The organism is Bacillus sp. ISL-51 (assembly GCF_018613535.1).
In the GTDB taxonomy this organism is placed as follows: domain Bacteria; phylum Bacillota; class Bacilli; order Bacillales; family Bacillaceae; genus Bacillus.
Map to the genome: position 1 here is coordinate 346,030 of NZ_JAGGQB010000003.1, position 57,671 is coordinate 403,700.

Annotated in this window: 60 protein-coding genes and 1 pseudogene (2 of these 61 only partly in view); 9 read left to right on the plus strand and 52 right to left on the minus strand. The window is 46.7% G+C overall.

What is annotated here, in order from left to right; genetic code table 11:
* The 3 genes from murA to J7E26_RS03365 all read right to left on the minus strand — a co-directional run.
* Nucleotides 1-796 carry the 5' portion of a UDP-N-acetylglucosamine 1-carboxyvinyltransferase gene (gene murA, locus J7E26_RS03355; RefSeq protein WP_214802184.1) on the minus strand. 512 nt of this gene lie to the left of the window's left edge, so the window shows 796 of its 1,308 coding nt (coding positions 1-796); its start codon is at nt 794-796; its stop codon lies off the left edge, out of view.
* Between the two features lie 33 nt (nt 797-829).
* Nucleotides 830-1,570 carry a YwmB family TATA-box binding protein gene (locus J7E26_RS03360; RefSeq protein ID WP_214802182.1) on the minus strand — a complete coding sequence of 247 codons (741 nt, stop codon included), beginning with the start codon at nt 1,568-1,570 and terminating at the stop codon, nt 830-832.
* A gap of 142 nt (nt 1,571-1,712) precedes the next feature.
* Entirely contained in the window at nt 1,713-1,943 is a 231-nt protein-coding gene (locus J7E26_RS03365) for a DUF1146 family protein (RefSeq protein WP_082791751.1), read from the minus strand.
* A 177-nt stretch (nt 1,944-2,120) separates the two neighbouring features.
* On the opposite strand from J7E26_RS03365, the gene J7E26_RS03370 reads away from it, so the two are divergent.
* The gene (locus tag J7E26_RS03370; RefSeq protein ID WP_214802179.1) at nt 2,121-2,591 is read left to right on the plus strand and encodes a hypothetical protein; all 471 of its coding nucleotides are present in this window, start codon (nt 2,121-2,123) and stop codon (nt 2,589-2,591) included.
* 44 nt (nt 2,592-2,635) lie between these two features.
* Here J7E26_RS03370 and J7E26_RS03375 read toward each other — a convergent pair whose 3' ends face one another.
* From J7E26_RS03375 to spoIIR, 18 genes are all read right to left on the minus strand, one after another.
* Complete coding sequence (locus tag J7E26_RS03375) at nt 2,636-3,034, minus strand: F0F1 ATP synthase subunit epsilon (protein WP_214802176.1); 399 nt, start codon at nt 3,032-3,034, stop codon at nt 2,636-2,638.
* Between the two features lie 23 nt (nt 3,035-3,057).
* Nucleotides 3,058-4,479, minus strand: a complete 1,422-nt coding sequence (gene atpD / locus J7E26_RS03380; protein ID WP_214802174.1) for a F0F1 ATP synthase subunit beta — start codon at nt 4,477-4,479, stop codon at nt 3,058-3,060.
* A gap of 25 nt (nt 4,480-4,504) precedes the next feature.
* A complete protein-coding gene (atpG, locus tag J7E26_RS03385) occupies nt 4,505-5,368 on the minus strand; it encodes an ATP synthase F1 subunit gamma (protein WP_214802171.1) in 864 nt (287 codons plus the stop codon).
* A gap of 76 nt (nt 5,369-5,444) precedes the next feature.
* Nucleotides 5,445-6,953, minus strand: a complete 1,509-nt coding sequence (gene atpA, locus J7E26_RS03390) for a F0F1 ATP synthase subunit alpha (RefSeq protein ID WP_214802168.1) — start codon at nt 6,951-6,953, stop codon at nt 5,445-5,447.
* Between the two features lie 16 nt (nt 6,954-6,969).
* Nucleotides 6,970-7,515 (minus strand): F0F1 ATP synthase subunit delta, encoded by a 546-nt coding sequence (locus tag J7E26_RS03395; RefSeq protein ID WP_214802165.1) that lies wholly within the window; start codon nt 7,513-7,515, stop codon nt 6,970-6,972.
* Complete coding sequence (gene atpF / locus J7E26_RS03400; protein WP_214802162.1) at nt 7,512-8,024, minus strand: F0F1 ATP synthase subunit B; 513 nt, start codon at nt 8,022-8,024, stop codon at nt 7,512-7,514. The genes J7E26_RS03395 and atpF overlap by 4 nt, the downstream gene beginning before the upstream one ends.
* A gap of 142 nt (nt 8,025-8,166) precedes the next feature.
* On the minus strand, nt 8,167-8,379 hold the full coding sequence (atpE, locus tag J7E26_RS03405; RefSeq protein WP_003151167.1) for a F0F1 ATP synthase subunit C: 213 nt from the start codon (nt 8,377-8,379) through the stop codon (nt 8,167-8,169).
* Between the two features lie 43 nt (nt 8,380-8,422).
* Nucleotides 8,423-9,157 (minus strand): F0F1 ATP synthase subunit A, encoded by a 735-nt coding sequence (gene atpB, locus J7E26_RS03410; protein WP_214802159.1) that lies wholly within the window; start codon nt 9,155-9,157, stop codon nt 8,423-8,425.
* A gap of 7 nt (nt 9,158-9,164) precedes the next feature.
* The gene (locus tag J7E26_RS03415; protein ID WP_214802156.1) at nt 9,165-9,548 is read right to left on the minus strand and encodes an ATP synthase subunit I; all 384 of its coding nucleotides are present in this window, start codon (nt 9,546-9,548) and stop codon (nt 9,165-9,167) included.
* A gap of 409 nt (nt 9,549-9,957) precedes the next feature.
* On the minus strand, nt 9,958-10,587 hold the full coding sequence (upp, locus tag J7E26_RS03420) for a uracil phosphoribosyltransferase (RefSeq protein WP_003151154.1): 630 nt from the start codon (nt 10,585-10,587) through the stop codon (nt 9,958-9,960).
* 135 nt (nt 10,588-10,722) lie between these two features.
* Nucleotides 10,723-11,970, minus strand: a complete 1,248-nt coding sequence (glyA, locus tag J7E26_RS03425; RefSeq protein WP_214802153.1) for a serine hydroxymethyltransferase — start codon at nt 11,968-11,970, stop codon at nt 10,723-10,725.
* Nucleotides 11,971-12,117: 147 nt separating this feature from the next.
* Complete coding sequence (locus tag J7E26_RS03430; protein WP_214802149.1) at nt 12,118-12,660, minus strand: TIGR01440 family protein; 543 nt, start codon at nt 12,658-12,660, stop codon at nt 12,118-12,120.
* Between the two features lie 13 nt (nt 12,661-12,673).
* Complete coding sequence (gene rpiB / locus J7E26_RS03435; RefSeq protein WP_214802146.1) at nt 12,674-13,123, minus strand: ribose 5-phosphate isomerase B; 450 nt, start codon at nt 13,121-13,123, stop codon at nt 12,674-12,676.
* A gap of 145 nt (nt 13,124-13,268) precedes the next feature.
* Nucleotides 13,269-13,724, minus strand: a complete 456-nt coding sequence (locus tag J7E26_RS03440) for a low molecular weight protein arginine phosphatase (RefSeq protein WP_214802143.1) — start codon at nt 13,722-13,724, stop codon at nt 13,269-13,271.
* A gap of 75 nt (nt 13,725-13,799) precedes the next feature.
* A complete protein-coding gene (locus tag J7E26_RS03445) occupies nt 13,800-14,357 on the minus strand; it encodes a manganese efflux pump MntP (protein WP_214802140.1) in 558 nt (185 codons plus the stop codon).
* A 67-nt stretch (nt 14,358-14,424) separates the two neighbouring features.
* Nucleotides 14,425-15,465, minus strand: a complete 1,041-nt coding sequence (locus J7E26_RS03450; protein WP_214802137.1) for an L-threonylcarbamoyladenylate synthase — start codon at nt 15,463-15,465, stop codon at nt 14,425-14,427.
* 156 nt (nt 15,466-15,621) lie between these two features.
* Complete coding sequence (locus J7E26_RS03455; protein WP_214802134.1) at nt 15,622-16,065, minus strand: GNAT family N-acetyltransferase; 444 nt, start codon at nt 16,063-16,065, stop codon at nt 15,622-15,624.
* A 71-nt stretch (nt 16,066-16,136) separates the two neighbouring features.
* Entirely contained in the window at nt 16,137-16,817 is a 681-nt protein-coding gene (gene spoIIR / locus J7E26_RS03460) for a stage II sporulation protein R (protein WP_214802131.1), read from the minus strand.
* A 159-nt stretch (nt 16,818-16,976) separates the two neighbouring features.
* Between spoIIR and J7E26_RS03465 the strand changes: the two genes are divergently transcribed.
* Complete coding sequence (locus J7E26_RS03465) at nt 16,977-17,351, plus strand: UPF0715 family protein (protein ID WP_214802128.1); 375 nt, start codon at nt 16,977-16,979, stop codon at nt 17,349-17,351.
* Here the strand turns inward: J7E26_RS03465 and J7E26_RS03470 are convergent.
* From J7E26_RS03470 to prfA, 3 genes are all read right to left on the minus strand, one after another.
* Nucleotides 17,338-17,583, minus strand: coding sequence for a DUF5316 family protein (locus J7E26_RS03470; protein WP_214802125.1), 246 nt, complete (start codon nt 17,581-17,583; stop codon nt 17,338-17,340). The genes J7E26_RS03465 and J7E26_RS03470 overlap by 14 nt on opposite strands.
* A 72-nt stretch (nt 17,584-17,655) precedes the next feature.
* Entirely contained in the window at nt 17,656-18,513 is an 858-nt protein-coding gene (gene prmC / locus J7E26_RS03475; protein ID WP_214802122.1) for a peptide chain release factor N(5)-glutamine methyltransferase, read from the minus strand.
* 1 nt (nt 18,514) lies between these two features.
* Nucleotides 18,515-19,585, minus strand: a complete 1,071-nt coding sequence (gene prfA / locus J7E26_RS03480) for a peptide chain release factor 1 (protein WP_214803059.1) — start codon at nt 19,583-19,585, stop codon at nt 18,515-18,517.
* A 111-nt stretch (nt 19,586-19,696) separates the two neighbouring features.
* Here prfA and gloA2 point away from each other — a divergent pair, with 111 nt between their 5' ends.
* Complete coding sequence (gloA2, locus tag J7E26_RS03485) at nt 19,697-20,080, plus strand: SMU1112c/YaeR family gloxylase I-like metalloprotein (protein WP_214802119.1); 384 nt, start codon at nt 19,697-19,699, stop codon at nt 20,078-20,080.
* A gap of 111 nt (nt 20,081-20,191) precedes the next feature.
* On the plus strand, nt 20,192-20,752 hold the full coding sequence (racA, locus tag J7E26_RS03490) for a chromosome-anchoring protein RacA (RefSeq protein WP_214802116.1): 561 nt from the start codon (nt 20,192-20,194) through the stop codon (nt 20,750-20,752).
* 34 nt (nt 20,753-20,786) lie between these two features.
* Here the strand turns inward: racA and J7E26_RS03495 are convergent, their stop codons facing one another.
* From J7E26_RS03495 to spo0F, 11 genes and pseudogenes are all read right to left on the minus strand, one after another.
* Nucleotides 20,787-21,743 (minus strand): AEC family transporter, encoded by a 957-nt coding sequence (locus J7E26_RS03495; protein ID WP_214802113.1) that lies wholly within the window; start codon nt 21,741-21,743, stop codon nt 20,787-20,789.
* Between the two features lie 85 nt (nt 21,744-21,828).
* A complete protein-coding gene (gene malS / locus J7E26_RS03500) occupies nt 21,829-23,526 on the minus strand; it encodes an oxaloacetate-decarboxylating malate dehydrogenase (RefSeq protein WP_214813081.1) in 1,698 nt (565 codons plus the stop codon).
* A 276-nt stretch (nt 23,527-23,802) separates the two neighbouring features.
* Nucleotides 23,803-24,393, minus strand: a complete 591-nt coding sequence (locus J7E26_RS03505) for a thymidine kinase (RefSeq protein ID WP_214813083.1) — start codon at nt 24,391-24,393, stop codon at nt 23,803-23,805.
* Nucleotides 24,394-24,473: 80 nt separating this feature from the next.
* The gene (gene rpmE / locus J7E26_RS03510; RefSeq protein WP_003151132.1) at nt 24,474-24,674 is read right to left on the minus strand and encodes a 50S ribosomal protein L31; all 201 of its coding nucleotides are present in this window, start codon (nt 24,672-24,674) and stop codon (nt 24,474-24,476) included.
* Nucleotides 24,675-24,798: 124 nt separating this feature from the next.
* Nucleotides 24,799-26,085, minus strand: a complete 1,287-nt coding sequence (gene rho, locus J7E26_RS03515; protein ID WP_214802104.1) for a transcription termination factor Rho — start codon at nt 26,083-26,085, stop codon at nt 24,799-24,801.
* A 98-nt stretch (nt 26,086-26,183) separates the two neighbouring features.
* Nucleotides 26,184-26,290, minus strand: a pseudogene (locus J7E26_RS18175) (hypothetical protein); the annotation flags it as partial.
* Between the two features lie 202 nt (nt 26,291-26,492).
* Nucleotides 26,493-27,458 carry a class II fructose-bisphosphatase gene (gene glpX / locus J7E26_RS03520; RefSeq protein WP_214802101.1) on the minus strand — a complete coding sequence of 322 codons (966 nt, stop codon included), beginning with the start codon at nt 27,456-27,458 and terminating at the stop codon, nt 26,493-26,495.
* A 33-nt stretch (nt 27,459-27,491) separates the two neighbouring features.
* Entirely contained in the window at nt 27,492-28,781 is a 1,290-nt protein-coding gene (locus J7E26_RS03525) for a UDP-N-acetylglucosamine 1-carboxyvinyltransferase (RefSeq protein WP_214802099.1), read from the minus strand.
* A 311-nt stretch (nt 28,782-29,092) separates the two neighbouring features.
* Nucleotides 29,093-29,731, minus strand: coding sequence for a fructose-6-phosphate aldolase (fsa, locus tag J7E26_RS03530; RefSeq protein WP_214802095.1), 639 nt, complete (start codon nt 29,729-29,731; stop codon nt 29,093-29,095).
* A gap of 117 nt (nt 29,732-29,848) precedes the next feature.
* Nucleotides 29,849-30,706, minus strand: a complete 858-nt coding sequence (locus J7E26_RS03535) for a class II fructose-bisphosphate aldolase (protein WP_061522510.1) — start codon at nt 30,704-30,706, stop codon at nt 29,849-29,851.
* A gap of 177 nt (nt 30,707-30,883) precedes the next feature.
* On the minus strand, nt 30,884-31,258 hold the full coding sequence (gene spo0F, locus J7E26_RS03540) for a response regulator (RefSeq protein WP_214802092.1): 375 nt from the start codon (nt 31,256-31,258) through the stop codon (nt 30,884-30,886).
* Between the two features lie 164 nt (nt 31,259-31,422).
* Here spo0F and J7E26_RS03545 point away from each other — a divergent pair, with 164 nt between their 5' ends.
* The gene (locus tag J7E26_RS03545; protein ID WP_214802088.1) at nt 31,423-31,944 is read left to right on the plus strand and encodes a DUF2529 domain-containing protein; all 522 of its coding nucleotides are present in this window, start codon (nt 31,423-31,425) and stop codon (nt 31,942-31,944) included.
* A gap of 49 nt (nt 31,945-31,993) precedes the next feature.
* On the opposite strand, the gene pyrG is transcribed toward J7E26_RS03545, so the two are convergent.
* From pyrG to J7E26_RS03560, 3 genes are all read right to left on the minus strand, one after another.
* A complete protein-coding gene (pyrG, locus tag J7E26_RS03550; RefSeq protein ID WP_214802085.1) occupies nt 31,994-33,601 on the minus strand; it encodes a glutamine hydrolyzing CTP synthase in 1,608 nt (535 codons plus the stop codon).
* 238 nt (nt 33,602-33,839) lie between these two features.
* The gene (gene rpoE / locus J7E26_RS03555) at nt 33,840-34,367 is read right to left on the minus strand and encodes a DNA-directed RNA polymerase subunit delta (protein WP_214802082.1); all 528 of its coding nucleotides are present in this window, start codon (nt 34,365-34,367) and stop codon (nt 33,840-33,842) included.
* 226 nt (nt 34,368-34,593) lie between these two features.
* Nucleotides 34,594-36,705, minus strand: a complete 2,112-nt coding sequence (locus tag J7E26_RS03560) for a (Fe-S)-binding protein (protein WP_214799932.1) — start codon at nt 36,703-36,705, stop codon at nt 34,594-34,596.
* A 132-nt stretch (nt 36,706-36,837) separates the two neighbouring features.
* Here J7E26_RS03560 and cls (J7E26_RS03565) point away from each other — a divergent pair, with 132 nt between their 5' ends.
* The 3 genes from cls (J7E26_RS03565) (at nt 36,838) to J7E26_RS03575 (ending at nt 39,353) form a co-directional block, all read left to right on the plus strand.
* The gene (gene cls / locus J7E26_RS03565; protein ID WP_214799934.1) at nt 36,838-38,037 is read left to right on the plus strand and encodes a cardiolipin synthase; all 1,200 of its coding nucleotides are present in this window, start codon (nt 36,838-36,840) and stop codon (nt 38,035-38,037) included.
* Nucleotides 38,038-38,049: 12 nt separating this feature from the next.
* Nucleotides 38,050-39,012, plus strand: a complete 963-nt coding sequence (gene uvsE, locus J7E26_RS03570; RefSeq protein ID WP_214799936.1) for a UV DNA damage repair endonuclease UvsE — start codon at nt 38,050-38,052, stop codon at nt 39,010-39,012.
* Between the two features lie 68 nt (nt 39,013-39,080).
* Nucleotides 39,081-39,353, plus strand: a complete 273-nt coding sequence (locus tag J7E26_RS03575) for a hypothetical protein (protein ID WP_214799938.1) — start codon at nt 39,081-39,083, stop codon at nt 39,351-39,353.
* Nucleotides 39,354-39,418: 65 nt separating this feature from the next.
* On the opposite strand, the gene J7E26_RS03580 is transcribed toward J7E26_RS03575, so the two are convergent.
* From J7E26_RS03580 to arfM, 8 genes are all read right to left on the minus strand, one after another.
* Nucleotides 39,419-41,146, minus strand: a complete 1,728-nt coding sequence (locus J7E26_RS03580; RefSeq protein ID WP_214799940.1) for an ABC transporter ATP-binding protein — start codon at nt 41,144-41,146, stop codon at nt 39,419-39,421.
* Nucleotides 41,147-41,227: 81 nt separating this feature from the next.
* Nucleotides 41,228-42,730: a cardiolipin synthase gene (gene cls / locus J7E26_RS03585; RefSeq protein ID WP_214813085.1), complete on the minus strand. Its 1,503-nt coding sequence runs from the start codon at nt 42,728-42,730 to the stop codon at nt 41,228-41,230.
* 112 nt (nt 42,731-42,842) lie between these two features.
* A complete protein-coding gene (locus tag J7E26_RS03590) occupies nt 42,843-43,076 on the minus strand; it encodes a hypothetical protein (protein ID WP_214799944.1) in 234 nt (77 codons plus the stop codon).
* A gap of 148 nt (nt 43,077-43,224) precedes the next feature.
* Nucleotides 43,225-43,896: a respiratory nitrate reductase subunit gamma gene (narI, locus tag J7E26_RS03595; protein WP_214799947.1), complete on the minus strand. Its 672-nt coding sequence runs from the start codon at nt 43,894-43,896 to the stop codon at nt 43,225-43,227.
* Nucleotides 43,893-44,447 (minus strand): nitrate reductase molybdenum cofactor assembly chaperone, encoded by a 555-nt coding sequence (gene narJ / locus J7E26_RS03600; protein ID WP_214799949.1) that lies wholly within the window; start codon nt 44,445-44,447, stop codon nt 43,893-43,895. Before narJ ends, narI begins: the two co-directional genes overlap by 4 nt.
* A gap of 26 nt (nt 44,448-44,473) precedes the next feature.
* On the minus strand, nt 44,474-45,937 hold the full coding sequence (gene narH / locus J7E26_RS03605) for a nitrate reductase subunit beta (RefSeq protein WP_214799951.1): 1,464 nt from the start codon (nt 45,935-45,937) through the stop codon (nt 44,474-44,476).
* Nucleotides 45,927-49,613: a nitrate reductase subunit alpha gene (locus J7E26_RS03610; protein ID WP_214799953.1), complete on the minus strand. Its 3,687-nt coding sequence runs from the start codon at nt 49,611-49,613 to the stop codon at nt 45,927-45,929. Before J7E26_RS03610 ends, narH begins: the two co-directional genes overlap by 11 nt.
* A 217-nt stretch (nt 49,614-49,830) precedes the next feature.
* On the minus strand, nt 49,831-50,307 hold the full coding sequence (gene arfM / locus J7E26_RS03615) for a cyclic nucleotide-binding domain-containing protein (RefSeq protein ID WP_214799955.1): 477 nt from the start codon (nt 50,305-50,307) through the stop codon (nt 49,831-49,833).
* Nucleotides 50,308-50,450: 143 nt separating this feature from the next.
* Here arfM and J7E26_RS03620 point away from each other — a divergent pair, with 143 nt between their 5' ends.
* Nucleotides 50,451-51,170 (plus strand): YwiC-like family protein, encoded by a 720-nt coding sequence (locus J7E26_RS03620; RefSeq protein ID WP_214799957.1) that lies wholly within the window; start codon nt 50,451-50,453, stop codon nt 51,168-51,170.
* A 33-nt stretch (nt 51,171-51,203) separates the two neighbouring features.
* On the opposite strand, the gene fnr is transcribed toward J7E26_RS03620, so the two are convergent.
* The 6 genes from fnr to J7E26_RS03650 form a co-directional block, all read right to left on the minus strand.
* The gene (fnr, locus tag J7E26_RS03625) at nt 51,204-51,920 is read right to left on the minus strand and encodes a fumarate/nitrate reduction transcriptional regulator Fnr (protein WP_214799959.1); all 717 of its coding nucleotides are present in this window, start codon (nt 51,918-51,920) and stop codon (nt 51,204-51,206) included.
* Nucleotides 51,921-52,020: 100 nt separating this feature from the next.
* Nucleotides 52,021-53,208, minus strand: coding sequence for a nitrate/nitrite transporter (narK, locus tag J7E26_RS03630; protein WP_214799961.1), 1,188 nt, complete (start codon nt 53,206-53,208; stop codon nt 52,021-52,023).
* A gap of 132 nt (nt 53,209-53,340) precedes the next feature.
* On the minus strand, nt 53,341-55,011 hold the full coding sequence (gene argS / locus J7E26_RS03635) for an arginine--tRNA ligase (RefSeq protein ID WP_214799963.1): 1,671 nt from the start codon (nt 55,009-55,011) through the stop codon (nt 53,341-53,343).
* Nucleotides 55,008-55,436: a YwiB family protein gene (locus J7E26_RS03640; protein WP_214799965.1), complete on the minus strand. Its 429-nt coding sequence runs from the start codon at nt 55,434-55,436 to the stop codon at nt 55,008-55,010. Before J7E26_RS03640 ends, argS begins: the two co-directional genes overlap by 4 nt.
* A gap of 311 nt (nt 55,437-55,747) precedes the next feature.
* On the minus strand, nt 55,748-57,142 hold the full coding sequence (locus tag J7E26_RS03645; RefSeq protein WP_214799967.1) for a YncE family protein: 1,395 nt from the start codon (nt 57,140-57,142) through the stop codon (nt 55,748-55,750).
* Nucleotides 57,143-57,201: 59 nt separating this feature from the next.
* Nucleotides 57,202-57,671, minus strand: partial view of a YncE family protein gene (locus J7E26_RS03650; RefSeq protein WP_214799969.1) — the 3' portion only. Its footprint extends 904 nt past the window's final position; the window shows 470 of its 1,374 coding nt (coding positions 905-1,374); the start codon falls outside the window, past its right edge; the stop codon is at nt 57,202-57,204.

A 57,671-nucleotide genomic window follows, 5' to 3' on the forward strand; every position in this document is an offset into this window, starting at 1 on the left:
CGATTAAAGAAGTAAGATGTTCAGGAACCGCACCTTTTACTAATACGTTTCCTTCCGTAATTGCAGCTGCTACCATAAAGGTACCCGCTTCAATACGGTCAGGGATAATATTGTGTCTTACGCCGTGAAGCTTGTCGACACCTTCAATTTTAATGGTGCCGGTGCCCGCTCCGCGGATTTTGCCGCCCATTGCATTGATATAATTTGCTAAGTCAACGATTTCAGGCTCTTTCGCCACGTTTTCAAGCGTTGTCGTTCCTTCAGCTAAAGCAGCAGCCATAATCAAGTTTTCTGTCGCACCCACACTTGGGAAATCCAAATAGATTTTTGCGCCTTGCAGACGGCCTTCCACTTCTGCTTCAATAAAGCCGTTGCCTACTTTGATTTTTGCGCCCATTGCTTCAAAGCCTTTTAAATGCTGGTCAATCGGTCTTGAGCCGATTGCGCAGCCTCCCGGAAGCGCTACTCTTGAATGACCTGTACGGGCTAAAAGAGGCCCCATCACAAGCACTGACGCGCGCATTTTACGCACATATTCAAAAGGTGCTTCTGTTTCTAAAGCGTAAGAAGCGTCTACTGTAACTTCATTATTCTCAAAATGCACATCTGCTCCTAAATGACGCAACACTTCATTAATTGTATATACATCGGAGAGCGTAGGTACATCACAAATTACGCTTTTTTCTTCACTTGCTAATAAAGATGCAGCGATAACAGGTAAAACGGCATTTTTAGCTCCTTCAACCTTAACTGTGCCGTTTAACTTCTGACCGCCGCGGACGATGATTTTTTCCAAGGTATTCCCCTCCGCGTCCCTATATTCTCTATATTAATATTCAGTCGTAACGATTGGTGTGCCAACCGTAACGGTATGTTTTTCGCCCATTCCCGCATTTCTAAGCGCAACTTGCACATTCATCTTATGCTTTGACGTCATGATGTAATCTGTCCACTTACTTGTAAATGCAGAAACAGAAACGAAATGAGGCTCAACTACATGTTCAACTGGACTTGCTTGAAATTCTTTCATGATTTGATCTGCTTTTTTTTGCAAAACAATACTCATATTATCATTTAAATGACCCTTTAGACAAGTAAAAATAAATACTTTATTTTGAAATATGTCATGTGCCTGCCGTTCAAACTGTTCATATGTATCCTTCCAGCTTTCCGGTTGCTCCGGGCTCATTTGCTCATATAATAAATACGAAGTTGGGTTCTGGTTTTTGAGGGTAGTGATAAGCTGCAGTTTAAATGTTGTATGATTTTTTTTGTCAGAATACGTGCCGACAGCCTTTACGATTTTGTCTTCCTGTGCGACTTCCCAGCGGTATTGCGGGTTCTGCGTTTGTAATTGCTTCACTTTTTCATCAAAATCATTCAGTGACAGGTTCAAATTTTCTTTCGCGTGCAGCGTCCATTCATCAACAGTCACCTGCTGCCGCTCCATACCAGCAGCGATTTGGGCAAGCGGTGACAGCTCACTCGCATGAATGGAATGAAACACCGCAATTAAGGCGCTTAAAAAGACAAAAAACAGAATGGCACGGCCTGCTCTTTTTTTCTTCATATCGTTCTCTCCCCCTTACTCCCATTTTTGCCGGAGCCGGGGAAAGCAATACATGGAAAACTTCGTCAAAACTCGCCAGGCGTATGAAGAAAAAATTGGTTTCTCCTCCATCCATTCCCGTCATTTCGACTGATGAAACAGCTTAAAACAAGTATGGCAGCTGCTTCGAATAGGTAAGATAATCTAAAAAGAAATTCGCGACTGCCGTTCCGATCGCAATTGTGAGAAGAATGATCAGGAGTCTGGCCTGCACCACTTTCCCTTTTCGGATCAGCGGGTCAAAGTTGACGGCTTGAAGCGCCCACCATGTAACCGCAATACATACTAAATGAATCAAAATGCTGATTGCGGCCTGCTGTCCCAATACATTCACAAATTCCATCTCCTTTCAATTTCTTTTCCGCCCCCCTCACATCCTCTCTTATTATATAAGAAGATGAGAGAAAGATGATCATTTTCGCATCAGAATTTTTATCCATAATTAGGGGAAACCCCCGCTTAATTGTCCGTTCATCGGCATGGTATACTTTTTTGGAAAGGAGATGGGAATATGAATCATTCCTTTTTTCGTCCGGAAAAGCAATATGGAGATTCACTGCCCGTATTTGAACATGAGTGGGAAGCAATTGCATTCTACTATGATTATAGACAGTCCCAAACAGAGGAACTGAATGAATTGTGTCAGTTTTATAACATCTCCCTCGATTATTCACGCGACAGCCTTAAGGAATTGGAATCCCTCTACTTCCAAAGCATCAGGGAACTGCTTTTGGCAGATTGGAATCTGCCGATAGACGAGTTCGAAAAAATGCTGAGCGTGTATGTCATAGACTGCGCCATTACGCACCATGACGACGCCGAATGGGTCGTCAAGCCTTATCCGTATACGGACGGGGCTTATACGACAGGCGTCAGAAGAGGAAATAAAACATGGCATTCCGACAACTGCTGCGAACATTTATACCTGCAAAAAGAAGAGGATCATCCGCTGCTTGCAGTCTTTGAATCTCTTATGCGCTAATATAGAAAAAGAATCCTTCTCAGACAGCCGAGAAGGATTCTTTTTTAATTTCCTGTAACATCCAATCTGTTTACAGCCCGCTGTAACGCAAGCTCAGCCCGACGAATGTCAGTATCATCTGATCGTTTGTTCAAACGGTCTTCCGCCCGCTTCTTCGCAGCAAGGGCGCGCTCTTTATCAATGCCTTCCGCTGTCTCTGCGGCTTGTGCAAGGATAGTGACCTGATCAGGACGGACTTCTAAAAATCCGCCGCTGACAGCCGCCAATTCGGTCTGGCCGTCCTTTTTCAGACGGACGACGCCGATTTTAAGCGGAGCCACGGTCGGAATATGGCCCGGCAAGATACCGAGATCGCCGCTCTCGGCTCTTACACTTACCATTTCAATATCAGCATCATATACTGGGCCGTCGGGAGTAACGATATTGACTTTAACGGTCTTCATGCTTTTACCCTCCTAGGACCAGATTAAACTTCTACACCCATCTCTTTTGCATTCTCAATGACTTCTTCAATACGTCCTACGAGACGGAACGCATCTTCCGGAAGATGATCATATTTACCGGACAGGATTTCTTTAAAGCCTTTTACCGTTTCTTTAACAGGCACATAAGAACCCTTTTGTCCCGTAAACTGTTCAGCTACGTGGAAGTTTTGAGAAAGGAAGAACTGGATACGGCGTGCGCGGGAAACGACAAGTTTGTCTTCTTCACTTAATTCGTCCATACCGAGAATTGCGATAATATCCTGTAATTCCTTGTAACGCTGAAGTGTTGACTGTACTTCACGGGCAACCGCGTAATGCTCTTCTCCGACAATTTCCGGAGCAAGCGCGCGGGATGTGGAAGCCAACGGATCAACCGCAGGGTAGATACCCATCTCAGTTAATTTACGCTCAAGGTTTGTCGTCGCATCCAAGTGAGCGAACGTCGTTGCCGGAGCCGGGTCAGTATAGTCATCGGCAGGCACGTAGATCGCTTGGATAGATGTTACTGAACCAACGTTTGTAGACGTGATACGCTCTTGAAGCTGACCCATTTCTGTTGCAAGCGTCGGCTGGTAACCAACCGCAGAAGGCATACGTCCGAGAAGGGCGGAAACCTCTGAACCCGCTTGTGTGAAACGGAAAATGTTATCAATGAAGAACAGTACGTCCTGTCCTTGCTCATCACGGAAATGCTCAGCCATTGTAAGACCCGTCAGTGCCACACGCATACGCGCGCCCGGCGGCTCGTTCATTTGTCCGAAGACCATGGCTGTTTTCTTGATAACGCCTGAATCGCTCATTTCGTAGAAAAGGTCGTTCCCTTCACGAGTACGTTCTCCTACGCCGGCGAATACAGAGATACCGCCGTGCTCTTGGGCGATGTTGTTGATTAATTCCTGGATTAATACGGTTTTACCTACACCGGCACCGCCGAATAATCCGATCTTACCGCCCTTAATATAAGGAGCAAGCAAGTCAACAACCTTAATTCCCGTTTCAAGAATCTCAACCTCTGTTGAAAGCTGATCAAATGAAGGAGCTGATCTGTGGATCGGATCCTTTTGGGCATCCGCAGGAAGCGGCTCATTTAAATCAATTTTTTCTCCAAGTACATTAAATACGCGTCCAAGTGTAACGTCACCGACAGGAACTGAAATCGGAGCCCCTGTATCAACAGCTTCCATTCCGCGCTGAATTCCGTCCGTAGATGCCATGGCAATCGTACGGACTGTATCGTCGCCTAAATGAAGAGCAACCTCTAGCGTTAGATCGATGCTTACTTCATTTTCGCCTGTAGCTGGCTGTGAAACTTTAATCGCATTGTAAATCGCAGGCAAATGGCCGTCTTCGAAACGTACGTCGACAACCGGTCCAAGCACCTGACTCACGCGTCCTTTCTTCATCGCTATCCCTCCTGCCAAAATCTTTCTATTCTAAAGCGGCTGCACCGCCGACAATTTCTGTAATTTCTTGCGTAATCGCCGCTTGGCGAGCACGGTTATATGAAAGCGAAAGTGAATCAATGAGTTCTTTCGCATTATCAGTCGCATTTTTCATCGCTGTCATTCTCGCAGCGTGTTCACTTGCTTTACTGTCAAGAAGCGCACCGAAAATTAAGCTTTCCGCATATTGAGGAAGCAACACTTCGAGAACCTCTTCTTCATCCGGCTCAAATTCGTAAGAAGCCGTCCGTTTTCCGCCGCTTGTTCCGAAATCAGATAACGGCAGCACTTTTTTCTCCGTCACTTCCTGCGTAATCGCACTGACAAAATGGTTGTAAACCAAATGCAGTTCATCAAAAGCGCCGTCGATAAACATTTGAACCGTCTGCCGGGTCAAATCCTTGATCTGAGAAAAAGCGACCTCGTCGCCAAGCCCTACTAGTTCAGACAAAATCGGCATTTCCCGCTTTTTGAAGAAATCGCGGCCGACTCTTCCGATCGCAATCACAGTGTATTCGTCCTTAGACTGATGGCGTTCTTGGATGGTGCGGTAAGCGTTTCTCAGAACCGAACTGTTAAACGCACCCGCAAGCCCGCGGTCAGACGTAATGACGAGATACGCCGTCTTCTTCACTTCTCTTGAGACAAGCATCGGATGTTTCGCATTTTTCGCGCCTTTTCCGACGTTAAAGACAACCTCCTGGATCTTATCCATATACGGAGCAAATGATTTCGCGTTGGTTTCCGCACGATTCAGCTTTGCGGCGGATACCATCTGCATGGCTTTTGTAATCTGGCTTGTTTTTTTCGTTGACGTGATCCTTGACTTAATATCGCGTAATGAGGCCAAAGATTTCACCACCTTTATTCTTCATTTGCGTAAAAAGAGAGAAAAAGAGAACCTTTTTCTCTCATCTGCATAAGGGTTAGTTGCTTGGTGCAAATGTGCGTTTGAAGCCTTCCAGCGCCGCAGCGAAATCTTCGTCTGCAGGAAGGTTTCCTGTTTGCGCAATGCTGTCAAGCAGCTCTTTATGGTTTTGGTCAAGGTACATATAGTACTCTTCTTCAAAACGTCTGATATCCGCAACCGGAATATCATCAAGATATCCTTTTGTCAGCGCATAAAGAATGGCAACCTGTTTTTCAACCGGAAGCGGCTTGTTCAAATCTTGCTTCAGAACTTCAACTGTACGCGCACCGCGGTTCAGCTTCGCCTGAGTCGCTTGGTCAAGATCAGATCCGAATTGAGCGAATGCTTCAAGCTCACGGTATGAAGCAAGGTCAAGACGCAGTGTGCCCGAAACCTTTTTCATCGCCTTGATTTGGGCTGATCCGCCGACACGGGATACAGATAATCCGGCATTGATCGCAGGACGCACGCCTGAGAAGAACAAGTCGGATTGAAGGAAGATCTGTCCGTCTGTAATGGAAATAACGTTTGTCGGGATATAAGCAGAGATATCACCGGCTTGTGTTTCTACGAACGGCAATGCCGTAATTGATCCTGCGCCTTTTGCGTCACTCAGCTTTGCTGCGCGCTCAAGCAGGCGGGAGTGAAGATAGAATACATCCCCAGGGAATGCTTCACGGCCCGGCGGACGGCGAAGAAGCAATGACAGCTCACGGTAAGCGGCTGCTTGTTTGGATAAATCATCATACACGACGAGAACGTGCTTGCCGTTGTACATGAATTCTTCACCCATCGTAACCCCTGCATACGGTGCAAGGTAAAGAAGCGGAGCAGGCTGTGATGCAGACGCTGTTACGACAATCGTGTAATCAAGCGCGCCGTGCTTACGCAATGTTTCCACTACGCCGCGGACTGTAGATTCCTTTTGTCCGATCGCTACGTACACACAGATCATGTCCTGGTCTTTTTGGTTTAAGATCGTATCAATCGCAACAGATGTTTTACCTGTCTGACGGTCCCCGATGATCAGCTCACGCTGTCCGCGGCCGATCGGAATTAATGCGTCGATCGCTTTAATACCCGTTTGCAGCGGCTCATGGACAGATTTACGATCCATAACACCGGGTGCCTGGCTTTCAATCGGGCGGGTTTTGCTTGTCAGAATCGGGCCTAGTCCGTCTACCGGCTGTCCCAGCGGATTGACAATACGTCCGATTAATTCTTCGCCTACAGGAACTTCCATGATGCGGCCCGTTCTTTTGACCTCATCTCCTTCACGGATATCTCTGTAAGGCCCTAAGATAACGATACCTACGTTTGATTCTTCAAGGTTTTGAGCCATACCCAAAACGCCGTTTGAGAATTCAACAAGTTCACCGGCCATACAATTGTCAAGGCCGTGTACACGCGCAATACCGTCTCCTACTTGGATGACTGTACCTACGTCATGAACTTCAATTTCAGATTGGTAATTTTGAATTTGCTGCTTTATCAGCGTGCTAATCTCTTCAGCTTTGATGCTCACTTAGGTTTCACCCCTTCTATCGATTTCCTCCGGCAAGTTGACGTTCCATGCGCTGAAGCTTTCCGCTCACGCTTCCGTCAAAAATCCGGTTTCCAATGCGGACCTTAATTCCGCCTATTAAATCCGTCTGCACTTCATTTCTGATTCTGAGCGAAGCGACTCCGGCTTTTTTTGCAAATACTTGAGATAAAGATAACATTTCCGCCTCTGACAGCGGCTTTACTGAATACACAACCGCGTCCTCTGTCTGGCGGGCCCGATTGGCGAGTTTGATGAACTCGTCTGTGAGATCAGGCACAATCGAAGACCGGCGGCGGTCAATCAAAAGAAAAATTGTATGCAGCACAGACTCAGACAGTGCGCCGAACGAATGCTGAATCAGCTCTTTTTTCTTAGCAGCCGATACCTTCGGATGGCTTAACACTTCCTGCAGCCCGGCTTCGTTTTGGAAAACTTCTTTTATTACGGTAAGCTCTTCTTCGATTTCATTGATTTGAGAGGTCTCAACGGCAATGTCGAAAAGCGCTGACGCGTATCGTTTAGAGACAGCAGATCCACTCATCGGCTTTCTCCTACCTCTTTAAGATAGTCCTGAATCAGTTTTTCCTGAGCTTGTTCATCAAGCTCTTTCTCAATGACTTTCGATGCGATTAAGACAGAAAGTGATGCGACTTGCTCGCGAAGAGCGGAAACGGCTTGTTCTTTTTCTTTTACAATTTCGGTTCTCGCCGCTTCTTTCAATCTTTCAGACTCGGCACGCGCAGCCTGGATAATATCTTCCTTCTGATTCTCACCAAGTTTTTTCGCATTTTCAATGAGTGATTGTGATTCCTGTTTTGCTTCTTTTAAAAGAACGCGCTGCTCTTCAATCAGCTGCTGCGCTTCTTTATTTCTTTCTTCAGCGGACGTAATTTCGCCGGCGATATGATCTTCACGCTGTTTCATTATATTTAATAGCGGTCCCAGAGCGAATTTCTTGAGAAGCGCTAATAAAATTAACATAGCTAACAATTGGAATAGGATATCTCCGCCGTTAAACGACAGTCCTAATTCAAGAGGTAATTGAGACATCTACTACGGCAACTCCCTTCTGCAGGTTTTCTCTGCTGATAAAAAGCCGTTTCAGACCGGCCTGCTTATCAGACATAAAGCAATGGCGAAGGTTCTCTTAGAGTGATCTTCGCCATTTTTAGTTCATATAAGGCTTTTTTGCTTAGCCAAAGAACGCTAAGAACGCGATAACGACAGCGATAATAGGAAGGGCTTCAACTAATGCGATACCCATGAACATAAGAGTTCTAAGTTCTTTTCCTGCTTCCGGCTGACGGGCAATTCCCTCTACCGTACGTGAAACAATCAAACCGTTACCAATACCTGCACCAAGTGCGCCTAAACCAATTGCAATCGCAGCTGCTATTAAATTCATGAAAAAGTTCCTCCTTTAAATGTTATCCGAATGGATATATGTTTTAATGATCATGACTGATTTTGTGTGACATGTACACCATCGTCAGCATCGTAAAGATAAACGCCTGGATGGTTCCGATGAACAAGCTGAACGCCTGCCATGCAAGCATCGGGATAATGGCTCCGACTGTGCCGACCAAACCGAGAAAGAAGCTGTCTGAGTAGAAATTCGTCGCAAGACTCGCAAGGAGGCCCAGAAGGATTTCTCCGGCGAAAATGTTACCATAAAGACGAAGTCCGAGTGTCAGCGTATTCGCGAACTCTTCAATGATCTTCATCGGGAACATAAGCGGAACCGGTCTGAGGTAATCCTTAGAATATTCCTTCAAACCTTTCATCTTCACGCCGTAATAGTGAGTCAGAGACACTACCATAACGGCAAGAGTCAGGGTAATGGCCGGATCAGCCGTCGGTGATTTCCACCAAAGGTCGTGTCCGACTGTTACGGAAAACGGCAGCCCCAGCATATTTGATACAAATATGTACATCAGCAAGGTTACACCAAGCGCCAAGAAGTTAGCCCCTGTTTTTAAATCCATTGTACTGCCTATAATATTGCGGACAAAATCAACAATCCATTCCATGAAGTTCTGGGCTTTTCCGGGACGGATGGACAGCGTTCTCGTAGTAAGAATCGCAATCAGCAGCACAATCACACTCGCCACAGTTATCATCAGAATGTTTGTCGCATTAAAAGTAAGACCAAACAAATCAAAAGTTCTGTAATTGTGATTCAATGGGTTTTCACCTCTCTTCCATTGATGAACGTTTGAGCTGAATAATGGAATCTATCATAATGACGGGATAAATTGTCATTAATCCAATAATTACGCTTGCCACACTCACTTGGCCGGGATATTTAAATGCGATAGCCATCGCAAGTATCGCATTGCACCAACGCGCTGCGCTCCCGAGTGATCGTATGGACTTTCCTTTTGCTGCGGCTTTGTCAAAAGCATTCATTCTTCTGATCAAGAGCCAAAGATTAAACAAACTGAAAACAGTGCCCAAAATGAGGCCTAAAAAAATGGTTTTATACGCCGTAAACCCATATCCCAGCAAATAGATTGCTAAGATTACAAATACATATCTTCGTTGTCTGCGGAATGTAAGATTGGGATCGTCCATCAACTATCTGTCTCCTGATGAAAAAGTAATATAATTCCTGGATACGGCAATACAAGCGGTTAACCCTAGCAGAAGCCCGCAAAACGGCCTTGTTCGAAAAAACCATTCATCCTCATGATCATACGGGATGCTGTTTCATTCGCTTAGATAAATCCTCATAAAACGGGTTTTTTGGGAGGATTTAAAATGAGGATGGATACTAGAAATGAAAGCAATGAAAACCTTCTCACAATACCCTCGTTTAGCATACAATAGCCCCTAACATGTGTCAATCTGTTTAAAGTTAAAAAACTTTTTATACTAAAAGCATACACAGAATGTTCACATTTTCACCTATAAATGTATGAAAGCTCCTCATTCAGCAAAAAACTGGATAAAAAAAGAAAACCCGCGATGAGGTTTTCCCAATTTATTTCGTTCCGTACAAACGGTCTCCCGCGTCGCCGAGTCCCGGAACGATATAGCCTTTTTCGTTTAATTTTTCATCGAGAGCTGCGATGTAAATATCAACGTCCGAATGATGTTTTTGCAGCTCTTCCACACCTTCAGGAGCCGCCACAAGACACATAAAGCGGATGTTTCTTGCGCCGCGTTTCTTCAGGCTGTTAATCGCTTCAACCGCGGAGCCTCCCGTCGCAAGCATCGGGTCCACGACGATAAATTCACGTTCTTCTACATCGGAAGGAAGCTTGACATAGTATTCCACCGGTTTTAAGGTTTCCGGATCACGGTATAACCCGACATGTCCCACTTTGGCGGCGGGGATTAATTTCAGCATGCCGTCTACCATTCCGAGGCCCGCTCTGAGGATCGGCACGATACCGAGTTTCTTCCCTGAAATCACTTTGGATGTCGCTGTTTGAACAGGTGTTTTCACTTCCACTTCTTTAAGAGGAAGATCACGTGTAATTTCAAACGCCATCAGTGAAGCGACTTCGTCCACAAGGTCTCTGAAATCCTTTGTGCCTGTATTTTCATTCCGAATATATGTCAGCTTGTGCTGGATTAAAGGATGATCAAATACGTAAACCTTTCCCATACTGTGTTCAGCTCCTTTTACTTTGTCCGAGTGACTTTTTCACACTTCTATTGATTCTACAGAAAAAGACAGCGAGTTTCAAGAAAATCGTCAAAAAAAACCCGCCGTATTAAGGTTCCGGCGGGTTTCTTCCTATTAATAATCGAGTTCTTTATATAAAGGGAACTTTTCAGTTAAGGCAGCCACACGCTGTCTCGCTTCTTCAAGTTTCGCTTCATCTTCATGGTTTTTCAGCGCAAGGCCGATGATGGCGCCGACCTCTTCAAGCGCGTCACCGTCAAAACCGCGGCTTGTCACAGCTGCCGTACCGAGACGGATGCCGCTTGTGACAAATGGTTTTTCCGGATCGTAAGGGATCGCGTTTTTATTTGATGTGATGCCGATTTCGTCAAGCACATGCTCCGCCACTTTTCCTGTCAAACCGAGAGAACGAAGGTCAACAAGCACAAGGTGGTTATCCGTTCCGCCTGACACAAGCTGAATGCCCTCTTTGTTCAGAGACTCGGCAAGGCGCTGCGCATTCGAAATAACGTTTTGCGCATATACTTTGAAATCATCTTGCAGCACTTCCCCGAAAGAAACGGCTTTCGCTGCGATGACATGCATAAGCGGCCCGCCCTGAATACCAGGGAAAATCGATTTATCAATCTTTTTGCCGAACTCTTCGCGGCAAAGGATCATTCCTCCGCGCGGTCCGCGCAGCGTTTTGTGAGTGGTTGTTGTTACAAAATCTGCGTATGGAACCGGGTTCGGGTGAAGACCGGCAGCGACAAGCCCCGCGATATGAGCCATGTCGACCATAAATAAAGCGCCGACTTCATCAGCGATTTCGCGGAATTTTTTAAAGTCAATTGTACGAGGATATGCGCTCGCTCCGGCAACGATAAGTTTAGGCTTATGCGCCAGCGCTTTTTCACGCACATCTTCATAATCTATATATTGTGTGTCTTTATCGACACCGTATTCTACAAAGTTGTATTGAACACCGCTGAAGTTAACCGGGCTTCCGTGTGTTAAGTGGCCGCCGTGGGAGAGGTTCATCCCGAGCACTGTGTCGCCGTGCTCTAAAATCGTGAAGTAAACAGCCATGTTCGCCTGAGCGCCTGAGTGCGGCTGTACGTTTACATGCTCTGCTCCGAAAATCTCTTTCGCGCGGTCACGGGCGATGTCCTCAACGACATCAACGTGCTCACAGCCTCCGTAGTAGCGTTTGCCGGGGTAGCCTTCAGCATATTTGTTCGTTAATACAGAGCCTTGGGCTTCCATTACCGCTTCCGTCACGAAGTTTTCAGAAGCAATTAGTTCGATCTTAGTCTGTTGACGCTTACGCTCATCCTTGATGGCGTTAAACACTTGTTTATCTTGTGCAGGTAAATGTTTCATCAGCGAGATCCTCTCCTATCCGTTTCCTGTTCTTTATTTTTATCACCCTTATTGTACATGGTTTTTCAGGTGAATGTAACAGCTTATTTAAAAAAATCACAAAATTTAATTAGAAAACACGAACATTAACAACGAAATGAGAAACCATTATTCGTATTCATATACAGCCCGTACTCCGCCGATCAGCTTTGGCCTTGTGCGGGCCATCGTCACGCGGGCTTCTCCGAGCTCACGGCTTGATATACGGATAGGTACGGCAACGGGTTTTAAATGCATGCCGATGAATGTATCACCGATGTCGATTCCGGCGTCAGCCTGGATGGCTTCGGCAAGCACGGGGGATTCCATCTGCCTGTAAGCATAAGAGGCCATCGCCCCGCCGGCTTTTGGAACGGGTACGGCTGAAACAATGGGAAGCCTGAACAGCTCAGCTGTTTCCGCCTCAATGACAAGCGCTCTGTTTAAATGCTCACAGCATTGAAAAGCGAGATGTATGCCGGTTTTCTCCTTAAATTCGGCAAGTCCGCCGTAAATCAGCTCGGCCCACTCCCCGCTCCCCGAGGTGCCGATCCGGCTTCCGGCAGCTTCGCTCGTACTGCATCCGATCACAAGCAGGCTGCCGCTTTTCAGCCTGGCCTGCTCTTGAAATTCAGCCAGCATGTCCGTCCATTTTTGTTTCATCTGTTCCATTGTCCAGCACCTCTTACAGATTTTTTTCTTCGTAATCTGCGATTTTGCCAATCCGTCTTTCGTGGCGGCCGCCCGTAAATTCAGTCGTCAGCCAGATTTTTGCGATTTCGCGGGCCAGTCCGGGTCCGATCACGCGTTCTCCCATGGCGAGAATATTCGTATCATTGTGTTCACGTGTAGCCTTTGCGCTGAAGGTGTCATGCGCAAGCGCACAGCGTATTCCTTTTACTTTGTTTGCGGAGATGCTCATGCCGATGCCTGTGCCGCAAATTAAAATGCCTCTGTCGACTTCTCCGCTCACCACTTTTTCCGCTACCGGAAAAGCGTAGTCAGAGTAATCGACAGAGCCGCTTCCGCACTCACAGCCCATATCAATATACTCAATCTGCAATTCATCCAATAGACCCTTTATTTCCTCGCGGATATGGACGCCGCCGTGATCTGACGCTATAGCTACTTTCATTTATTTACCTCCTAGGTGTGGTTGTGCGAAGACATCCCTCTGTGGCTTGTCCTTTTCGTTTTTAGGCTCCTGCGATGTCTGTTGACTTTATTCTACTCTTTCAAGTCCGTTTTGCAAATGACCTGTTTGCATATTTTCTGACAACTTACTTGCTTTCTTCGTCAAGCAATTGATCGGCAAGAAGTGTAAGCAGCTCCTCCAGCTCGTCTCTCGTCTGTTTATAGACGTCAAGCGAACCGCCGAACGGATCTGAAATGTCTCCGCTGCGCCCCGTCACATATTCTTTAATGGTAAATACTTTGTCCCGGCTGTTTTCAAACCGGCTGATAATGAGCTGTTTATGCTGTTCTGTCATGGCCAGCACCAGATCCGCCGAGTCTATATGTTCTTCCGATAAGGGAGATGAGCTGTGGTTGAGGGCGATCCGTTTTTCAAACAGCGCTTCTACGGCATGAGCCGATGCTTTTCCGTACGGAGACGCGAACACTCCGGCCGAGCCGGCACTTACAGTAAGCCCTTTCGTTTCCGCGATTGATTTAAAAAGCGCCTCAGCCATCGGACTGCGGCACGTGTTTCCTGTACAAACAAATATAATCTTCATGTCTGTCACCTCTTACTGCTTATTATAAATGAAGAAAAAAGAAACGGCATCTTCGTTTCTTTTTTTAAAAGTATCTTATAGCGGCAAAAGCAGTTTAAGCCCAAACCCGATTAATATCGTTCCGCCCAGCGCTTCGCTGTAGGAGCCGAGCCATGACTGCACCTTACTTCCGATCAAAAGGCCCGCCCATGTTAAGATGGTGCTGAATGCCCCGAACAGCGCAACGGCTAAAAGCGGCTTTGAGCCGTACATTCCGAGGCCGAGCCCGACAGAAAAACTGTCAAGGCTGACCCCGACCGCAAATAATAATAATCCTGCTCCCGCCGGAGAAATGAACGGCTCTTCTGATTGTTTAAACGCGGCAAAAATCATCTGGACCCCCAAAATGAAAAGCAGAGATCCGCCGACGTAAACAGCAAGCATTCCCAAAAAACCGGACAGCAGCTGTCCCGCGGCCATCCCGGCCAGCGGCATGATGACATGGAACAGCCCGATAACGAACCCTATATGAAAAATCTGCCGTTTTCTAAGCCGGACCATCCCCATCCCAAGCCCGACAGAAAAAGCATCCATTCCTAAAGCAAATGCCATCATGCTTAAGGCCAAAAGCTCCCCTATGAATACACTCGACATGATTTAAAAACCCCCTTGGACATGCCCGCTTTTTTAGCTTATGCATGTCCGGTAAGGGGTAGAACTTTTAATGGATAACGGTGCCTCCGGCGGCTTTCATAAGCCTGTTCATCACGGCAAGGCCCACTCCCGTATCAGGAAAGGATTCAGAAATAATCATGTCCACCCCTGCTTCATCAAAGCTGCGGAGCGCATCATATAATGAAGAGGCCACCGTTTCAAGATCAGCCCTTTTCCCGCAGACTTTTATAAAATCAGCACGATAAACATCAGCGTTCTCCTCTGTCGTCAGGATACCGATCCGTTTCCCCTGACGTTTATATCCGTCTGCCAGCTCTTGGATTCTTACGGCATCACCTTCTGCGATCGCAAGCGGCGCGGAAGGCGCATAATGTGTATATTTCATTCCCGGAGAAATGGGGGTCTCATCTTCTTCGGTTAACCCTTGATCCACAAGAATCGGCCCGACGATTGATTCAATTTGTTCTTTTGTAACGCCTCCCGGGCGAAGCAGGACGGGCTGCTCTCCCGTGCAGGAAAGAACGGTTGATTCCACTCCGATTCCCGTCGGCCCGCCGTCTACAATACCGGCGATGCGGCCGTTTAAATCATAGGCCACGTGCTCAGCCTTCGTCGGGCTGGGTTTGCCTGATAAATTGGCGCTCGGCGCTGCAATCGGCAGTCCCGCTGAGCGGATGACGGAAAGCGCCACGGGATGATCCGGCATTCTGACCGCTACCGTGTTAAGTCCCGCGGTGACACGCGGGGACAGCATACCGGGTTTACACGGCAGGACAAGAGTCAGAGCACCCGGCCAAAAATGCCTCATGAGCTTTTCCGCTGTTTCAGGGATATGCCGGATAATACGATCAAGCTGGGCGATGTCCGAAATATGAACGATAAGCGGATTATCGCTCGGCCTTCCTTTCGCTTCGTAAATTTTTGCCACGGCTTCCGTGTTTTCAGCGTTGGCGCCGAGGCCGTAAACAGTTTCTGTCGGAAAAGCCACAACCTCATTTTTCCGGAGCAATTCCGCAGCTTGTGTAATTTGTGGATTGTTTGTGGATAATTCAGCCGATGAATCCACAGTCCATCTTCTCGTTTTCATGTATAACCAAACTCCTTATTTTAAAGCGGTAAAACTTTATTTTCTCTCGTATATTCCTTTTGAAAGTATAAAAGATGTCCTTCAATAAAACAAGTGTTATCCACAATATGTGGATAACACTCTGCAATGAGTGGATAACTATGTGTATAAGTCAGCTTAAGCGGAGCTTTTCACCATTAAAAATGAACCCTTTGTGCGTAATGAATCGCGAAAGTGCTCGGACGCATACAGCTCTTCCGGCACCTCGCCGCACGTTTCAAACCCCATGACATTCAGAAATTCGGCGGATGAGAGCCGGCTTGCCACTAAGTACACATCTTTAATCTGATGTTTTTCACACAGCACTTCCATACTCTGAAACAGCGTGACAATGTGGCTTTGATTCAGCCTGTCCGACATGACGAGCGAGCGAAGAAGCCCTTTGCCGCCGCTGACTTTTTCGATGCCAAGACATGCCGCAATCTGCTTTTCGCTGTCCTCCAGCATAATAAACCGGCTGACGCTTTGATCAATTTCTGCATGCACTGTGTCAGCCTGTCTCAAAAAGGACTCAAGCGCCTCCGTGTCTTTATCCCTTGCCACTCTCAGCTGATAAAACATACATTTCACCCCGTTTGCATCGTCTCTTTCTTCCAATCTATGAAACGAATCTGAATTTATACCTCTTCGTTTCAAGAAAACAGATCAGAAATCCAATCAACGAGGAAAAACTTAACTTCGGTGCCGCCGTCTTCTTTATCGTCTTTTTTAGCCTTATCGGTTTTTTCCTTTAGATCATCAAGAGCTTTTGCCGTCTGTTTCTGCGTTTCTTCCTGCTGCTGTTTTTTGTCCTCTTGGTCTTTTACTGCTTCTCCATTTGAAAAATCAAGGAAACAAAGCGGGGGGAACAGGACGCACCACCAGTTGGCGCCTTCCCCTTCGCCGAGCGTAATCAAAATCGCTTCGTATTTTCCCGCCGGATAAACCATATTGCCGTAAAGCTTTGTCGGAAACGAGATTTTGTTAAAATCGACCGAGACGGATTGATGCATGCCCTTTTTTTTCATGGTTTCTTTGGCAATTTCCTTAATCTCAGGCAGCTTTGAGCGAATAAGACGGCGCGCTTCTTCGATGGAAGTGATATCTTTGACCCAGCCTGTGATCTCTTTATTGACGGCGTCTCTGATCTGGCGTTTGAGTTTTTGATCTTTGTCATCATCGCTGTTTGCCAATATCCGCAGGCGAATTGCTTCATCAGGGATAACAACCGGCTCATTGGATGATGCCTGCGCCGTTTCTTCTTTTGTCAAACCCGCAAGCGCTCCTGATAATAAAAGAAAGATATATATACAAATCATCATTGTTTGTTTCATCGGTCCCCACCGTTCCTCTCCGTGCTTTTTATTCTAGTCCCATTATGGACAAGGCGGAAAGGGTTTAAACCGGCGGGGAGAAAAAAATCTAGTAAGCTGATAATCTGCGTTTGTAAACTCAAAATATGGTACGATATTATTTTGATAGGAGGTTTTTTGATGAAATATAATTATACCGTGCTGCTGTCGGCAGCCACTATGTCTGTCATTTATTCAATTTTGTACATCCATCAATTTATTATTCCCGCTTTAATCACGATGGCATTTTACTTTTTGTTTCCTTATTTGATTTTTGCGCTGCCTCTTCAACATTACTTGAATAAGAAGCCGAAAAGGTTCCATCCGCTGTATTTCATCTATTATTTAGCAGCCTCGTTTATTGCCAACTGTATCATCTTCGGCATTTTGCAGCCATCCGGCCAGTCTTTCTTCAGCAATTCGGCCTTTTATATCTTCGCGGTATTAACAGCCGCTGTGTATTGGGTGTATGACTCTGTCTTGCTGCAAAAACAGCGGCCCGCTACAGAATCATAATGAACAAACAGACTGCAGAAGGAATCGCGGCGAGAAAAAAAGCGGCGGCCATCTTCAAACGGGCGTGCCGTCCTTCTTTTGTTTCCGAATGATAATTCGCCCTCTGCTCTTCTCCGCTGAGGGCCAAGCCGGACATAATGACTGACAGCACGATGAGAATGGCTGAAACGGCTCCGAAGACCATGTCAAGCCGTATCGGCAAAATGAAGCCTGCTGCAAAAGCTTTTTTCATTCGGGGGCCCCTTTCATTTTCTTTTCATTGTAACAAAAGCCTGCCGTGTGCGTCACCGGCAGGCTTTCTCGATCATTTGATGACCGCGCATACGGTCCTGTCTTTTCCATTAATGTCCTTCAGCACTTCAACCTCTGCATTCGGAAATGAATGACAGAACAGTTCCTTTACGGCTTTCCCCTGATGATATCCGATTTCAAAAACGACAAGCGCCTTGTCCATGATGACAAGCGGCAGTTCCTCCATAAAACGCTTATAAAATTTCAAACCGTCACCGCCATCCGTCAGGGCGTGGAGCGGCTCATGGAAGCGGACGATATCCGATAAGCCGGTCATCTCTTCTTCAGAAATATATGGCGGATTTGAAACGATGATGTCTGCTTTTTCACCTGATGTGATAAAAGGGCCGAGCAGGTCTCCTTGAAAAAAGCGTACGTCGGCTCCGAGGTTTTTCGCATTTTTTTCTGCCACTTGGAGCGCTTCTTTCGAAATATCCGCTGCGGATACCGAAAGCCGCTCGTTTTCAAGCGCAAGCGTCACCGCAATGGCTCCGCTTCCCGTACCGATATCCAATACACTCAGTCTTTCTTCTGCAGGAAACACAAGCTTTTGTTTTTCCAGCAGATGATAAACCACTTCTTCCGTTTCCGGACGCGGGATCAGGACATCGTCATTCACAAAAAATTCCCGGCCGTAAAAATGTTCTTTTCCGATAATATATTGGATCGGAATGCCTTCTTTATGCATTTCCACATGCCGTTTGAATCGATAAAGCTCATCTTCCCCGACAGGCTCCCGGAGACTCGCGAGAAGCTTGCTCCGCTCCATGCCTGTATCATTTGACAGCAGCAGCTCGGCCGCGTTTTTTTCTCTTCCCGCTTCGGTTAAATAAGAAGAAGCCCAGCTTAGGGCTTCAAATACGGTCTTCATCTTAATTTTCCGCCTGCTGGAGCTTGCTTGACTGGTCTTCTACGATTAACGCTTCAACCACTTCGTCAAGTTTGCCTTCCAGGATTTGATCCAGCTTTTGAATCGTCAGGCCGATTCTATGATCCGTCACACGGTTTTGCGGGAAATTGTAAGTGCGGATACGTTCAGAACGGTCGCCTGAACCGACAGCTGATTTACGGTTTTGATCGTATTCAGCCTGGGCTTCCTGCTGGAATTTATCATAGACTCTGGCGCGGAGCACTTTCATCGCTTTTTCTTTGTTTTTGATTTGGGACTTTTCATCTTGACAGGATACAACGACACCTGTCGGCAAATGCGTTAAGCGTACGGCCGACATTGTCGTGTTTACACTTTGTCCGCCCGGTCCGCTTGATGCAAACGTATCAACGCGGATGTCTTTTTCATGAATATCCACCTCTACTTCTTCCGCTTCCGGAAGACATGCAACGGTGGCTGTAGAAGTATGGATGCGGCCGCCTGATTCCGTTTCCGGCACACGCTGAACACGGTGCGCTCCGTTTTCATACTTCAGCTTGGAGTAAGCGCCTTTCCCGGTAATCATAAATATGATTTCCTTATAACCGCCCGTACCGGTCACGCTGGCTTCCATTACCTCGGTTTTCCAGCCTTGGACTTCGGCATAACGCGAATACATTCTGTAGAGATTTCCCGCAAACAGTGCGGCTTCTTCTCCGCCCGCGGCCCCGCGAATCTCCATGATAACGTTCTTATCATCGTTCGGGTCTTTCGGAATAAGAAGGACTTTTAATCGCTCTGATAAGGCTGCCGTCTCATCCTGCAATCCGGAGATTTCTTCCTTTACCATGTCTCTCATATCGGCATCAAGCTTTTCCTCAAGCATTGCTTTCGCATCGGCAAGCTGTTCTGATGCGTCTCTGTATTGTCTATAGACATCAACGGTTTCTTGTATATCAGATTGCTCTTTAGAATATTCTCTAAGCTTTTTCGGATCGTTAACGACTTCGGGATCACTTAAAAGCTCATTTAATTTCTCATATCGTTCTTCAATTGACTGTAAACGGTCTAACACGGTCTTCACCTCTGTTTTCCTGTGCGTAACATTATCATTATAGTATAGGGCTTATCACCAGTCAAAAGCAATTCGTCTCTGTTATACTAAAGCAAAAAAGGAGGAACGGATTTGCTGACATCCATCCACCATATAGCAATCATATGCTCTGATTATGAAAAGTCGAAAGCTTTTTATACCGAGACGCTCGGTTTTGAAGTCATTCAAGAAACATACCGTCAGGAGCGCGGGTCATATAAGCTTGATTTGGCTCTCGGCGGATCTTACGTGATTGAGCTGTTTTCCTTCCCCAATCCGCCCGAGCGTCCGACCCGGCCTGAAGCAGCAGGTCTCCGCCACCTTGCCTTCACCGTCAAAAATCTTGAAGACGCCGTCCGGGAACTGAAGGACAAAGGCGTCGAAACAGAACCGGTGAGAACCGACCCTTTGACGGGCAGACGGTTTACTTTTTTCTTTGATCCCGACAGGCTTCCCCTTGAACTGTATGAAGCGTAACGTTTTTTGAAGAAAAGCCGCTTTCTTTGGCGAATTCCTTCTTGTTTTGTCTAATGTGAAGGGAACTGCTTCTCATGGTCGAATACCTAGCAGAAAAGGAGGTATGTGATCATGAATACAAACATGGCCGCAAAAGAACTCGGCGTCTCCGCAAAAACGGTGCAAAGGTGGGTCAAGCAGCTGAACCTTCCGGCTGAACGGAATGAGCTTGGACACTATTCCTTTACGGCTGAGGATCTTGACGTGCTGAAATCGGTCAAAAAGCAAATTGCAGAAGGTACGGCGCTTCAGGACATTCAAATCCCCCGGCAGACTAAAAAACGGGCGGGCTTCATTTTACAAAGGACGACAAGCGGCGGGACCGAACGCAAATTAGAAGAGCTGGAGCGCAAGCTGGACGTCCTCATGAAGGAAAAGCAGGACGAGCGTCAGCTGCTTTCGAGAATCGAAGAGCTGGAACGGCAGCTTAAGCAAAAGGCGGATGAAGGGGTTTCTTATCAGCTGCTTCAGCACAGACGGGAAATCGACGACCTCAATGCCGAATTGCAATCATTGGCCTCCCGCATCCAAGAACTTACCCAGGCAGCTCCCCTCTCAGAAACAGCCGCTTCTTCAGAAAATAAGAAACCCAGAAAAAAAACCAGATTCTCACCATTTAAATTTCAGTTCTAATCAAAAAAGCTCCCCGGAACAGGGAGCTTTTTTATTATGCAGTCAGCGCAATAATAATCGGCAGTGAGATTAATGATAAAATCGCACTGATGACGAACGCAGACGCCGTTTCTTCCTCTTGTTTTTCAAAGCGTGTAGCAATCATCGCAGCTACCGCAGAACCAGGGAAGGCTACTAGCAAAATTGCTTTTGTCGTTTGGTCAGCAGGAAGTCCGACCGCAAGAGCAATCAAGTACATCAGCGCTGGCTGAACGGCAACTTTTAACAAAGCGATACCGAAAGCCGGCAGACTGAGTTTGATTTTACGAATACCGACAGTTACACCGACGGCAAAGAGCGCAACACCGGATGTCGTGCTTCCGAGCTGATCAAGCATTTTCTCTCCGAGTGCCGGAAGCGTTACACCGCAAAGCACTAAAATAATACTGATAAGCGGCGCAGCAGCAAGCGGTTCGGAAAGACCGTGAAGAATAGACTTCCCAGTCATTTTCCAGAAGCTTTCACTATTCTCATCATGTTTCTTAGATGATTCACCGACAGTAGCGATAATAATCGCAAGCGGATCAAGCATGGCGTTAACCACGATACCCGTTACGGCGATCGGAATCGCTACTTCATTCGCGCCGAATAAGCTGCCGAGTACGGGAATCCCCATAAATGCAAACGTCGGCTGTGCTGAGTTTAAAGAAAATACTGATGAGTTCGTTAAATCATACTTAAAGATAAATTTGCAAACCAGCAGGATTACGATATAAAATCCGACGATCCCGATGATTAAAGCGACCATCAAAGGAACCTGTGATAAAAATGCACTTCGTGAAGTGGTTAAAATACCGGCGATAAAATGTGCCGGAAGCGCGTATTTCGTAACTAAGGTACTTACCCCTTTTGCTGACTTCGCGTCGTAACTTCCGAATCGACCTGCGAACCATCCCAGCACGATCACGAAAAAGATCGGTGCCAGAAGGATTAAAATATCTAAGAAGCTCAAAGTGTTCTCCTCCAAATCCTTAATGTCCGTATACTTTAGCCTTTAGTAAAAAGCTTTCCCTCGGACTGTAAAATTAATCGTTAAATTATTTTGCAACAACTTTTTTGTATTTCGGTGCCCACATCGCGTCAAGCACTGCTTGTTTCACATCTTCAGGCTTGCGGTTTGCGACGCCTTCTTTAATGGCAGCTTCCGCTACAGCAATAGCTACTTTAATTGATACTTCTTGCAAGTTATCAATGCTTGGCAGAAGACCTGCACCAGGTGTTTCAAAATCAACGCTTTCTGCAATTGCATCAGCAGTTGCCGCGAACATTGCAGGAGTAATCACTTTCGCTTCCGCTACGATTGAACCAAGACCAAGTCCAGGGAACGCAAACGCGTTGTTAGATTGTCCGATTTCATGAGAAACGCCATTGTACTCTACATTGTCAAACGGGCTTCCTGTTGCTACAAGCACTTTGCCGTCAGTCCATTTGAACAGATCACTAGGAACGGCTTCAGCAAGCGGTGTCGGGTTAGACATCGGCATAATAACCGGACGCTCAACATGTTTCGCCATTTCTTTGACGATTTCTTCACTGAAAGCGCCGCTTTGGCCTGATGTACCGATTAAGATTGTCGGTTTCGCTTGGCGGATGACTTCAATGAAAGGAATTTCGCCTTTTTCGTTGCGTTCCCAATCTTTAATTTCTTCAGCTGTGCGCAAGTACGGCTGTTGGAAATCAAGAATGTCTTCCATGCCTTCTACTAACAGGCCTCTGTAGTCCATTGTGTAGAATGCTTTGTTTGCTTCTTCTTCAGAAAGGCCCGCAAGCACCATTGTGTCGCGAATTTGGTCAGCGATTCCGATTCCGGCAGAACCCGCGCCAAAGACCACCACGCGCTGATCTTTAATAGATGCGCCCGTTTTCTTCATAGCTGCAAGCACACCCGCAAGTGTAATCGCGCCGGTACCTTGAATATCATCATTGAATGTAAGGATTTCATGATTGTATTTTTTCATGATATTGCGCGCATTTCTGTTTCCAAGGTCCTCCCAGTGAAGAAGAGCTTTAGGGAAATATTTCAGCGCAGCTTTCACGTAAGCGTCAATGAATGCTTCGTAACGTTCGCCTTGAATACGTTCATGGCGGTTACCGATGTATAATGGATCGTTCAGAAGTTTTTCATTGTTTGTACCGACGTCAAGAACAACCGGGATTACACGGCTTGGGTCAATACCGGCAGCAGCTGTGTAAACGGCTAATTTACCGATGGCGATGTTGATTCCGCCTACGCCCCAGTCACCGATTCCAAGAATGCTTTCTGAATCAGTCGCAACGATAAGATCGATATCGCCGGCAGTCGCATGAAGGTTTTCAAACGCTTGTTCAATTCCTTCCACATTATCGATAGAAAGGTAAATTCCTTGAGGTCTTCTGTACTCATGGCTGTATTCTTGAATCGCTTCACCGACAGTCGGCGTGTAAACAACCGGCAGCATTTCACGAAGATGGTTTTTTAACAATTTAAAGAAAAGAACTTCGTTGCGGTTTTGCAAATCGTTCAAATACACGTTTTGGCGGAGGCGGTCCGGCTGAGCCAAGAACTGCTCGTACGCACGTTTTGCCTGCTCGTCAAGAGAAAGCACTGTCGGAGGAAGAAGTCCGTCTAATCCAAGGCTTTGTCTTTCCTCTGCTGAGAATGCAACACCTTTATTTAAAGTAGGAATAGATAAAACTTCTTTACCTCTTAAAGTAGTTTCTAAGTTGCCTTCCTTCGTTACTTTAATATTATTCAAGAAAATCTCCTTCTTTCATCAAATAGTTAACAAAGTTAAGTAATTACCCATTTTGGCTAATGCGATCATGATCTGCTATATGTTTTTTTGACAATTATTCGAACAATGTCTCATAACTATTTACATTACTTAGTCATTTTATGCCTGAAAAAATGAAAATTCAAGGGAAGAAAATTACTTAATTTTTTCATACTCTTTTTTAAGTTATTTAACTACAATTTTTGAAAAAACGTCAAAAAAACACCGGCTTATTTACCGATGTTTTCATGAAAAGGGTTATTTATCTGTCTGTTTTTTCGGCACCTTATGATGATGTCTGCATCTTGCTTCATATGACTCTGATGCGCCGACTAATATGACCGGATCATCATAGGAAGCGGGCTGCCCGTCAATTAAACGCTGCGTCCGGCTTGCCGGCGAACCGCAGACGGAGCAGACCGCTTGCAGCTTCGTCACCAATTCTGCCATCGCCATGAGGTTCGGAACAACGCCGAACGGCTCTCCCCTGAAATCCATATCAAGGCCTGCTGCAATGACGCGGTAGCCTTTATCGGCAAGCAATGACAAGTCATCAATGATAGACTCATCGAAAAACTGCACTTCATCCACCGCGATCACGTCTGTGCTTTCACTGATATGATCCCATATCTCAGCAGAAGACGAGATGACATGGCTTGTCATCGATGTTCCGTTATGGGAAACGACGGCCTCCTCGCTGTAGCGATTATCAATGGCGGGCTTAAACACCTTTACTTCCTGCTTCGCATATGTCGCTCTTTTCACCCTGCGGATCAGCTCTTCTGACTTCCCAGAGAACATGCTGCCGCATATCAGCTCAAGCCACCCGCTTTGCTTCATTATGTACATAGGCTTCCGCTCCCCTTTTTCGATTTATGGACACAAAAAACAGGCAAGAAGTGCTTCTTGCCTGCCTGAAAAATCTATTATTACTTAAGACCGTATTTTTTGTTAAAGCGATCAACACGACCATCAGCAGAAGCGAATTTTTGACGGCCAGTGTAGAATGGGTGGCATTCAGAGCAAATCTCAACGCGTACCTCTTCTTTTACTGAGCCTGTTTCAAATTCATTTCCGCAAGCGCATTTAACTGTTGCTTTTTTGAAATTAGGATGAATTCCTGCTTTCATTGTATCCATCTCCTTCCGCCCTGAATCCCGTGTGGAAACAGAGTTATTATTCCGGATAATGTCCGAAACGCATATGAGAGAATTATATCAGTCATTTACTGCATTTGCAAATACATTTTTTGTATCAGCGGCGGGCAGATGATGAGAGATTCGCCTGCTTCCATTCTTGGTTGATCAAATCAAAAAACTCTTGATTCGTTTTCGTTTTTCTCATTCTTCTCATAAACTTTTCTGCGAAATCCGGAGAATCGGACATCGTTTTGCGGATCGCCCACAGACGGTCAAGATGCTCTTTCGGCACGAGCAGCTCTTCCTTCCGCGTACCGGAGCGGCGGATGTCGATGGCAGGGAAAATCCGTCTTTCCGCAAGTGAACGGTCAAGGTGAAGCTCCATGTTGCCCGTTCCTTTGAACTCTTCATAAATGACGTCGTCCATACGTGAGCCTGTATCTACGAGAGCCGTCGCTAAAATGGTCAGACTGCCGCCCTCTTCGATATTTCTCGCGGCACCGAAGAAACGCTTCGGACGATGGAACGCAGCCGGGTCAATACCGCCGGAAAGCGTCCGCCCGCTTGGCGGGATGACAAGGTTGTATGCGCGTGCCAGGCGGGTAATGCTGTCCATCAAAATGACGACATCTTTTTTGTGTTCAACAAGGCGCATCGCCCGTTCAAGCACAAGCTCGGCCACCTTAATATGGTTTTCCGGCACTTCATCAAACGTTGAGCTGACAACATCGCCCGCAACGGAACGTTCAATATCCGTCACTTCTTCCGGTCTTTCGTCAATTAAGAGGACGATCAGTTCGGCGTCAGGCTGATTTGTCGTAATGCTGTTAGCGATTTCTTTTAACAGCATGGTTTTACCGGCTTTCGGCGGCGCCACAATTAATCCGCGCTGGCCGAAGCCGACCGGAGCCATCATGTCGAGAATTCTTGTGGATAGATGATTCGGTTTTGTTTCCAGAACCATTTGGCGATCCGGATAAAGCGGAGTAAGCGCAGGGAAATGAACACGCTCTTTAGCGGATTCCGGATCATCGCCGTTTACTGCTTCAACGTGCAAAAGTCCGTAGTAGCGTTCATTTTCTTTCGGCGGGCGGACCTTGCCTGATACTTTGTCACCGTTTCTTAAGTCGAAGCGGCGGATTTGAGAAGCAGAAATGTAGATGTCTTCTGAGCTTGGCGAGTAATTAATCGGTCTCAGAAAGCCGAACCCTTCTGATTGGATGATTTCGAGCACGCCTTCCATAAACAGAAGATCCTCTTGCTCTGCGTTGGCTTTTAAAATCGCAAAGATTAATTCTTTTTTGGTCAGTTTGCTGTAGTAGGATATTTTATAATGTCTTGCAAGTTCATATAGCTCTTTTAATTTCATATTTTCCAAAGAGGAAATAGATACGTCTTTCATAAAAACACCACGCTTTTCATAGTCAATATATTGCTGTTTTCATTCAGGTTGGCTGCTTTGCATGATTCCGCCAAAGCACATTCTTTTATAAACGGTCAGGAACTTCTATCAGTAACACTTCCACCCATGATCGGCGCTTTTCTTTAAAAGGAATGTCTTAATGAGTTTTGAAAGGAAGCGAGGACAAAAACTTGAGAAGATCAATATTTATATCGTCTGTATGCGGTAGAATTTGAAAATTTCCCAGTACTCAAAAGAAGGAATTACACAGAAAATCGCAGCACTCTTTATTTTTACCTCATTTCAAAAAATTATTCAACTTAAATAATGTTTTGACATACAAATGATAGGGTTGACTCTTTTTTGCAAAAGAAAAGCGGGACTTTCGTTCCCGCTTTTTCTCTCTATTATGGCCGGATGACAAGATTTGGTTTTTTCTTCAGGCTGTGTCTTCCGTCAACAAATCGAACCGTTCCTGATTTTGCCCGGATGACCAAGCTTTCCGTTGTGCTGACGGAGCCTTTGAACTGAACGCCTTTCAAAAGCTCGCCGTCCGTTACGCCTGTCGCAGCGAAAATGGCGTCGTCTCCTCTGACAAGGTCTTCCATGCGGAGCACTTTTGAAACATCAAGGCCCATTCGTTCACAGCGCGCTTTTTCTTCATCACTTTGCGGCAGAAGCCTGCCGATGATTTCTCCGCCGAGCGCTTTTAAAGCGACTGCGGACAGCACCCCCTCAGGCGCTCCCCCTGATCCGAAGAGAATATCCACGCCTGTGTGGTCGAACGCCGTGTTGATGGCGCCCGCGACATCACCATCATTGATCAGTTTGATCCTGGCGCCCGCCTCACGCAATTCAGAAATGATTTTTTCGTGTCTGCCGCGGTTTAAAATCGTTGCTACGACATCTTCAATGTCTTTGTTTTTCGCTTTTGCAACGGCTTTTAAGTTATCAATGACAGGAGCTTCGATATCAATGCAGCCTACAGCTTCAGGGCCGACCGCGATTTTTTCCATGTACATGTCAGGAGCGTTTAACAGCGTTCCGTGGTCAGCGACCGCGATCACTGTAAGCGCATTCCAGCCGCCGCTGGCTAAGATGTTTGTGCCTTCAAGCGGATCGACGGCCACGTCGACGCGAGGGCCGTAGCCGTTGCCGAGCTTTTCGCCGATGTAAAGCATCGGCGCCTCATCCATCTCGCCTTCCCCGATCACAACAGTGCCTTTCATCGGCACTGTGTCAAACACGTCACGCATTGCACTTGTCGCCGCATCATCGGCTTCATCTTTTTTTCCTCGGCCCATCCATCTGGCGGATGCTAAAGCCGCAGCTTCTGTGACGCGAACCAATTCCATTGATAAACTTCTTTCCATTTCAACACGAACTCCTCTCAAAAGTCAGCATTTCTATGAATTTTGCAGCTGTTCTTTCTCTTCGTCTGTCAGCCTTTCCCGCCAGATTGTGGCGCCCAGGCCTTCAAGTTTTTTCTCAAGGTTGCTGTAACCGCGGTCCAAATGCTCAAGGCCCGTAATTTCGGTTACGCCGTCAGCCATCAGCCCGGCTACGACCAAGCACGCGCCGGCACGCAGATCACTCGCCTTTACCTTTGCGCCCTGCAGCTCGACAGGGCCGGTGATGATCGCCGATCTTCCTTCTACCTTCATGTTGGCGCCCATCCGTCTCAGCTCATCAATGTGTTTGAATCTTGCCGAGTAGATAGTGTCCGTCACGACACTCGTGCCGCTGGCTTTAGTCAAAAGAGATGTCATCGGCTGCTGCAGATCAGTCGGGAAACCCGGGTATACAAGCGTTTTTACGTCAACGGGCTTAATGTGCTTCTGTCCGCCGAGCATGAGCAGCTGGTCGTCACTCGTTTCAATGTGAAAACCCATTTCCCTCAGCTTTGACGTTAATGACTCGAGATGAGTCGGAATCACATTATCAATAATGACTTCTTTCCCCATCGCCGCGCCGGCAATCATGAAGGTGCCTGCTTCAATTCTGTCCGGGATGATGGTGTGCCTGCATCCGTGCAGCTCTTTAACGCCGTCAATTCTGATCACATTGGTCCCCGCACCTTTGATTTTAGCGCCCATGCTGGTGAGCAATGTGGCAACATCAATAATTTCAGGTTCCTTGGCGGCATTTTCTATCACGGTTTTCCCTTCAGCCAGTACAGCGGCGAGCATGATATTGATCGTTGCCCCGACGCTGACGACATCCAGATAAATTCGGGCGCCTTTCAGCCTTTCGGCACGCAGATAAATGGCCCCTTGTTCATTCGTGACCTCAGCTCCCAGGGCCTCAAATCCTTTAATGTGCTGGTCAATCGGCCGCGGCCCTAGATGGCATCCGCCCGGAAGTCCGATAACCGCCTGCTTAAAGCGGCCGAGCATCGCACCCATCAAATAATAGGAAGCGCGGAGTTTTTTTACTTTACCGTTCGGAAGCGGCATGCTGATCATCGCGGAAGGGTCTACGACCATCTCTCCATTTTCGAAATGGACGTTTCCGCCGATTTCTTTCAGCAGGTCACGCAGCGTTTCAATATCTGAGATCTCCGGAAGCCCTTCAATCGTCACTTCGGAATTTGCCAGAATGGTTGCGGGTATCAATGCGACGGCGCTGTTTTTTGCGCCGCTGATATGTACGGTTCCGTTTAACGGGTCGCCGCCGGCAATATTCAACTTTTCCATGATAGTCTCCTTCCATAAGAAGATAGCTGCGGAGCGTAAATAAAATGGCATTTTATTCTGTCTCTGCAAATAAAGCTCTTGTCCAAAATGTAGCCAATTCGAAGAGAAAGAATACAAGGACATTATAAAATATCAGGAAGAAAATAGCGAAGCTTTGCGGGGATTTTTTCACAGGATGTACAGAGACCCGCCGGATTTATCATTCCGGGGAAACGCACTCTTCACTTCGATATCAGCTTGAAGGCCCGCTGTAAAACAGGGAAAATAAGGTGCGGCAAACGGAAGGATCCGGTTTGCCGCCCTTTTCGCCCTTATTTATTCCAGTCTGCCAGGAATTGCTCGATGCCTTTATCCGTTAACGGGTGTTTTGTCAGCTGATGAATGACTTTCAGCGGCATTGTACCGATATGCGCACCGCGTAAAGCTGCCTCTGTCACGTGCTGTGCATGACGGATGGAAGCTGCGATGATTTGCGTACCGATTTCGTGCACATCAAAAATCTGTCTGATTTCCGAAATCAGCTCAAGACCGTTATGGCCGATATCATCCAGACGGCCTAAGAACGGAGATACGTAAGTGGCTCCTGCTCTCGCCGCCAGCAGCGCTTGGTTGGCGCTGAAAATAAGCGTGACGTTTGTCTTGATGTTTAAGTCGCTCAGCGCTTTCACGGCTTTTAAGCCTTCGGATGTCATCGGGATTTTCACCGTGATGTTCGGCGCGATTTTCGCTAATTCTTTTCCCTCTTCAATCATTTCTTCAGCATTTAAAGAAATGACCTCGGCGCTTACTGATCCTTTCACTACTTCTGTAATTTCACGAAGTCTGTCATGGAAAGACACGTTGGCTTCTTTTGCTACTAAACTTGGGTTTGTCGTGACTCCGGCAAGAACGCCCAGTTCGTTCGCTTCTTTAATTTCGTCAATGTTAGCTGTATCAATGAAAAATAACATAAGGAAAGCCCCCCAGTAAAGAAATTTTCAGAACTGTAAAACATGATTGCGCTTTCTAAAGATAGACATAAAACCGCCTGTCAAAGCTGTCAGGCGGTTATTGATGTTACAATCGGATTAAGCTTGGTTTGAAGAACCGAACTCACGCATTTTACCGATAACCGTTTCTTTGATCGCGTCACGAGCCGGTCCAAGATATTTACGAGGATCGTATTCGTTCGGCTTAGCTGCCAATGTGTCGCGCACAGCTTTAGCAGAAGAAATTTGGTTTTCAGTGTTTACGTTGATTTTAGCCGTACCAAGTGAGATAGATTTTTTAATATCGGCAGTCGGGATACCTGTACCGCCGTGAAGAACTAACGGAAGGCCGGTTGTCTTACCGATGTCTTCCATTTCTTTGAAACCAAGGTTTGGTTCGCCTTTGTAAGGGCCGTGGACTGAACCTAATGCAGGTGCAAGGCAGTCGATGCCAGTGCGTTCAACAAGCTCTTGGCACTCTTTAGGGTCAGCGTAGATAACGCCTTCTGCGATGACATCATCTTCTTGCCCGCCGACAGTTCCAAGCTCTGCTTCAACTGACACACCGTGGAAATGAGCAAGCTCAACCACTTTAGCAGTAGTCGCTACGTTTTCCTCGAACGGATGGTGTGATGCGTCGATCATAACAGAAGTGAAACCTGCATGAATCGCTTTCGCGCAAGATTCAAAGCTTGAACCGTGGTCTAAGTGAATTGCGACAGGAACCGTCACTTTGTATTCTTCCATCAGTGCTTTAACCATGGCCACGACTGTTTTGAAGCCGCCCATGTAGCGTCCCGCACCTTCTGAAACACCAAGAATAACCGGGGATTTTTCCTCTTGTGCTGCTTGTAAAATCGCTTGAGTAAACTCAAGGTTATTTAAGTTAAATTGTCCAACAGCATATCCTTTTTCTTTAGCTGTATTCAACATTTCCGTCATTGAAACTAAAGGCATGTCGAAAGTCCTCCTTATGTAGCCTGATTTGCTTCTTGCGAAAAAAGCTTTCCACCCTATAGCATGACCATAAAAGCCTGTCATATGTAAAACAACAGATCGCTTTTTCTCCATCTCTAGGATACCAACTTTTCGACAAATGGGCAACACAATGACCTTCAATTATTTCTAATTTTATTAATTCGATTTTAGAGGTAAATATTTTTTCACCGCATCCCTGATTTCGTCAATATCAAAAGGTTTTGCGAAATGCGTCAGGGCGCCGAGCTCTTTTGATTCTTGAATCATATCAAGTTCTCCGTAAGCGGTCATTATGATTACGCGGATTGAGTCGTCAATCATTTTCATGCGCCTCAGGATTTCGATGCCGTCCATGCCGGGGATTTTCATATCCAAAAGGACGAGGTCCGGCCGTTCTTTCGTCACGATGTCAAGAGCCTGAATGCCGTTGGCGGCCTGAAACGTCTGGTACCCTTCTTTATTAAATACTTCGTTCAGCAATATACGAATACCGTATTGATCATCTACGATTAAAATCTTTTCATTCATCATTTTACACCCCAATATTATCATTTTCGTCAAAAGGAAGCAGTCGTTTATGTATTCTGTTTGATTTTCGCATTTCCTTTAATTATAATAGTCTACTTTCCGACATTTTCTGAGAATTTTCTCTTTTGTTGTATACTGATCTTGTATGTGTTAAGGAGGTTTCACTCATGTTAAAGATATTCACGACGCAGCTTACGGGCATTTTTTCCCGCATTCAGGATAAGGAATCTGATGCAATTGAAGACGGTGCGCGGTTATTGGCGCAGGCAGCCGTCAGCGGGCATTCGATTTATTTGTACGGCGCAAATGAGATGCAGGGCATTTTGTGCGAGGCGGAACTCGGCTCCGAGCCGCTGCCGTCTGTCAAAGCATTTCCGAAAACAGCTGAGGCGATTACCGAAAGCGACAGGGTGCTGATGTTCTGTTCAGATCCGGGCACTGCCGGGGAACAGGCGCTGGCTGAAGAGCTTTATGAAAAAGGCGTCGGCCTCGTATGCGTGTCTCCTATTGTGAAAGGCCAGCCCGGAATCGAGGCGTTTTGCGATGTTCATATTGACAGCAAATTAAAAATGCCCCTTCTCCCTGATGAGGACGGAACAAGATACGGCTTTCCTTCTTTAATGACGGGTCTGTATGTCTATCATGCACTGTCATTCACATTAAAGGAAATGCTGCAGGAATATGCCTGATACAGAAAAAAAGACTTGCCGCTTATTACGACGGCAAGTCTTTTTTTGATTACTTCTGTTCTGCAGCTTGTACGGAAGCACCGATAAAGTCTTTGAACAAAGGCTGCGGTCTTGTCGGTCTTGATTTGAATTCCGGGTGGAATTGGCAAGCCACATACCAAGGGTGGTCTTTCAGCTCGATAATTTCCACAAGTCGTCCGTCAGGGCTTGTGCCGGAGAAGACAAAACCGCTGTCTTCCATTTGCTGTCTGAATTCGTTGTTGAATTCATAACGGTGGCGGTGGCGTTCATATACCACTTCATCCGCATACGCTTCATAAGCTTTCGTGCCTTCTTGAAGCTTACAAGGGTAAAGTCCGAGACGAAGCGTTCCTCCAAGGTCCTCCACATCTTTCTGTTCAGGCAGAAGGTCGATGATCGGATAAGGAGAAGACGGATCAATCTCAGCGGAATGAGCGCCTTTCAGGCCTAGTACATTTCTTGCATATTCAATGGATGCGATCTGCATGCCTAAGCAAATGCCGAAGAACGGAACTTTATGTTCACGCGCATAGCGGGCAGCGATGATTTTTCCTTCTACACCGCGGTCCCCGAAGCCGCCCGGAACGATAATTCCGTCTGTGCCGCTTGTCAGCTCTTGAATATTGCTTTCTGTCACTTCTTCAGCGTTAATCCATTTGACTTTAACATCCGCATCAAATGCATATCCAGCGTGGCGAAGCGATTCAACTACGGAAATGTAGGCGTCCTGAAGCTCTACGTATTTTCCGACAAGGCCGATTGTAATCGTTTTGGACAAGTTCTTCACTTTGCTTACAAGGCCTTTCCACTCGGTCATATCCGCTTCTCTGCACTCTAATTGCATATGTTCGCAGACAAGCTTATCGAGTCCTTGCTCCTGAAGGTTAAGCGGGATGGAGTAGAGGTTGTCCGCATCTTCACATTCAATGACGGCTTTTGTATCGATGTCGCAGAAAAGCGCGATTTTATCTTTCATATCTTGAGAAATCGGCATTTCCGTCCGAACGACGATAATATTCGGCTGAATACCTAAGCTTCTCAATTCTTTCACGCTGTGCTGCGTCGGTTTCGTTTTCAGCTCGCCCGCTGCTTTGATGTAGGGAACAAGCGTACAGTGAATGTACATAACATTTTCACGGCCGATGTCGCTTTTCATTTGACGGATTGCTTCGAGGAACGGAAGAGATTCGATGTCTCCGACTGTTCCGCCGATTTCCGTAATGACGACATCCGCATTTGTTTCTTTGCCGGCACGGTAGACGCGGTCTTTCAATTCATTTGTGATGTGCGGAATGACCTGCACCGTTCCGCCGAGATAATCTCCGCGGCGTTCTTTTTTCAGAACAGCAGAATAGATTTTACCAGTTGTGACGTTGCTGAATTTGTTCAGGTTAATGTCAATGAAGCGCTCATAATGGCCTAAGTCAAGGTCAGTCTCAGCGCCGTCATCCGTAACGAAAACCTCTCCGTGCTGGTACGGGCTCATCGTTCCCGGGTCAACGTTAATATAAGGGTCGAATTTTTGGATTGTGACGTTCATGCCTCTGTTTTTCAGCAGGCGCCCCAGTGATGCAGCTACAATTCCTTTTCCGAGTGAAGATACAACTCCCCCGGTTACAAAAATATATTTCGTCATTTCGTTTGCTCCTCTCTTCGGTCTTTACACATTCTTAAAATGTACCGTTTTATAGAAAATCATTTAAATATATCAAATGATGCTGTAAAAGAATTTGGGAGGTGAAAATAAGAAAGCTCCCTTTCAATTTCTTGAAAGGGAGCGTAGCACTCATATGAATTCTCTTCTTTTTGAAGAGCCCAAAATACATACTACATAGTTCGACAATGAAAGTCAAGATCGTTTTCGAGATAGAATATCAGTCTTTGCGCTCCTCGTCTTCCTCATCCAAATCCTCTTCATCTTCGTCGATGATTTCCTCATCAATCTCAAGATCTTCGTCCTCATCTTCATCGATATCTTCGTCGTCAAAGTCGTCTGATTCCAGAACCAAGTCCTCTTCAACCTCATCGAGATCGATATCATCTTCGTCAATTTCCTCGAACTCGTCAAGATCAAGATCCTCTTCAACGGCTTTTTTCGCTTTTTTCTTTTTCGCCTTTACGGTCGGCTGTGTTTCTTCATCAAGCTGATCATACGGGTACCAGCTGCGAAGCCCCCACGTTTGGTCAGACAAAGCAAGAAAGCGGCCGTCAATGTTTAAATCGGTATAAAATTGTGCAATGCGGTCCCCCAGTTCCTCTTTTTTTACGCCGAGCAAGGAGACAATCTCATTTAACAGTTCCTGGAAAGGAACCGGTTTTTTATGTTCTGAGAAGATTTCGTGAGCGATTTCAACTAAAGCCATTTCCTTTAGCTGTTCCTGTGAATATTGTTTGATACCCAAGGTCGGACACTCCCTTTCTATTACTTATATGTATCTGTTTCTATCCTATAATAAGAACGATTTTGTATTGTTTTGTTCATAAACCATACCTCTCATTATAAACAAATTAAAACAGAATATGCTACCCTTTACAGCGTAATTTAAGAAATTTTAGCAGAGCTCTTTGATAAATCGCCGAATGTGCGAAAACAAAGCCGCCGGCATATGTGCGGGCGGCTCTTTTCTTTTATACGGACTCTTGTTTTTCGGCGCCAAATACGGACATGGCGAGCAATTCACTGACATCATAAGTGCCGATGCGGTCTTCTGCTTCTTTCGCTTTTGTTCCGTCGCCGAGCATAGTCAGGCAGTAAGGACAACCGGAGCTGATGACCGTCGGGCTGACAGAAAGCGCCTGCTCAGTCCGGGCCGTGTTGATTCTCGCTCCCGTCTCCTCTTCCATCCACATAAGCCCGCCGCCGGCGCCGCAGCACATTCCGTTTTCGCGGCTGCGCTCCATCTCTTTCAACTGCACGCCCGGAATGGCTTTTAATATGGTTCTCGGCGGGTCATACACTTCATTGTATCGGCCTAAGTAGCATGAGTCATGGAAAGTAATCGTTTCATTTACCGGGTGAAGCGGTTTTAGTTTTCCTTGCTCTACCAGCTCGGCTAATAATTCAGTATGATGATAGACTTCGGCTTGGAATCCGAAGTCCGGATATTCATTTTTGAACATGTTATAGGCATGCGGGTCAATCGTGACGATTTTTTTGATCCCATGTTTTTCGAATTCGGCAATGTTATTCTCCGCCAGCTCCTGAAACAGAAACTCATTGCCCAGGCGGCGCGGCGTATCGCCGGAGTTTTTTTCTTTATTGCCGAGAATCGCGAAGGAAACGCCGGCTTCGTTGAGCAGTTTCGCAAAAGCGGCGGCGATCTTTTGGCTTCTGTTGTCATAGGAGCCCATAGAGCCGACCCAAAACAAATACTCAAACTCTTTCTCTTGTTTTTTCATTTCTTTGACTGTCGGTATCACTGTATCAGCTGCCTGCTCACGCCAGCTTTCCCGTTCTTTTCGGTTTAAGCCCCACGGGTTTCCCTGCCTCTCAATGCTTGTCATCGCCCGCTGAGCATCGCTGTCCATTTTTCCTTCCGTCAGTACAAGGTAACGGCGCAGGTCAATGATTTTATCGACGTGTTCATTCATGACGGGACATTGGTCCTCACAGTTCCGGCATGTGGTGCATGCCCAAATTTCTTCTTCCGTGATGACCTCGCCGATTAAGCTCGGATTGTAGTCAATGGCTGCGGCCGCTTCACGCGATCCGCCCCCTGCGGAAGCCGCGGCAAGCTGATTCGCTTTCGTATGCTGAAAAACGGGTGCAGGCACCCACGGCGATTTTGACGTCACGGCAGCGCCTTTTTCTGTGAGGTGGTCTCTGAGCTTTAAAATCAAATCCATCGGAGAAAGCATTTTGCCTGTTCCCGAGGCCGGACACATATTTGTGCAGCGCCCGCATTCCACGCACGCATAGAGATCGACAAGCTGGGATCGGCGAAAATCTTCAATTTTTCCGACGCCGTAGCTTTCTTTCGTTTCATCGGTGAAATCAATCTTTTCCAGCTTCCCTCTTGAATCCAGCCTGCTGAGAAATACATTGGCCGGGCCTGCAATTAAGTGTGCGTGCTTTGATTGCGGCACGTACACTAAAAAGCTGAGCAGGAATAAAAGATGAAGCCACCATGAGACATAAAACACAGCGGCTGCGGCGGGCTTCGTGAGGCCGCCAAGTATGAACGCAATCGAGGAAGCGATCGGCTCAGTCCAAGACAGAGAATGATCGTGCCACAGAAGATTCATGCCGTTTCCGAAAAGAACCGTTACCATCAGGCCGCCGATGAACAACAGGACAAGCCCCGCTTTAAAGCCGCGTTTCAGTCTGACGAGCTTCTCGACGTAGCGGCGGTAAAACGCCCAGACGACCGCAACTAAGATCAGAAACGTGACGATTTCCTGAAAAAAGGTAAACGCCGGATAAACCGGGCCGAACGGCAAATGCCGGTCAGGCAGCAGCCCTTTCATAATAAAATCAATCGCGCCGAACTGTACGAGAATAAAGCCGTAAAAAAACAGTACGTGAATGATTCCGCTTTTTTTATCTTTCAGCAATTTTTTCTGCCCGAAAACATTCACCCATATCATCTGTAAACGTTCCTTCAGGCGTTTATCAAATTCTTCCCTTTGGCCGAGCTTAATATAAGCCACCCTTGTTCTGATTAAATAAACGAATAAATAAACGGCGTAAGCGGTTACAGCTAAGAACAGCAGCGCGTTTACAGTGAGAAAAGCGTTCATCTTGTCTCCCCCTTTGTTCTGATTCCCCTCTTCCAGTATTATCTTTATCATAAATAATGAATGAGTGTTCAGTCAATAATTAAATTTATGATCTCCGGGCACACTACCTATACTTTGGAAAGGAGCGTCGGTATGAAGGTCTTATTTGTGTTACTTGCCATTTTTATCATTCTGCTCGGACTTGTGCTGCTTGATATGCTGATGGGCCGCGCTGCGTACAGAAAAAAAGCATACGAGCCCGTTTTTTCACCAAAAAAAAGTGACATTGAGCTCATTCACTGCGGCGATGATCTTGTGAAACGGATGATGGCTGATATCCGCCAAGCCGTCTCTTCTATTCATATGATGTTTTTTATTATGAAGAACGATCAAGTCAGCCATGACATGTTTGATTTATTAAAAGAAAAAGCACAGGCCGGCGTCTCCGTTTATTTGCTGCTTGATTGGGCCGGAAGCCATCAAGTAAAAAAGCCGGCGGTCCAAACGATGAAAAGGGCCGGCGTTCACGTGCATTTTTTGAACAAGCCGCGTTTTCCGTACCTTTTTTTCCGCCTGCAAAAGCGGAACCACCGGAAAGTGACCGTTATCGACGGCAAAATCGGCTATGTAGGCGGTTTTAATATCGCGGAAGAATATCTCGGCAAAAAAGCCAAATTCGGAACCTGGGAGGATTATCACCTGCGGATGACCGGCGAAGGCACGGCGGATCTGCAAACCCTTTTTTTAAGCGACCTCAAGCGGAATACCGGAAAAACGACCGAGTCCCCGGAGGTTTATCCGCCGCTGCCGCAAGGGAATATCTCTCATAGAATCTATGCGTCTGACGGTTTCTCACTTGAAAAACATTACGAGAGCTGCATTAAAAAGGCGGAAGAAAAAATCATTATCTGCACGCCTTATTATATTCCGAGCAAAAAACTTCAAGAGGCGATGATCTCAGCCTGCCGAAAGGGTGTGGCGGTCATCTTAATGGTGCCGATGAAATCAGACCATCCGCTCGTCCGGGAAACGGCGTTTACGTATTATCCAGAGCTTCTTGAAGCCGGCTGCCTGATCTACCGTTATTATCAGGGCTTCTACCATGTCAAAGCCATCATTATTGATGACCGCATCAGCATAATCGGCACGCCGAATTTTGATAAACGGAGCCTGTATTGGAATGAAGAGGTCAACGTTATCATTCATGACCTGGCCTTTACGGAAGAAGTGCTCTCCACCATCACTCAGGACATCAAAAAATCTGAGCTCCTGACAAAAGAAAAAGTGAAAAACCGCTCCGTCAGACAGCTGCCAGCGGAATGGATCGGCAAGGCCATATCTTACTTTTTATAAAGGAGAAACGTTATGCTGTTCAGATTCGGATTTGTCTCAAACGCCATGAGCCTTTGGGATGCGTCCCCTGCAAAAACCTTAACTTACGCCCGTTATACAAAACTGCCCGCCCAGGAGCGGAAAGAGGCCCTGCTTTCTGTGACGAAGGCCAATATCACCAACACGCTGCGCACCATCCATTACGTGATCGGCCACGGAATCCCGCTGTACCGGTTCTCAAGCTCCATCGTGCCGCTTGCAACCCATCCGGATGTGCTGTGGGATTTTGTCACACCCTTTCAACAGGAATTCCGGGAGATCGGGGAGCTTGTCAAAAAACATCAGCTCAGGACAAGCTTTCATCCGAACCAATTTACGCTGTTTACGAGCCCGAAGAAAGCGATTACTGCTAATGCGGTGAGGGATATGGCTTATCACTACGAGATGCTTGAAGCAATGGGATTAGCTGATCGGTCAAATATTAATATTCATATCGGAGGCGCATACGGAGATAAAAAAAGCGCGATTGACCGCTTCCGCCTGAATATGAAGGAGCTGCCGGATTTCATAAAACAGCGGATGACCTTGGAAAATGATGATAAAACCTATACATCGGAAGAAACGCTCAGCCTTTGCGAGAATGAGGGGATTCCGTTCGTCTTTGACTATCATCATTTTTACGCAAATCCGGCCGATGACGCCGATTTAGATGATATTCTTCCGCGAATGATCCGAACATGGCGGCGGATCGGCTTAAAGCCGAAAGTACACCTTTCTTCACCGAAATCAGAGTCAGCAATCCGCAGCCACGCCGATTATGTCGATGCAAACTTTGTCCTGCCGCTCTTGGAACGGTTCAGGCAATGGGAGACTGACATTGATTTTATGATTGAAGCAAAAGAAAAAGACCGGGCGCTGCTTAGACTCGTCGAAGAATTAAGCGCCATCCGCGGCGTCAAACGCCTGACGGGCGGCGTGCTGAAGTGGAAGTCATAGACAGGTTTATCACCCGCTGAAAAGGGGAACGAAACACAATATCAGACCATCAGATGGAGGAAAAGAACATGAAAAACATTACATCTCTGAAAGTAGCCGCTCAGGCGTTTACGTTAAGAAATTTAATCCAGCTATATCAGCTTTGCCATACGGGCAGCCATGAACTTTATATCTACTCCAAAAAAACGATGTGCAAAATCAGGGATATCATTGAGCTTGAAACATTCAGAATGGCTCATAAAGAAAAAGAATATTTAATTGTGGTGGAAGGAAAGAAAGCGGTTCAGCTTGTCGATAAATTTAAAAACATAATAGAACCTGCGCAAAAAGAAGCGCATTAACCCCCATTACATAGAAAAAAGGATAGACGAAGGACGGCAAAGCCGCCGGGTCTATCCTTTTTTGTTTATTGGAAGGCGACCTCACCGAATTGGGCTTGATGAAGCCTGCTGTATATGCCGCCGGATGCAAGCAGCTCGCTATGGCTTCCCTCTTCGGCGATTCCTTCTTTTGTGACGACAATGATCCTGTCCGCATGTTTAATCGTCGCCAAACGGTGAGCGATAACAAGCGTCGTGCGCCCTTCAGACAACTCCCGCAGCGATTTCTGAATGGCGGCTTCGGTTTCTGTATCCAGCGCAGATGTAGCCTCGTCCAAAATCAATATAGACGGATTCTTTAAAAACATTCTGGCGATGGAAAGACGCTGCTTCTGACCTCCGGAAAGCTTTACCCCGCGTTCGCCGATGACCGTGTTTAAGCCGTCAGGGTAATTGTTTACTAAGTCTTCTAAATGCGCCTGTCTGACGGCCTGCCAAATGTCCTCCTCTGAGGCGTCAAGCTTTCCGTAAGCAATGTTTTCCCGTAATGTGCCGGAAAACAGGAAGACATCCTGCTGAACGACGCCGATCTGTCCGCGCAGCGACGACAGCGTCATGTCCTTACTATCGATGCCGTCGATCGAAATCGTTCCTTCAGCCGCTTCATAAAACCGCGGCAGCAGGCTCGTAAGCGTTGATTTCCCCGCTCCGGAAGGTCCGACAAATGCGACAGTCTCCCCCGCTTTAATTGACAGGTTAATGTCAGACAGAACAGGACTGTTTTCATCGTAGCCGAATGAAACATGTTCGTAGCGGATATTTCCTTTTAAATCAGATACATGTTTCGCGTGCGGGGCGTCTTGAATGTCAGGCTCCGTTTCCAAAATCTCCATGAAGCTTTTAAAACCGGCAATGCCTCTCGGATACATTTCGATAATAGCGTTAATTTTATCTATCGGACGGAACAATACGTTCGTCAGCAGCACAAAGGCAACGAACTCCCCGTAGGATAAAGAGCCGCGAATGACAAACCACGTACCGCATAAAAGGACAAACAGCGTAACAAAACGCGTCAGCATGTAACTGATGGAGCCGTTTTTCGCCATGATTTTATATGACGTTAACTTTGTTTTGCGGAAACGCTGGTTATTCACGTCAAACCGCTGTTTTTCATACGCTTCATTGCTGAATGCCTGCACAAGCCGGATACCGCCGATATTGTTTTCGACCCTCGCGCTGAAATCGCCGACGTCTTTGTTCAGCTTTGTAAAGGCATAGGTCATTTTTTTGTTGAAATACAAGGCGAGCCAAATGACGACCGGCATAATGATAAAGGTCAAAAGCGCGAGCTGCCAGTTGATGAACAGCATGACTCCGAAGGCGCCTAACATCGTCATGACGGCGATAAACAAGTCCTCCGGCCCGTGGTGGGCGGTTTCTCCGATATACATCAAGTCATTAGTAAGCTTGGACATTAAGCTGCCCGTTTTATTATTATCGTAAAATTTGAAAGAAAGCTTTTGCAAATGGTCAAAAAGCTTTTTTCTCATATCGGTTTCAATATTAATGCCGAGCATATGCCCCCAGTAGGTGACGACATATTGAAGGCCCGAACTGAGAGCGTACACGGCAAATAGCGCAGCCGAAGTCAAAATAATCAGACTCCAATCCCGGCCCGGAAGCAGCGTATCAATGAAATAGTTGACGATCAAAGGAAAACTCAGCTCCATTAAGCCGCCGGCAATGGCAGAAAAAAAGTCGAGAAAAAATAACGTTTTGTACGGTTTATAATAAGAGAAAAATTGTCGCAGCACGTTTCTGTCCCCCCTGTGCGTCGTGCTTAATGATAATATTTCTCAATTATACTATACACAAGGCGTTTTTAAAGCGTTTCTTTATAAAACGCCTGAAAATAACCGCGCGAAGGATTCTTTCGTTCTTTCCCTTATATTGCGCTTGTAGAAACGGACGGGGCTGATTTTCTCACTCTCCCCCATGTCCTCCCTATATTGAGCTTCAAGGTCGCGGACAGCGTCTTCGTCTGTAAAGAAGACATTAACTTCAAAATTAAGCTGGAAGCTTCTCATATCCATATTGGCCGTTCCGACGGAGGCCAAATTTCCATCAGTGATGAGAACCTTTTGATGCATAAAGCCTTTCTGATACGAGTACACTTCAATCCCTTCACGGAGAAGCTCCGGAAAATATGACCTTGTCGCATATTGCGTGAAAAACCCGTCATTGGTTTCCGGCACCATAACACGCACCTCAACTCCTCTTGCAGCGGCTTCTTTTAAAGCTGTGCGAATCGACTCATTCGGCACAAAATAAGGAGTCGCAATCCATACGGACGACTCGGCGGCTGAAATCATGGCATAATAAAGGTCGCTCATCCGTTCCTTCATATCGGGACCCGTTGCGGCGACTTGATATACGCCGCCGCTTTCTGCGGGAACCGGCCGGCTGTAGGCTTCCTGGTCAATGAGCACCTCGTCCGAGACGTATTCCCAATCAAGCATAAAAATGCTGTGCAGCGTCTGAACGATTTCTCCTTCCGCCTTTACATGGGTATCCCGCCAAAACCCGACGTTTTTATCTTTACTGATATATTCCTTGCCGACATTTAGCCCTCCGACAAATCCGACTATGCCGTCAACAATGACGATTTTACGGTGATTTCTAAAATTGAATTTTTGATTAAAAAAACCGTATTTCAATGGCAGAAACGGGACGATGTCCACACCCGCCTGCTTCAATTTCTTTATGTCTTTCCCCGCCAGCTTCAGGCTGCCCGCCGCGTCGAATAAAAACCGCACTTCCACTCCCTGGCGCGCTTTTTCCATCATAATGTCCATCATTTTATGGCCGAGCATGTCAGATTTGAACATGTAATACTCAATATGTATAAATGATGTCGCCTGGCGAAGCGCCTCAAACAGCTCGGGAAAGGTTTCATCCCCATTTTTGAGCACTTTCAGTTTGCTTTTCGTATTGATATTCATATGGGCTGCTTTGATTGAATATTGAAAGAAACGTTTCTGATTCCCTTTCAGTCCTGACAGCTCAGGGGTTTTCTCCATATCAAATATCTTTCTCAGCTTTTCCCGATTATACGTCCGCTTCGACCGAAACAGCTTGCCCTTTTCGTAAAGCTGGCCGGAAAACAGGTAGAACAAATACCCGGCGATCGGGAAAAAAATCAGCACGTGAATCCACAGCAGCGTATGCTGAGATGTCCGGTTTTCCAGCATCAGCGAGTAAATGCTGAATACTATAATACCTGCGTAGCAAGCCAGCCCGCCATAAAACGCGGGCTTGGATACCGGGAAGGCCCAGACGGCATAAGCCCCGATCAGCATAATATATAAAAACAAAAACTCCAGTCTTCTTCTCACCATTCTCGTTCTCTCCCATCAAGCCCTCATGACTTGTTTATTCCTCTTGGCCGGACGGGATAAACCTTTCTGTCAAAAAGACTCCCCCGCCTATACAGGCTGAGGAGGCATTTGACTAGACTTCCTGCGAATGGACGAGCTCCGGGAAGAGGCGAAAATGAAAAAGCCGGCAGCCAGCGGCCGACCCCGTGAACAAAGTCAGCATCGTCACGACAAACACGGTGGATATCGTAAAAGCCACGCCCATTCTGATGAGAAAAAATACATAAAACGGGATATTAATCAGAAAGAAGAAGGCTGTGCCGCCAGTTAATACTTGAGAATGTCTGAATAGTAAGATCCGCTTCATTCTTCACTCTCCTTTTAGTTGATGATACTTCCAAATACAAACATTACAGGAATCCCGGCCGCCCAGCCAATACCTTGGCAAAAAATATCTTATGTTATAAAGACTTGTTTTCATCATCATAAAAATCCCCCTCTTGCAAGGGGGATTTTTACGAGCGTTTCCGATATACAACATAGCTGCGGGTCACATATTTGAGCGGCAGGCTGAATACGTGAACCAATCTTGTAAACGGCCACAGGATAAAAACGACGTATCCTATGATGATATGAAGCTTAAACCATAGCGGGACACTCTCCATCAAAGAGGCATCAGGCCTGAACATAAAGAGCTCCCTAAACCACGGACCGACTGTTGTCCGGTAATCAAAGCCCTTTGAGTCAATGTTGAGAAATGTGGCGGCAACGCCCGACAGCATCATAAACAGCAGCAGAATGAGCGTAAGAAAATCCGACGGTGAGCTGGTGTTGCGGATCCTTTTGTCAAATAGTCTTCTGTACATCAGAATGAACAGGCCGATACACGCCGCGATCCCTGCAGGCAGGCCCGCGCCAATCGCCATTTTGTGATAAACATGCTCGGAAATGCCAATGGAAGCGTACACGGCTTCCGGGATCAGAATTCCCATGAGATGCCCGCCGATAACACACAGCATGCCCCAGTGAAAAAGTGTGCTGCCCGCCGCAAGTTTTTTCTTTTCTAACAGCTCGCTTGATTTCGCCGTCCAGCCAAATTGGTCATGCTGGTAGCGGTAAATATGGCCGCCGATAAAGATCGTCAAAACAATGTATGGCATCACGCCCCACAGGATCTGTCCGTTCATGCCTGAACAGCCCCTTCAATGCTTTCACGCACGCCGATGTTTTCCAGCGCGGCCAGCAGCACATGCAGCAGCTCAGCATATATGCTGTCATTTTTTTCGAGGCGGGATGCCAGCTCCCTCACATTGGACAGATATTTCTCAAACACGCTTCTCGCTGCTTCAATCTCCGCAACCGCTGCAAATTCCAGCATAAGCGGCAGGTAATCAGGCAGCTCTTTCTCTGTCGGCAGGAAACCGGATTGCTGGTATGTGTTTTTTAGATGCAGCAATTCAATGCCGCGTTCCCTTTGCTCGCCTGAGTTAAAATAGGTGACGTACATATTCGTTTTTTTCCCGAAGTCGAATGTATAGACATAGTGTTCAATCAGCGCTTCCGGTGAAAAGCTGGCTGACGCCTCGAAAAAGCGCAGCAGCTTCTCCCGGATTTGCTGGCTGCCGATTTCATGGATAAGAGCCTTCCAATCGGGAAGCTCGGCTCTCCACTCTTCATCCGGATAGGAAAGAAGACAGGAAAGAGCGGAGAACGTAATTTGCCGATCTATGGTGTTCATCTTGTTACACCTCATTTAATCAAAAGTTAGAAACAAGAGCCGGGGCCGCCTGAAAATGATAAGCCGCAGCTCCCTTGTTCAGCGTATAAATCAGACACTTCTTCTCGATGGCTGCTCGGAATCACAAAGCGGTCATCATATTTGGCGATCGCAAGCAGCCGATACATGTCTTCAATTTGCTGTTCTGTTAAGCCGACACTGGAAATCAGTGCCGGGTCGATGGATTTATTCGTCTGGACCGCTCTCATATACTGGCGCATGACAGACATTTTCTTTAGCGTTGACCGAATATGATCCGTATCACCGGCCGTTAATAGCTGCGCCAAATAGTCAATCGGGATTCTCATTTGGTCGATAGCCGGAAAAATATCTTCCGCAGATTGCCGGCTGCCTTCTCCTTCAAAGAGATTCATAATCGGGCTCAGCGGCGGAATGTACCAAACCATCGGCAGCGTCCGGTACTCAGGATGAAGCGGCAGCGCAATCTTCCAGTCAATAATCATTTTATAGATCGGCGATTGCTGCGCGGCCTCTATCCACTCAGCCGGGATGCCTTGTTCTTTTGCCAGTTTGGCAACCTCAGGATCATTCGGATTAAGAAAAACATCCAATTGGGAATGGTAGAGATCCTTTTCATTTTCAACCGATGCCGCTTCCTCCACTTTGTCCGCGTCATACAGCATGACACCCAGATATCGGATTCTGCCGACACATGTCTCGGAGCAGATGGTCGGCAGTCCCGCCTCCAAGCGCGGAAAGCAGAGTGTGCATTTTTCCGCTTTGTTCGTTTGCCAGTTAAAATATACTTTTTTATAAGGGCAGGATGAGACGCAATATCTCCATGAACGGCATGCGTTTTGATCAACGAGGACGATGCCGTCTTCCTCGCGTTTGTACATGGCGCCGGACGGACAGGATGAAACGCACGCCGGATTGATGCAGTGCTCGCAAATACGCGGCAGATACATCATAAAGACCTCATCGAATTCCGTTTTGATCGATTCCTCCATCTTTTGCACGTTTGGATCTTCAAGTCCCGTTATGTGGCCGCCTGCGAGATCATCCTCCCAGTTCGGGCCCCATTCAATATTCATGAAGTCCCCCGTCAAAGAAGATTTCGGGCGCGCCACTGGCTGGTGTTTTTTCTGCGGGCTGTTTGTTAATGTTTCATAATCATAGTTCCAAGGTTCATAGTAATCATCAATTGACGGCTGATCCGGGTTATAGAAAAGGCCCGCAAGCCGATTCGTTTTCGAGCCGGATTTCAGCTCGAGCTTCCCTTTTTTCAATGTCCAGCCGCCTTTATATTTGTCCTGATCCTCCCATTGCTTCGGGTAGCCGATGCCCGGCTTTGTTTCTACATTATTAAAGTACATATATTCCGCACCGGAACGGTTTGTCCACGTGTTTTTGCAGGTGACGCTGCACGTGTGGCAGCCGATGCATTTATCCAAGTTCATGACCATACCGATTTGCGCTTTAATCTTCAAGCCAATCGACCTCCTTCAGCTTGCGGATGACAACGTTCAGGTCGCGCTGATTCCCCGTTGGACCGTAATAATTAAAGCCGTAGCTGAGCTGGGCGTAGCCCCCGATCATCTGTGTCGGCTTGACGTGAATCCTTGTCGGGCTGTTATGGGTGCCTCCGCGGTTATTCGTCAGTTTTGTGCCGGGCACGTTGATGTGGCGGTCCTGGGCATGGTGCATAAACGCCATTCCTTTAGGAATCCGGTGAGACAAAACCGCTCTCGCGACGACAACGCCGTTTCGGTTGAAGCATTCAATCCAATCGTTGTCTTTGATATCCGTGTCCTCTGCATCATCTTTATTCATCCACACGGTCGGCCCGCCGCGGAACAGCGTCAGCATCGGCAGGGAATCAAAATACATGCTGTGGACGGACCATTTATTATGCGGCGTCAAATAATTGAGGATGATTTCTTTGCCCTCTTGATCAGGCCGCTTGCTTAGGAACGGACGATGCTGGAGGATCGGTTTAAATGTCGCCATCGTTTCACCGAATTCCATCATCAGTTCATGATCGACATAATAAGATTGTCTGCCGGTCAGTGTTCGCCACGGAATTAATTTTTCTACGTTCGTCGTAAACGGCGAGTACCTGCGCCCCCCTTTTTCTGAGCCGGTAAATGCCGGAGACGTGATGACCGTTTTCGGCTGAGCTGTAATTTGTTCGAACGTAAAGCATTCTTCTTCGCGTTCTTCCGCCAGGTCTTTCAGCTTCAGGTTTGTGATGTTTTCAAGTGTTTCCCATGCTTTTACGGCGACTTTTCCATTTGAAGTGGACGACAGGGTTAAAATCGCTTCCGCCGCCTGCTTCGCTTCACTTATATTCGGACACCCTTTTGCGATACTGTCAGAGGTGATTTCTCCCAGTCTCTTTTTGAGTGATTCATATTCATCGGCGATCGACCAGCTCATCCCTTTTATTCCGCTCGGTTTTAAAGCCGCATTAGGCCCGAGCGCGGTCATTTTATGAAAAATGTGCTTGTAATCCCGTTCTGCTACTTGGATGTTCGGCATCGTTTTTCCCGGAACGGCTTCACATTCGCCCTTGCTCCAGTCATTGATTTTGCCGAACGGCTGCGCCAATTCCTGCATGGTGTCGTGAAGGAGCGGCGTCGCGACCACTTCTTTCACCGGCTCCATATCGACTTCTTCTGCCAGATCGGAAACGGCTTTTGAGAGTGCTTTGAAAATATCCCAGTCTGACTTCGATTCCCACGGTGCCGAGATGGCCGGAGCAAAAGGATGAATGAACGGATGCATATCTGTGCTGCTGAGATCGTGTTTTTCATACCATGTCGCCGCCGGCAGCACGATATCGGAATACAGCGCCGTACCGGCCATTCGAAAGTCGAGATTGATTAACAAGTCGAGCTTTCCTTCCGGCGCCTGCTCCCGCCATTTGATTTCTTCAGGGCGGATGCTGTCGCCGTCGTCATTCATCAAACCGTTCGTCGTCCCCAGCAGATGCTTGAGAAAATATTCATGACCCTTTCCTGAGCTGGAGATCAGATTTGCCCGCCATACGAAGAGATTCCTTGGAAAATTCACTTCATTGTCAGGATCTTCAATCGCAAATTTCAGCTTTTTCTCTTGAAGCTGTGAGGCCACGTACGCACCAACGTCTTCAGGTGTTGCTGCCCCCGCCTTTTCAGCTTCTTTGTACAGATCAATGCCGTTTTGATTGAAGGTCGGGTAAGACGGCAGCCACCCTAATCGCGCCGCCAGCACATTGTAATCGGCGTGATGCTTGTAGCGGGATGACGCAGCGATCGGTGAAGCCAGGTCACTGATCGGCTGGTCCTCGTAACGCCACTGGTCTGTCGCAAAGTAAAAAAATGAGGTGCCGTTTTGCAGCTTGGGCACGCCCTCCCAGTCCTTTGCAGTTGCAATCGTCTGCCACCCTTCAGCAGGACGGAGCTTTTCCTGCCCCACATAATGGGCCCAGCCTCCGCCGTTTACGCCTTGCGCGCCTACAAGTAAAACAAGATTTAACACCGCCCGGTAGATCGTGTCGGAGTTGAACCAGTGGTTAATCCCCGCCCCTACGATAATCATGGACCGGCCGTCTGTGTCGATCGCATTTTGAGCAAACTCCCTGGCAATCTTAATGACGGCTTCTTTTTTAATTCCTGTCATCTGTTCCTGCCAGGCAGGTGTGAACGGCTCAGGATCATCATAAGAGACAGCTGATTGTTCACCGATGCCCCGGTTCACGCCGTAGTTGGCCAATATCAAGTCAAACACGGTCGTGACGTACACCTCTTCGCCGTTCAGGTTCAGTTTTTTAAGAGGAAGATTCCGCTCAAGCACTTTGTTTCCGTCATTTGAAAAATACGGAATGCGCACCGTGCCGATTTCGTCCTCTATTCCAAGTACAGAGAGGCGGGGTTCAATCAGTTCCCCGGTGTCTTCATCGGTCATGTGCAGATTCCATTTCTGCTGCCCGTCCCACCGGGAGCCCATTGTTCCTTGCGGTATGGCAAACGCATTTGTCTGTTCATTCCAGACCGCAGGCTTCCACTGATCATGCTTTGTCTGCCGCCCGATGTCCTTCGCATGCAGAAACCGTCCCGCTGTATACACGCCATTTTCTTTTGACAGGGTGACGAAGAATGGAAAATCCGTGTATTGCTTTGCGTACTTGATAAAACGCTCTGTCTCTTGATTCACATAAAACTCCTGCAAAATGACGTGACCCATCGCCATCGCAAGCGCCCCGTCAGTCCCTTGGCGGATACTCAGCCAGTCATCCGCGAACTTTGAGGATTCCGCAAAATCCGGGCTGATTGAAATGACCTTGGCACCTTTATAGCGGGCTTCCGCCAAAAAATGCGCGTCAGGGGTTCTTGTTAACGGAACGTTTGAGCCCCATGTGATGATATAGCCTGAATTGTACCAGTCACTGCTTTCCGGAACGTCCGTCTGGTCGCCCCAAATTTGCGGGGATGCCGGAGGAAGATCCGCATACCAGTCATAGAAACTGAGCATTGGGCCGCCAATTAAAGACATGAATCGCGAACCTGATGCGTGGCTGATCATGGACATCGCCGGGATCGGAGAAAAACCGACATTCCGGTCAGGCCCGTATTTCATGACTGTATACAGCAGAGAGGCTGAAATCAGCTTCAGCACCTCCGGCCATTCAGCTCGCACAAAACCGCCTTTCCCTCTTGCCTGTTTATAGGACTTCGCTTTTTCAGGATGTTCAACGATCGATTTCCAGGCTTCCAATGGATTTTGATGAGCCTGCAATGCTTCCCGCCACAAATTGATCAGCACACCGCGCACGTATGGATATTTCACACGGAGCGGGCTGTAGATGTACCATGAAAAACTGGCCCCCCGCGGACAGCCTCTCGGTTCGAAATCAGGCATATCCGGGCCTGTTGATGGATAATTCAAGTTTTGTCCTTCCCACGTGACAATTCCGTTTTTCACATAAATATTCCAGCTGCAAGACCCCGTGCAGTTGACGCCGTGGGTGGAGCGAACGACTTTGTCATACTGCCATCTGTTTCTGTATACATTCTCCCAATCGCGATCTTCGCGGGTGGTTTGGCTATGTTTATTTGAATGATGTTCGATAGGAGAGAAATAATTCAATCTCCTAAACAACGGACTCATTTTCTTTTTCTTCATGAGAGTTCACTCCTTCCGAGTCAGGTGATGCTATATTCACTATAAACAGAGACAGCGTGTACCCTTGTGAACTATGTCACACACTCTTCTTTTTTCACAAAATGTTCACACAAAGGAGAAGGAAGGACTTTCACAGGGTGTGATGAAGGCGGCGTTCAGGCAGGACGTCTGAGTCATTAGCCGCCTTTCATTCAAAGATCAAAAAAACCGGTTCTTTTTAAGAACCGGGCTCGGCGTTTTCATCCTGTGATGTATGCAGATAACGCAAAAATAATTGATAGGAACAAAAGACGTTTTGCTGAAGCATGGCCAAAAAATTCATTTGCAGCTGCGGATGGTAAGACATCATTTTTTTAAATATGTAATAAGGGATATTGAGAATAAGAATGTCTGAAGTGGCATTGACTGAGATAAAAGGCGATAGATACAGCCCGCCTTTTTCATCAATCGGAAACACATCGCCTTTTTCCCACAGCGCAACGGTTTGCGATCCTTCAGGGAGCCTGCTGTCCTTAAAACGGATACTGCCTTTTAAAACAATATAAACGGATTGTGAATGAAGAAAGGATGGAGACTGATCAGATGAGCCGCGAATAAACATCCCGTTTTTCAGCAAGGTTTCGACAATGGATAGAGGCACTTCATTAAACATAGGAAGTTGTTTCAGGAATAATAAATAGTCACACTGATTCATAGGAAAGCCTCCTGTGCTAAGGATAGCTTTAGTGTACCTCGATTGAGCCTGTACAGCAGTGATATATTTCACAGCTTGTATGATGAATGTCACTTATCGGGAGGATGACTGTATTTATAATGAAATAGAAAAGGAGGATTTCGATGAAGGCGCTGATTCCGAAGCAGCACGGCGCATGGGCGATGCTGCTGATTCCATTTTTACTCGGCATGGTCAAGGGCGGTCCCGTTCTCTGGCATATTCCGCTCTTCCTAGGCTGGCTTTTCCTATACTTGGCGGTTTATCCCGTTACGCTCGCCTTGAAAAAGAAACAACTCAAACCCTATCAAAAGTGGATATGTTATTACGGTTTTCCGGCCTGCTGCTTTTTGATTATCCCAGTCTTTCATAAGCCGCCGCTCATCTGGGTTGGCGCTTCTTTATTGCCGCTGCTTCTCATCCATATGTATTTTGCCCGCCGAAAAAACGAACGAGCACTATTAAATGATATTGCGGGTGTCTTGTTCTTTTGTTCGGGCGGGCTTGCGAGCTGCTGGCTGGGGATGGGAACCCTCGACGGCTGGGCTTGGTTTATTTTCTTGCAGTCTGCTTTATTTTTTATCGGAAGTTCCTTTTATGTGAAATCGGTGATTCGTGAAAGAAAAAACAGGGCATTTGCATACTGGTCATGGGGATATCACCTGCTGCTCCCCTTTTTATCCGCTCTATTCGGAGCAGGATGGGCGTTTCTCGCTTTTATCCCAAGCAGTTTGCGGGCATGGTTTTTTCACGGGAGAGATTGGCCCGCGAAAACGATCGGCATTATGGAAATCGTGAATGCCTGCTTCTTTTTTGCCGTCATGTGTATGTTTATCACAAGATAAAAAACCAAGGACCGCCGGCGATCCTTGGTTTTTTCAGTCAATATTGCAAATCTCCAGCGGGCAGTTTTCACACTCGATCTCACATCGTAAATAGTCCCGCTTGTGCAAAATAATTTTTCCGGTTTCGTCTATCGAAATAACCCCTTGTTTACGGAGGTCTCCCAGCATGCGGTTGACGCTTTCCCTTGCCGCCGCACAAAACTTTGCCAAATCCTGATTTGTCAGCACAATGTTAATCAGAATCCCGTCGCTGCGTTCCACCCCGTAGCTGTTTGATAAGCGGATAAGGGTGGAATAGAGCGCGCCCTTTTTGCCGTGAAGAAGCAGATCCCTTATTTTGGACTGGATTTTCCGGAGGTGAGTGCTCATCCACTTCATAAATTCAAAAGTCAAAGCACCGTTTTGGATTAATTCCTTTTCCAGCTTGTTTTTATTAATGACGAGCACCTCGCCATCCTCTAACACTTTTGCACTGAGCATATATCTCGGCTCTTCTGTGAACAGTGTCAGTTCCCCGACAATATCGTTTTTTTGGCAGATTCTAAGCGTCAGGTCTTTTCCGTCAGACGTCAGCTTGCCGATTTCAATGAGTCCTGATTGAATCAGGTAAAGCTCTTCTGCATCCATTCCTTCTTGAAACAAATATGTGTGTTTTTTCATTTTCCTTTTCGTGCTGATCGATTCCAGCAATTCATGCAGTTCGCTGGAAATAAGGTCACTATCAGATGGTCGAACAGAGAGAATATTCATGAGCTCACCTCGAAGAAAGTCACGTTGCGTATGTTTATTGTAACGTGAATTGATTTGCACCCATCGAGAAAAAACTAACAATCTTGTGAATGCCCCAGTGTTAGTTGACGCTCTGACTGTTTCTCTCCGTGTGCGTTTTCATTCTTTCCTGCCAATACATCCATATGACAAGGACAAAGCTGGCTAACGCAACTTCCGAAAGCGCCATAAAACCGATTGCGTATTGGCCTGTTGCCTGAAATACACTCGCCAAAATCAACGGTGGGAAAAAACCGCCTAATCCGCCCATGGCAGACACAATACCGTTGGCAATCCCCGCTTGCTTTGAAAAATAGAAGGGCACCAGTTTAAAAACGGTTCCGTTTCCTATACCTGAGCAGACTGCCACTGTTAATGACCCAAACGCATAAAGGCCGATCGTCGGCGAGAACGATAAGATAATTCCTGATAATGTAAGTCCCGCGAAAACGAACATCAAAATGCGGAGCGGGTTCATTTTATCTGCAAGAAATCCTCCCACAGGCCTGAGCAGCGTAGAGACCGCAATAAAGCCAGCCGTCCGCAACCCTGCATCCGCAGGGTTCAGCCCAAAATGCTCAACCAAAAAGTTCGGCAGATAGATGGTGAAGGCGACAAAGGCGCCAAACGTAATAAAATAAAACAGGCTCAAAAACCACAGCACATGATTTCGGTAAACGGCTTTGATTTGAGTTTTTACAGAAACCTTCACTTTCTTCTCATGCCGGTCGCCGAACAATACGTGCAGCAATGCGAAAACTGCCAGCAGAACAAGATACATTTGCACAGTTGTTTTCCATCCTGCCGCTTGAGCGATAACCGGCGCGGCAAATGTGGTAATGGCGGTTCCGATGTTTCCTGCCCCGTAAATCCCATTGACGGCACCGTGCTTTTCCTTCGGATAATATTTCGGAAGGGATGTCACTCCAATGGAGAATACCGCTCCCCCGATCCCTAAGAAAAAACCGCCTGCGATTAAATCAAACAGAGAATCCGCGATACTGATCCAAAACACAGGAAACAGAAGCAGGATGAAGCTGATCATAAACATCAGCCGCGCGCCAAACCTGTTCGTTAAATACCCTAAAGGAATGCGGAGAAGCGACCCAAGGATAACGGGAATCGCCGTCACCAAAGAAATCTCGCCTTTGCTTAAATGAATATCTAATGTGATTTGGGAAATGAGCGACGAAATCAGCACCCACACCATAAACCCTGCCACTAAGCTTAATGACTGTAACGATAATTGAATATGTTGACGATTGATCATTCGGCTTGCCCCTTTCACTGATTCAATATCAGTCTTATCATACAAAAACTCGGTGTACAGGATTGTGAATTACATCACACGCTTTATATACAAAAAAAGACAAAGCCCGAAGACTTTGTCCTTTCATCATCATTACATTTTTTCCGGAGCCGATACACCGATCAGCTGAAGCGCATTGTTCAGCGTAATTTGCGTCGCCTTCATTAAAGCGAGGCGCGCGCGGCTTTTCTCTTTATTTTCAGGATCGATGACTTTCTCTGCATTGTAGAAGCTGTGCAGAGCGGATGCCAAGTCATAAATGTAGTTGGTTACGCGGTGCGGGATGCGTTTTTCCGCAGCTTCCGCCACAGCCTCCGGGAACCCGCCGATCGTTTTCAGCAGGTCATATTCTTTTTCTGATTGAATATGGCTGAAGTCAAGATCCGCCGCCGGCTGAAGTCCCTGCTCTTCCCCTTGGCGAAGCATGCTGCAAATACGGGCGTGTGCGTATTGTGCATAATACACAGGGTTTTCATTTGACGTCGATACCGCAAGATCCAAATCAAAATCCATATGTGTGTCGGCGCTGCGCATCGCGAAGAAATAACGAACAGCGTCAAGGCCGACTTCTTCGATCAGATCACGCATCGTGACAGCTTTCCCCGTACGTTTGCTCATTTTCATTTTCTCGCCGTTTTTATATAAATGAACGAGCTGAATGATTTCCACTTCTAATGTGCCTTTTTCATATCCGAGCGCTTCAATCGCCGCTTTCATACGCGGAATATAGCCGTGGTGATCCGCGCCCCATACATTGATCAGCTTGTCAAAACCGCGGTCGAGCTTGTCTTTATGATAAGCGATATCCGGCAGCAGATACGTGTATGAGCCGTCTTTTTTGATCAGCACGCGGTCTTTGTCATCACCGAATGTTGTCGAACGGAACCAAGTCGCGCCGTCCTCTTCATAGACATGCCCCGTTTTCCGAAGCGTCTCAAGCGCTTGATCAATTTTTCCGTTTTCGTACAGTGACGTTTCAGAATACCATACGTCAAAAGGCACTCGGAAGTTTTCCAAGTCTGCGCGAAGTTTATCAAGTTCGACCTTTAAGCCGTATTCGCGGAAAAACGCAAGGCGCTCGCTTTCCTCTTCATTGACGAACCGGTCACCGAATTCTTCAGCAAGGCGTTTCCCGATTGCGATAATATCTTCGCCGCGGTAGCCGTCTTCAGGCATCTGCTTTTCAAGGCCGAGCGCTTCGAAATAACGGACTTCGACTGAAAGCGCCAAATTGTTGATCTGGTTCCCCGCATCATTAATGTAGTATTCCCGGCTCACGTCATATCCCGCTTTTGAAAGCACGTTGCAAAGCGCATCACCGACTGCCGCTCCGCGCGCGTGGCCTAAATGCAGGTCTCCGGTCGGGTTGGCGGACACGAATTCGACTTGAATTTTCTCGCCTTTTCCGACATTTGTCTCACCGTATGCTTCACCTTGTTCAAGCACTGACGGAATGAGTTTCGTTAAGTAGCTGTTATTCATGTAGAAATTGATAAAGCCCGGGCCTGCGATATCCATCTTTTCAATGGAAGCCTTGCCCTTATCAAATGAAGCCACAAGCTCCTCGGCGATTTGGCGCGGGGCTTTTTTTGCGATTCTTGCCAGCTGCATCGCCATATTTGTTGAGTAATCACCGTGGGTTTTGTCTTTCGGCGTTTCTAACAATACGTTTGGAATCTGGCTTTCTTCCGCCAGTCCCGCTTTCAGGACGGCCGCTTTAATTTCTTCCTTCAGCACGTCCTTCATTTGTTCCGCAATATTCATGCCTTTGCTTCCTCCTTATATCGAATCGTCATGTTATGTACATGTTCTTGGTTTTCGCCTACAGTCATCGTATATGTCATCTTGACGGAGCCCTGGGGACCGCCGACATCTGAGTGTATGTCTTTCGTTTCCGTTTGCAGCTTCATTTGGCCGAACGGCAGTTTATATTGAGTGATTGTCGAAGCCCCGGGTATGAACCGCTGTTTCATTTGAATGGCGCCCGACCTCATTACGAGAATCTCTTTTTCTGTGATTTTGACGACTGTTTTAATCTTGCCCAAATCGTGTTCTTCATGATAGGTAAGATAAGTTTTGCCGTTTCTCACGTAATAGAATCCATCCGATGTAAATTCAACCGACTCTTCCTCCGAGCCGTTCTGAATGAATGAATGAACATGAATGGCAACTGGTGTCTCCTGTCTCATGCTGACACTTCCTTTTCATCATCCCGCTTAACCTGAACAGTATAAGCATTCAAGGGAAAAAGTTCAACCGCTTCCTCCTATCTTACCATCTTTGCTGATTGGTTTTGAAGATAAACCTTATAAAAAGCTTTCTGTTAAAAAGAGGGACGAGAAATCATTTATCTTCGATATTTTGGTTTTGAAGATAAACCTTATAAAAAGCTTTCTGTTAAAAAGAGGGACGAGAAATCATTTATCTTCGATATTAACGCCCCTATGTTTGGATGAAACATACATCTCGCGGCTCAGCTTCTCTCCGCCTGTAAAACCGCCTACATTGCAATGGCAGACGGACCCGCGCCGACCGGGATTACGGTTACAGCTGTATAGTCACTCGTACGATACACGGTCACCGTATTGGCATAAAGCTGGGCCGCATAGATATAATCATTGTCCGGCGTTACTGTCAGATCAACAGCTCCCGGCAGTGACACGTTTTCAATAATTCTTTGCCTTGCTGTATCGACAACAGTCAAATTGTCAGTAAGAAACGGATCGAAATATGGCTCCAGAAAATAAGCGCGGGTGCTGTCAGGAGAAAATACGATTGCATTCAGAATTTCAAAAAAACGGTTAAAGTCAGAACCCCTGCTGAACGTTGATAAATCAATTTCAGTTACACCTTTCGGAAATAATTCACCATTCATCACATAAGCAAAATCTCCGGCAAACGGGGTTTCAATCAAACTCGGATATTCAAACGTGTCGATCATTCTGTCGGTCAGCTGGCCGGTATTCACATCATATTTATCTACTGACCAGGAACCCGGGTTAGTCGTATAGGCGAACTGTCCGTTAGGATCAAGCGCAAAATCCTCACCGCCCGGTACCGGTATCACATTGGTAATAGATTGAGAGGCAATGTTAATCATATAGATGGAACCGGAGGCCAGAATATATGCAGACCCGCCGGTTGATTCAAATTGAATTTTTCTGGGCGCGCCCCCGAGCGTTATGGTATGTGTAACAGTCAATGTTTCATTATCAATGACAGAGACAAAGTTGGTATTCCCATGAAGGACATACGTATACGCTTTATCACGTGTGACGCCCAAACCAGTCGGAACATCAGAGAAAGAAATGGTTTTCACAACGGCATTTAATGCCGCATCAATCACAGAAACCGTTCTGTCGTTACGATTAGCAGTAAACACGTATGATCGGGGCTCCGGTTTCGGGGCAAAAATAATCGTTCCGGTTACCGTCAGCGGACTTCCGTAAAAAGGCGGCACAACCAATATATCTTCTATTGTGATGCGGCTGAAGTCAGGACAATCATCAGACTGAGCGGAATAATAAACGATTTGATCGATGGCTTCTGTATGAATAACGGTAATAGCTCCATTCCCTTGTCCATATTGATTACGCACGGGAGATACACTGACAAGAAGCGTAACCGTTCCTTGCAGCCGCACCGCATAATTCATGCTAATATCCTCAGGCGCCGGCCCGGTCCAAGTTAAGCAAGGTTCACTGACACAGGAAAGATTGTCCGAGTTCCAAGTGACAGCCCCGACAGCTTCAGCAGAATCAACGACAAACCCCTCCGGAACCTCAAACGGCACTTGAAACACCGCTTCACGGCTGACTTCTTCATCACAAAAACATAAACAATCCTCTTGTGACATTTCTGCTTTTTCTTTAAAAGAAAGCTCGTTCTTTTTCATACCTTCACTTCCTTTTCAGAAATCACTGCTTATACAATTCAAAAAGGGAAAACCCTAAGTCAAATCGCGATTTCATTCGGTGAAACGCCAAGTGAAATAACAGCTGCCACAGAGTAATCTTCAGTGTGATACACCGTAATGGTTTGTTCAGTCCAATGAGTCGTATACAAATATTGGCCATTCGGGATAAACGCAAGGTCACTCACAACAGCCGGTTCAGATAAATGGCCTAAAACAGCTGCACCATTAGGGCTTACAGCATATACATTATGAGAGAAATCATCGAATAAATACACCTCTGAGCCGCCCGTGAATAGTCGATATTCCCCTTCATACTCCAATTCTATTGTCGTGACAATAGTAAATGTGTCTAAGTCAATGATGCTTATATAATTGAAAAAGAATTCTTGTTCTAATACATAGGCATATCGCTCCGGCGAATCGATTTCTATAGAGCGCAGGATCAGATCCCTCGGTATTGTTCCTGTGACATCCCCGGTATTTAAATCGATTCTGACAACCGAGGCAC

Excerpts from the sequence above, each read along its gene's own strand:
- glpX (WP_214802101.1), bottom strand. The coding sequence starts at position 27,458 with ATGGAAAGAAGTTTATCAATGGAATTGGTTCGCGTCACAGAAGCTGCG.
- J7E26_RS03430 (WP_214802149.1), bottom strand. The coding sequence starts at position 12,660 with ATGGAACAGATGAAACAAAAATGGACGGACATGCTGGCTGAATTTCAA.
- cls (WP_214813085.1), bottom strand. The coding sequence starts at position 42,730 with ATGGTGAGAAGAAGACTGGAGTTTTTGTTTTTATATATTATGCTGATC.
- J7E26_RS03560 (WP_214799932.1), bottom strand. The coding sequence starts at position 36,705 with ATGAACGCTTTTCTCACTGTAAACGCGCTGCTGTTCTTAGCTGTAACC.
- J7E26_RS03395 (WP_214802165.1), bottom strand. The coding sequence starts at position 7,515 with ATGAGTGGATCTGCTGTCTCTAAACGATACGCGTCAGCGCTTTTCGAC.
- J7E26_RS03470 (WP_214802125.1), bottom strand. The coding sequence starts at position 17,583 with ATGAAAAAAGCTTTTGCAGCAGGCTTCATTTTGCCGATACGGCTTGAC.
- J7E26_RS03525 (WP_214802099.1), bottom strand. The coding sequence starts at position 28,781 with ATGGAAAAGTTGAATATTGCCGGCGGCGACCCGTTAAACGGAACCGTA.
- J7E26_RS03610 (WP_214799953.1), bottom strand. The coding sequence starts at position 49,613 with ATGAAGAAAAAGAAAATGAGTCCGTTGTTTAGGAGATTGAATTATTTC.
- rpiB (WP_214802146.1), bottom strand. The coding sequence starts at position 13,123 with ATGAAAGTAGCTATAGCGTCAGATCACGGCGGCGTCCATATCCGCGAG.
- spoIIR (WP_214802131.1), bottom strand. The coding sequence starts at position 16,817 with ATGAAACAAACAATGATGATTTGTATATATATCTTTCTTTTATTATCA.
- cls (WP_214799934.1), top strand. The coding sequence starts at position 36,838 with ATGAAGGTCTTATTTGTGTTACTTGCCATTTTTATCATTCTGCTCGGA.
- J7E26_RS03640 (WP_214799965.1), bottom strand. The coding sequence starts at position 55,436 with ATGAGACAGGAGACACCAGTTGCCATTCATGTTCATTCATTCATTCAG.
- atpE (WP_003151167.1), bottom strand. The coding sequence starts at position 8,379 with ATGAATTTAATAGCAGCTGCGATTGCAATTGGTTTAGGCGCACTTGGT.
- fsa (WP_214802095.1), bottom strand. The coding sequence starts at position 29,731 with ATGTTATTTTTCATTGATACAGCTAACATTGACGAAATTAAAGAAGCG.
- rpmE (WP_003151132.1), bottom strand. The coding sequence starts at position 24,674 with ATGAAAGCAGGAATTCATCCTAATTTCAAAAAAGCAACAGTTAAATGC.
- J7E26_RS03445 (WP_214802140.1), bottom strand. The coding sequence starts at position 14,357 with ATGTCGAGTGTATTCATAGGGGAGCTTTTGGCCTTAAGCATGATGGCA.
- narJ (WP_214799949.1), bottom strand. The coding sequence starts at position 44,447 with ATGAACACCATAGATCGGCAAATTACGTTCTCCGCTCTTTCCTGTCTT.
- J7E26_RS03465 (WP_214802128.1), top strand. The coding sequence starts at position 16,977 with ATGAAATATAATTATACCGTGCTGCTGTCGGCAGCCACTATGTCTGTC.
- J7E26_RS03535 (WP_061522510.1), bottom strand. The coding sequence starts at position 30,706 with ATGCCTTTAGTTTCAATGACGGAAATGTTGAATACAGCTAAAGAAAAA.
- narI (WP_214799947.1), bottom strand. The coding sequence starts at position 43,896 with ATGAACGGACAGATCCTGTGGGGCGTGATGCCATACATTGTTTTGACG.
- spo0F (WP_214802092.1), bottom strand. The coding sequence starts at position 31,258 with ATGATGAATGAAAAGATTTTAATCGTAGATGATCAATACGGTATTCGT.
- racA (WP_214802116.1), top strand. The coding sequence starts at position 20,192 with ATGAATACAAACATGGCCGCAAAAGAACTCGGCGTCTCCGCAAAAACG.
- J7E26_RS03505 (WP_214813083.1), bottom strand. The coding sequence starts at position 24,393 with ATGTACATAATGAAGCAAAGCGGGTGGCTTGAGCTGATATGCGGCAGC.
- J7E26_RS03545 (WP_214802088.1), top strand. The coding sequence starts at position 31,423 with ATGTTAAAGATATTCACGACGCAGCTTACGGGCATTTTTTCCCGCATT.
- rho (WP_214802104.1), bottom strand. The coding sequence starts at position 26,085 with ATGAAAGACGTATCTATTTCCTCTTTGGAAAATATGAAATTAAAAGAG.
- glyA (WP_214802153.1), bottom strand. The coding sequence starts at position 11,970 with ATGAAACATTTACCTGCACAAGATAAACAAGTGTTTAACGCCATCAAG.
- J7E26_RS03645 (WP_214799967.1), bottom strand. The coding sequence starts at position 57,142 with ATGAAAAAGAACGAGCTTTCTTTTAAAGAAAAAGCAGAAATGTCACAA.
- uvsE (WP_214799936.1), top strand. The coding sequence starts at position 38,050 with ATGCTGTTCAGATTCGGATTTGTCTCAAACGCCATGAGCCTTTGGGAT.
- pyrG (WP_214802085.1), bottom strand. The coding sequence starts at position 33,601 with ATGACGAAATATATTTTTGTAACCGGGGGAGTTGTATCTTCACTCGGA.
- J7E26_RS03370 (WP_214802179.1), top strand. The coding sequence starts at position 2,121 with ATGAATCATTCCTTTTTTCGTCCGGAAAAGCAATATGGAGATTCACTG.
- J7E26_RS03450 (WP_214802137.1), bottom strand. The coding sequence starts at position 15,465 with ATGAAAACGAGAAGATGGACTGTGGATTCATCGGCTGAATTATCCACA.
- J7E26_RS03455 (WP_214802134.1), bottom strand. The coding sequence starts at position 16,065 with ATGTTTTATCAGCTGAGAGTGGCAAGGGATAAAGACACGGAGGCGCTT.
- J7E26_RS03590 (WP_214799944.1), bottom strand. The coding sequence starts at position 43,076 with ATGAAGCGGATCTTACTATTCAGACATTCTCAAGTATTAACTGGCGGC.
- atpD (WP_214802174.1), bottom strand. The coding sequence starts at position 4,479 with ATGAAGAAAGGACGCGTGAGTCAGGTGCTTGGACCGGTTGTCGACGTA.
- J7E26_RS03620 (WP_214799957.1), top strand. The coding sequence starts at position 50,451 with ATGAAGGCGCTGATTCCGAAGCAGCACGGCGCATGGGCGATGCTGCTG.
- narK (WP_214799961.1), bottom strand. The coding sequence starts at position 53,208 with ATGATCAATCGTCAACATATTCAATTATCGTTACAGTCATTAAGCTTA.
- J7E26_RS03360 (WP_214802182.1), bottom strand. The coding sequence starts at position 1,570 with ATGAAGAAAAAAAGAGCAGGCCGTGCCATTCTGTTTTTTGTCTTTTTA.
- fnr (WP_214799959.1), bottom strand. The coding sequence starts at position 51,920 with ATGAATATTCTCTCTGTTCGACCATCTGATAGTGACCTTATTTCCAGC.
- argS (WP_214799963.1), bottom strand. The coding sequence starts at position 55,011 with ATGAATATTGCGGAACAAATGAAGGACGTGCTGAAGGAAGAAATTAAA.
- prmC (WP_214802122.1), bottom strand. The coding sequence starts at position 18,513 with ATGAAGACCGTATTTGAAGCCCTAAGCTGGGCTTCTTCTTATTTAACC.
- J7E26_RS03375 (WP_214802176.1), bottom strand. The coding sequence starts at position 3,034 with ATGAAGACCGTTAAAGTCAATATCGTTACTCCCGACGGCCCAGTATAT.
- J7E26_RS03415 (WP_214802156.1), bottom strand. The coding sequence starts at position 9,548 with ATGGACGATCCCAATCTTACATTCCGCAGACAACGAAGATATGTATTT.
- arfM (WP_214799955.1), bottom strand. The coding sequence starts at position 50,307 with ATGAATCAGTGTGACTATTTATTATTCCTGAAACAACTTCCTATGTTT.
- J7E26_RS03440 (WP_214802143.1), bottom strand. The coding sequence starts at position 13,724 with ATGAAGATTATATTTGTTTGTACAGGAAACACGTGCCGCAGTCCGATG.
- J7E26_RS03575 (WP_214799938.1), top strand. The coding sequence starts at position 39,081 with ATGAAAAACATTACATCTCTGAAAGTAGCCGCTCAGGCGTTTACGTTA.
- atpF (WP_214802162.1), bottom strand. The coding sequence starts at position 8,024 with ATGTCTCAATTACCTCTTGAATTAGGACTGTCGTTTAACGGCGGAGAT.
- upp (WP_003151154.1), bottom strand. The coding sequence starts at position 10,587 with ATGGGAAAGGTTTACGTATTTGATCATCCTTTAATCCAGCACAAGCTG.